This is a genomic window from Bradyrhizobium viridifuturi (genome assembly GCF_001238275.1).
GTDB classification, from domain to species: Bacteria; Pseudomonadota; Alphaproteobacteria; order Rhizobiales; family Xanthobacteraceae; genus Bradyrhizobium; species Bradyrhizobium viridifuturi.
The window spans coordinates 111,290-167,803 of record NZ_LGTB01000015.1 but is presented as its reverse complement, the minus strand read 5'-3'; the positions used below and the strand labels follow the sequence as shown (position 1 = coordinate 167,803).

The 56,514-nt window shown below is 65.0% G+C and carries 50 protein-coding genes, 1 tRNA gene and 5 pseudogenes (2 of these 56 only partly in view); 28 read left to right on the top strand and 28 right to left on the bottom strand.

Going from position 1 to position 56,514, the window contains the following annotated elements:
- The 8 genes and pseudogenes from ALC15_RS16070 to ALC15_RS16035 form a co-directional block, all read left to right on the top strand.
- Positions 1–269, top strand: the 3' portion of a protein-coding gene (locus ALC15_RS16070) for an organic hydroperoxide resistance protein (RefSeq protein WP_021082598.1). It extends 157 nt beyond the left edge of the window; only the last 269 of its 426 coding nucleotides appear in the window; its start codon lies off the left edge, out of view; the stop codon is at positions 267–269.
- 211 nt (positions 270–480) lie between these two features.
- Positions 481–1,686, top strand: coding sequence for a CaiB/BaiF CoA transferase family protein (locus ALC15_RS16065; RefSeq protein WP_050628065.1), 1,206 nt, complete (start codon positions 481–483; stop codon positions 1,684–1,686).
- Between the two features lie 207 nt (positions 1,687–1,893).
- Positions 1,894–3,209, top strand: a pseudogene (ugpB, locus tag ALC15_RS16060) (sn-glycerol-3-phosphate ABC transporter substrate-binding protein UgpB).
- A 64-nt stretch (positions 3,210–3,273) separates the two neighbouring features.
- Positions 3,274–4,155 (top strand): sn-glycerol-3-phosphate ABC transporter permease UgpA, encoded by an 882-nt coding sequence (ugpA, locus tag ALC15_RS16055; RefSeq protein WP_050628064.1) that lies wholly within the window; start codon positions 3,274–3,276, stop codon positions 4,153–4,155.
- Positions 4,155–5,003, top strand: coding sequence for a sn-glycerol-3-phosphate ABC transporter permease UgpE (ugpE, locus tag ALC15_RS16050; RefSeq protein WP_050628063.1), 849 nt, complete (start codon positions 4,155–4,157; stop codon positions 5,001–5,003). The genes ugpA and ugpE overlap by 1 nt, the downstream gene beginning before the upstream one ends.
- Positions 5,003–6,085 (top strand): sn-glycerol-3-phosphate import ATP-binding protein UgpC, encoded by a 1,083-nt coding sequence (locus ALC15_RS16045; RefSeq protein ID WP_050628062.1) that lies wholly within the window; start codon positions 5,003–5,005, stop codon positions 6,083–6,085. Before ugpE ends, ALC15_RS16045 begins: the two co-directional genes overlap by 1 nt.
- 170 nt (positions 6,086–6,255) lie before the next feature.
- Positions 6,256–6,681: an Hsp20 family protein gene (locus ALC15_RS16040; protein WP_021082592.1), complete on the top strand. Its 426-nt coding sequence runs from the start codon at positions 6,256–6,258 to the stop codon at positions 6,679–6,681.
- Positions 6,682–6,731: 50 nt separating this feature from the next.
- The gene (locus ALC15_RS16035; RefSeq protein WP_021082591.1) at positions 6,732–6,998 is read left to right on the top strand and encodes a BQ00720 family protein; all 267 of its coding nucleotides are present in this window, start codon (positions 6,732–6,734) and stop codon (positions 6,996–6,998) included.
- 69 nt (positions 6,999–7,067) lie between these two features.
- Here ALC15_RS16035 and ALC15_RS16030 read toward each other — a convergent pair whose 3' ends face one another.
- A complete protein-coding gene (locus tag ALC15_RS16030) occupies positions 7,068–7,415 on the bottom strand; it encodes a DUF6665 family protein (RefSeq protein ID WP_050628083.1) in 348 nt (115 codons plus the stop codon).
- A gap of 279 nt (positions 7,416–7,694) precedes the next feature.
- On the opposite strand from ALC15_RS16030, the gene ALC15_RS16025 reads away from it, so the two are divergent.
- The gene (locus ALC15_RS16025; RefSeq protein WP_050628061.1) at positions 7,695–8,252 is read left to right on the top strand and encodes a cytochrome P460 family protein; all 558 of its coding nucleotides are present in this window, start codon (positions 7,695–7,697) and stop codon (positions 8,250–8,252) included.
- Positions 8,253–8,270: 18 nt separating this feature from the next.
- On the opposite strand, the gene ALC15_RS16020 is transcribed toward ALC15_RS16025, so the two are convergent.
- The 3 genes and pseudogenes from ALC15_RS16020 to ALC15_RS16010 form a co-directional block, all read right to left on the bottom strand.
- A complete protein-coding gene (locus ALC15_RS16020) occupies positions 8,271–9,800 on the bottom strand; it encodes an AMP-binding protein (RefSeq protein ID WP_050628060.1) in 1,530 nt (509 codons plus the stop codon).
- 143 nt (positions 9,801–9,943) lie between these two features.
- Positions 9,944–11,073: pseudogene (locus ALC15_RS16015) on the bottom strand (DUF5938 domain-containing protein).
- A 36-nt stretch (positions 11,074–11,109) separates the two neighbouring features.
- Complete coding sequence (locus ALC15_RS16010) at positions 11,110–11,913, bottom strand: SDR family NAD(P)-dependent oxidoreductase (protein WP_050628059.1); 804 nt, start codon at positions 11,911–11,913, stop codon at positions 11,110–11,112.
- Between the two features lie 304 nt (positions 11,914–12,217).
- On the opposite strand from ALC15_RS16010, the gene ALC15_RS16005 reads away from it, so the two are divergent.
- The gene (locus ALC15_RS16005; RefSeq protein WP_244486108.1) at positions 12,218–12,889 is read left to right on the top strand and encodes a TetR/AcrR family transcriptional regulator; all 672 of its coding nucleotides are present in this window, start codon (positions 12,218–12,220) and stop codon (positions 12,887–12,889) included.
- An 89-nt stretch (positions 12,890–12,978) separates the two neighbouring features.
- Here ALC15_RS16005 and ptsN read toward each other — a convergent pair whose 3' ends face one another.
- The 9 genes and pseudogenes from ptsN to ALC15_RS46235 form a co-directional block, all read right to left on the bottom strand.
- Positions 12,979–13,440: a PTS IIA-like nitrogen regulatory protein PtsN gene (gene ptsN / locus ALC15_RS16000; protein ID WP_016843543.1), complete on the bottom strand. Its 462-nt coding sequence runs from the start codon at positions 13,438–13,440 to the stop codon at positions 12,979–12,981.
- A gap of 231 nt (positions 13,441–13,671) precedes the next feature.
- A complete protein-coding gene (hpf, locus tag ALC15_RS15995) occupies positions 13,672–14,271 on the bottom strand; it encodes a ribosome hibernation-promoting factor, HPF/YfiA family (protein ID WP_050628058.1) in 600 nt (199 codons plus the stop codon).
- A gap of 184 nt (positions 14,272–14,455) precedes the next feature.
- Positions 14,456–16,111: an RNA polymerase factor sigma-54 gene (gene rpoN, locus ALC15_RS15990; protein WP_050628057.1), complete on the bottom strand. Its 1,656-nt coding sequence runs from the start codon at positions 16,109–16,111 to the stop codon at positions 14,456–14,458.
- A 90-nt stretch (positions 16,112–16,201) separates the two neighbouring features.
- Positions 16,202–17,182 (bottom strand): LPS export ABC transporter ATP-binding protein, encoded by a 981-nt coding sequence (gene lptB, locus ALC15_RS15985; protein WP_050628056.1) that lies wholly within the window; start codon positions 17,180–17,182, stop codon positions 16,202–16,204.
- 345 nt (positions 17,183–17,527) lie between these two features.
- Complete coding sequence (locus ALC15_RS15980) at positions 17,528–18,232, bottom strand: LptA/OstA family protein (protein WP_094193916.1); 705 nt, start codon at positions 18,230–18,232, stop codon at positions 17,528–17,530.
- Complete coding sequence (gene lptC / locus ALC15_RS15975) at positions 18,123–19,001, bottom strand: LPS export ABC transporter periplasmic protein LptC (protein ID WP_430649166.1); 879 nt, start codon at positions 18,999–19,001, stop codon at positions 18,123–18,125. Before lptC ends, ALC15_RS15980 begins: the two co-directional genes overlap by 110 nt.
- A 169-nt stretch (positions 19,002–19,170) precedes the next feature.
- Positions 19,171–19,785 (bottom strand): ribonuclease D, encoded by a 615-nt coding sequence (locus ALC15_RS15970; protein WP_050628054.1) that lies wholly within the window; start codon positions 19,783–19,785, stop codon positions 19,171–19,173.
- A 173-nt stretch (positions 19,786–19,958) separates the two neighbouring features.
- A complete protein-coding gene (locus tag ALC15_RS41950; protein ID WP_094193913.1) occupies positions 19,959–20,777 on the bottom strand; it encodes an autotransporter domain-containing protein in 819 nt (272 codons plus the stop codon).
- A gap of 329 nt (positions 20,778–21,106) precedes the next feature.
- A pseudogene (locus tag ALC15_RS46235) lies at positions 21,107–21,610 on the bottom strand (autotransporter outer membrane beta-barrel domain-containing protein); the annotation flags it as partial.
- 1,506 nt (positions 21,611–23,116) lie between these two features.
- On the opposite strand from ALC15_RS46235, the gene ALC15_RS15955 reads away from it, so the two are divergent.
- On the top strand, positions 23,117–24,385 hold the full coding sequence (locus ALC15_RS15955) for an MFS transporter (protein WP_050628082.1): 1,269 nt from the start codon (positions 23,117–23,119) through the stop codon (positions 24,383–24,385).
- A 118-nt stretch (positions 24,386–24,503) separates the two neighbouring features.
- Here the strand turns inward: ALC15_RS15955 and ALC15_RS15950 are convergent.
- A tRNA-Leu gene (locus ALC15_RS15950) sits at positions 24,504–24,590 on the bottom strand.
- 144 nt (positions 24,591–24,734) lie between these two features.
- On the opposite strand from ALC15_RS15950, the gene ALC15_RS15945 reads away from it, so the two are divergent.
- Positions 24,735–25,703 carry a complex I NDUFA9 subunit family protein gene (locus ALC15_RS15945; protein ID WP_050628051.1) on the top strand — a complete coding sequence of 323 codons (969 nt, stop codon included), beginning with the start codon at positions 24,735–24,737 and terminating at the stop codon, positions 25,701–25,703.
- A gap of 152 nt (positions 25,704–25,855) precedes the next feature.
- Here the strand turns inward: ALC15_RS15945 and ALC15_RS15940 are convergent, their stop codons facing one another.
- A complete protein-coding gene (locus ALC15_RS15940; RefSeq protein ID WP_050628050.1) occupies positions 25,856–26,662 on the bottom strand; it encodes an undecaprenyl-diphosphate phosphatase in 807 nt (268 codons plus the stop codon).
- A 263-nt stretch (positions 26,663–26,925) separates the two neighbouring features.
- On the opposite strand from ALC15_RS15940, the gene ALC15_RS15935 reads away from it, so the two are divergent.
- Genes ALC15_RS15935 through ALC15_RS15925 form a run of 3 tightly spaced genes read left to right on the top strand, consistent with a single transcriptional unit; the run spans position 26,926 to position 29,589 of the window.
- Entirely contained in the window at positions 26,926–27,618 is a 693-nt protein-coding gene (locus tag ALC15_RS15935; protein ID WP_050628049.1) for a glutathione S-transferase family protein, read from the top strand.
- Positions 27,567–28,757, top strand: coding sequence for a tRNA epoxyqueuosine(34) reductase QueG (gene queG, locus ALC15_RS15930; RefSeq protein WP_050628048.1), 1,191 nt, complete (start codon positions 27,567–27,569; stop codon positions 28,755–28,757). Before ALC15_RS15935 ends, queG begins: the two co-directional genes overlap by 52 nt.
- Before the next feature lie 34 nt (positions 28,758–28,791).
- Entirely contained in the window at positions 28,792–29,589 is a 798-nt protein-coding gene (locus tag ALC15_RS15925) for an acyl-CoA thioesterase domain-containing protein (RefSeq protein ID WP_050628047.1), read from the top strand.
- Positions 29,590–29,650: 61 nt separating this feature from the next.
- Here ALC15_RS15925 and ALC15_RS15920 read toward each other — a convergent pair whose 3' ends face one another.
- The gene (locus ALC15_RS15920; protein WP_050628046.1) at positions 29,651–30,118 is read right to left on the bottom strand and encodes a nuclear transport factor 2 family protein; all 468 of its coding nucleotides are present in this window, start codon (positions 30,116–30,118) and stop codon (positions 29,651–29,653) included.
- Between the two features lie 23 nt (positions 30,119–30,141).
- Entirely contained in the window at positions 30,142–30,936 is a 795-nt protein-coding gene (locus ALC15_RS15915; RefSeq protein WP_050628045.1) for an alpha/beta hydrolase, read from the bottom strand.
- Positions 30,937–31,163: 227 nt separating this feature from the next.
- Here ALC15_RS15915 and infC point away from each other — a divergent pair, with 227 nt between their 5' ends.
- The 3 genes from infC to rplT all read left to right on the top strand — a co-directional run bounded on the left by infC (position 31,164) and on the right by rplT (position 32,690).
- Positions 31,164–31,703, top strand: coding sequence for a translation initiation factor IF-3 (infC, locus tag ALC15_RS15910; protein ID WP_050628044.1), 540 nt, complete (start codon positions 31,164–31,166; stop codon positions 31,701–31,703).
- 352 nt (positions 31,704–32,055) lie between these two features.
- Positions 32,056–32,256 carry a 50S ribosomal protein L35 gene (gene rpmI / locus ALC15_RS15905; protein ID WP_008539890.1) on the top strand — a complete coding sequence of 67 codons (201 nt, stop codon included), beginning with the start codon at positions 32,056–32,058 and terminating at the stop codon, positions 32,254–32,256.
- Between the two features lie 74 nt (positions 32,257–32,330).
- Positions 32,331–32,690 carry a 50S ribosomal protein L20 gene (gene rplT, locus ALC15_RS15900; RefSeq protein WP_018269297.1) on the top strand — a complete coding sequence of 120 codons (360 nt, stop codon included), beginning with the start codon at positions 32,331–32,333 and terminating at the stop codon, positions 32,688–32,690.
- Between the two features lie 15 nt (positions 32,691–32,705).
- Here the strand turns inward: rplT and ALC15_RS15895 are convergent, their stop codons facing one another.
- Complete coding sequence (locus ALC15_RS15895; RefSeq protein WP_050628081.1) at positions 32,706–33,116, bottom strand: hypothetical protein; 411 nt, start codon at positions 33,114–33,116, stop codon at positions 32,706–32,708.
- Between the two features lie 195 nt (positions 33,117–33,311).
- Between ALC15_RS15895 and pheS the strand changes: the two genes are divergently transcribed.
- From pheS to ALC15_RS15875, 4 genes are all read left to right on the top strand, one after another.
- A complete protein-coding gene (pheS, locus tag ALC15_RS15890) occupies positions 33,312–34,394 on the top strand; it encodes a phenylalanine--tRNA ligase subunit alpha (RefSeq protein WP_050628080.1) in 1,083 nt (360 codons plus the stop codon).
- 81 nt (positions 34,395–34,475) lie between these two features.
- Complete coding sequence (gene pheT / locus ALC15_RS15885) at positions 34,476–36,884, top strand: phenylalanine--tRNA ligase subunit beta (protein WP_050628043.1); 2,409 nt, start codon at positions 34,476–34,478, stop codon at positions 36,882–36,884.
- Between the two features lie 259 nt (positions 36,885–37,143).
- On the top strand, positions 37,144–37,920 hold the full coding sequence (locus ALC15_RS15880; RefSeq protein ID WP_050628042.1) for a sulfite exporter TauE/SafE family protein: 777 nt from the start codon (positions 37,144–37,146) through the stop codon (positions 37,918–37,920).
- Positions 37,921–37,959: 39 nt separating this feature from the next.
- Positions 37,960–38,904 carry an MBL fold metallo-hydrolase gene (locus ALC15_RS15875; RefSeq protein ID WP_050628041.1) on the top strand — a complete coding sequence of 315 codons (945 nt, stop codon included), beginning with the start codon at positions 37,960–37,962 and terminating at the stop codon, positions 38,902–38,904.
- A 295-nt stretch (positions 38,905–39,199) separates the two neighbouring features.
- Here the strand turns inward: ALC15_RS15875 and ALC15_RS15870 are convergent.
- A pseudogene (locus ALC15_RS15870) lies at positions 39,200–40,601 on the bottom strand (flavin monoamine oxidase family protein).
- 198 nt (positions 40,602–40,799) lie between these two features.
- Between ALC15_RS15870 and ALC15_RS15865 the strand changes: the two are divergent.
- A complete protein-coding gene (locus tag ALC15_RS15865) occupies positions 40,800–41,723 on the top strand; it encodes a YiiX/YebB-like N1pC/P60 family cysteine hydrolase (protein WP_050628040.1) in 924 nt (307 codons plus the stop codon).
- 170 nt (positions 41,724–41,893) lie between these two features.
- Here the strand turns inward: ALC15_RS15865 and ALC15_RS15860 are convergent, their stop codons facing one another.
- Positions 41,894–42,841 carry a beta/alpha barrel domain-containing protein gene (locus ALC15_RS15860; protein ID WP_050628039.1) on the bottom strand — a complete coding sequence of 316 codons (948 nt, stop codon included), beginning with the start codon at positions 42,839–42,841 and terminating at the stop codon, positions 41,894–41,896.
- Between the two features lie 7 nt (positions 42,842–42,848).
- The gene (locus tag ALC15_RS15855; protein WP_050628038.1) at positions 42,849–44,018 is read right to left on the bottom strand and encodes a CaiB/BaiF CoA transferase family protein; all 1,170 of its coding nucleotides are present in this window, start codon (positions 44,016–44,018) and stop codon (positions 42,849–42,851) included.
- A gap of 118 nt (positions 44,019–44,136) precedes the next feature.
- Between ALC15_RS15855 and ALC15_RS15850 the strand changes: the two genes are divergently transcribed.
- The 3 genes from ALC15_RS15850 (at position 44,137) to ALC15_RS15840 (ending at position 47,505) form a co-directional block, all read left to right on the top strand.
- Positions 44,137–45,060, top strand: coding sequence for a LysR family transcriptional regulator (locus tag ALC15_RS15850; protein ID WP_050628037.1), 924 nt, complete (start codon positions 44,137–44,139; stop codon positions 45,058–45,060).
- 185 nt (positions 45,061–45,245) lie between these two features.
- On the top strand, positions 45,246–46,658 hold the full coding sequence (locus tag ALC15_RS15845; RefSeq protein WP_050628036.1) for an MFS transporter: 1,413 nt from the start codon (positions 45,246–45,248) through the stop codon (positions 46,656–46,658).
- Positions 46,659–46,752: 94 nt separating this feature from the next.
- Positions 46,753–47,505 carry a sulfate transporter family protein gene (locus ALC15_RS15840; RefSeq protein WP_050628035.1) on the top strand — a complete coding sequence of 251 codons (753 nt, stop codon included), beginning with the start codon at positions 46,753–46,755 and terminating at the stop codon, positions 47,503–47,505.
- On the opposite strand, the gene ALC15_RS15835 is transcribed toward ALC15_RS15840, so the two are convergent.
- The 6 genes and pseudogenes from ALC15_RS15835 to nth form a co-directional block, all read right to left on the bottom strand.
- Complete coding sequence (locus ALC15_RS15835) at positions 47,497–49,005, bottom strand: DHA2 family efflux MFS transporter permease subunit (RefSeq protein ID WP_050628079.1); 1,509 nt, start codon at positions 49,003–49,005, stop codon at positions 47,497–47,499. The genes ALC15_RS15840 and ALC15_RS15835 overlap by 9 nt on opposite strands.
- A gap of 62 nt (positions 49,006–49,067) precedes the next feature.
- Positions 49,068–49,580, bottom strand: a complete 513-nt coding sequence (locus ALC15_RS15830) for an isoprenylcysteine carboxyl methyltransferase family protein (RefSeq protein ID WP_094193912.1) — start codon at positions 49,578–49,580, stop codon at positions 49,068–49,070.
- Positions 49,577–50,638 (bottom strand): type III polyketide synthase, encoded by a 1,062-nt coding sequence (locus tag ALC15_RS15825; RefSeq protein ID WP_050628034.1) that lies wholly within the window; start codon positions 50,636–50,638, stop codon positions 49,577–49,579. Before ALC15_RS15825 ends, ALC15_RS15830 begins: the two co-directional genes overlap by 4 nt.
- Positions 50,639–50,770: 132 nt before the next feature.
- Complete coding sequence (locus tag ALC15_RS15820; protein ID WP_050628033.1) at positions 50,771–52,399, bottom strand: MFS transporter; 1,629 nt, start codon at positions 52,397–52,399, stop codon at positions 50,771–50,773.
- The gene (locus tag ALC15_RS15815) at positions 52,386–53,537 is read right to left on the bottom strand and encodes an HlyD family secretion protein (protein WP_430649165.1); all 1,152 of its coding nucleotides are present in this window, start codon (positions 53,535–53,537) and stop codon (positions 52,386–52,388) included. The genes ALC15_RS15820 and ALC15_RS15815 overlap by 14 nt, the downstream gene beginning before the upstream one ends.
- 66 nt (positions 53,538–53,603) lie before the next feature.
- Positions 53,604–54,397: pseudogene (nth, locus tag ALC15_RS15810) on the bottom strand (endonuclease III).
- Between the two features lie 22 nt (positions 54,398–54,419).
- On the opposite strand from nth, the gene ALC15_RS15805 reads away from it, so the two are divergent.
- Together ALC15_RS15805 and ALC15_RS15800 are read left to right on the top strand one after the other, a co-directional pair.
- Positions 54,420–54,959 (top strand): DUF2244 domain-containing protein, encoded by a 540-nt coding sequence (locus ALC15_RS15805; protein WP_050628031.1) that lies wholly within the window; start codon positions 54,420–54,422, stop codon positions 54,957–54,959.
- Positions 54,960–55,070: 111 nt separating this feature from the next.
- Positions 55,071–55,967: a methylated-DNA--[protein]-cysteine S-methyltransferase gene (locus ALC15_RS15800; protein WP_035653697.1), complete on the top strand. Its 897-nt coding sequence runs from the start codon at positions 55,071–55,073 to the stop codon at positions 55,965–55,967.
- Between the two features lie 196 nt (positions 55,968–56,163).
- Here ALC15_RS15800 and ALC15_RS15795 read toward each other — a convergent pair whose 3' ends face one another.
- Positions 56,164–56,514, bottom strand: the 3' portion of a protein-coding gene (locus ALC15_RS15795; protein WP_050628030.1) for a 2,3-bisphosphoglycerate-dependent phosphoglycerate mutase. Its footprint extends 273 nt past the window's final position; 351 of the gene's 624 nt are visible here — the last part of the coding sequence; its start codon lies beyond the right edge, outside the window; the stop codon is at positions 56,164–56,166.

Here is a 56,514-nt window from a genome sequence, read left to right as displayed (position 1 = left end):
CGGCCGGCTACGCCGCCTGCTTTATCGGCGCGATGAAGTTCGTGGCCTCGCAGGGCGGCCCCAAGGTTCCCGCCGACGCCGCAGTGACCTCGACGGTCGGCATTGGTCCGCGCTCGGAAGGCGGCTTCGGCCTCGCCGTCGAACTCGCCGTCTCGCTGCCCGGCCTGTCCCGCGCTGACGCCGAAGCGCTGGTCGAGAAGGCGCACCAGGTGTGCCCGTATTCCAACGCGACCCGCGGCAATGTCGACGTCAAGCTGACCGTCGTCTAATCCGACTCCCGCCAATGGTCCGCCACGCCTTCCCGCGTGGCGGACTATTTGTTTGCATTCGAGATGCCAGTGCACTCTTTGCAGTTCGCTTGGCGAACGCACGCGCCGCCTGCTGCATGGGCCTGCGCGGATGAGAGCATTGCTGCCTCGCCCGAAGACCGTTAGCTCTGGGACCCTCGTTTTCGAACCCAACTGAGCGAAGGTTGCTTCCATGAATACCCCAGCGGCTACGGGCGCGATGACCGGACTGCGCGTGATCGATCTGACGCGCGTGCTCGGCGGCCCGTATTGCACCCAGATCCTCGCCGACCACGGCGCCGACGTGATCAAGGTCGAGCCGCCCGCCGGCGACGAGGTGCGCGACTGGGGCCCTCCCTTCCACGACGAGGACGCGGCCTATTTCGTCGGCATCAACCGCAACAAGCGCTCGATCGGCCTCGACCTCGCCTCCGAAGGCGGACGCGTGGTGCTGATGAAGATGCTCGAAACCGCCGACGTGCTGATCGAGAACTTCAAGCCGGGCACGCTCGACAAATGGGGCATCGGCAACGACGTGCTGCGCGCGAAATTTCCGCGCCTCGTGCATTGCCGGATCTCCGGCTTCGGTGCCGACGGCCCGCGCGGCGGCAATCCCGGCTATGACGCGATCATCCAGGCGATGACCGGCATGATCGCGGCGACCGGCTCCCCGGAGAGCGGGCCGATGCGCATCGGCGTGCCGCTGGTCGACATCACCACCGGGCTCTATGCCGCGATCGGCATCCTGATGGCATTGTCGGAGCGGCAGCGCTCGGGGCTCGGCCAGTTCCTCGAGACCACGCTGTACGAGACCGGGCTCGCGATCATGCATCCGCACACCGCGAACTATTTCATGCATGGCAAGCCGCCGTCGCTCACCGGCAACGAGCATCCGAACCTCGTGCCGTACGCGATCTTCCCGACCAAGACCGACAACATCTTCATCGGCGTCGGCAATGACGGCACCTTCCGCAAGCTCGCCAAGGAGATCGGCAAGCCGGAGCTCGGCACCGATCCGCGCTTTGCCCGCAACAAGGACCGGATCGCCAACCGCGATGCGCTGCGGGCCGAGCTGGCCGCGGTGTTCAGCCAGCACGAGGCCGAGCCGCTGTGCAACCGGCTGCTCGCCGCCGGCCTGCCTGCCGGCCCGGTGCAGAAGATCGACCAGGCGCTGACCAACCCGCACACCATCCATCGCGGCGACGTCATCGAGAAGGATTGGTACAAAGGCGTCGCCTCGCCGATCCGCCTCGAACGCACCAAGCCGAACCTGCGCCGCACGCCGCCGAAGTTCAGCCAGCACGCTGCGGAAGTGCTGGGCGAGTTCGGGTACTCCCGGGACGAGATCAACGGCCTGGTCGACAAGGGCGTGGTCTGCGGTCCGCAGCGCAAGCGCTGACACGACCATCCGTCAGCCCTGCGGTGCAGCGTCGCGTCCGGCGCTGCACCGCACGGCGCCGGCGGCGGCGATCTTCGCCTTTTTTACCGCTTCCCTTTGTCGCGGCTTCCCCCCTACGATGACTTTCGTTTATACGGTCATTTGAACGTCATCCGGCGCTGATAACGCGCGCAACGAAAGATGGTGTTCCAACCGGGAGGGGCTTTGATGATTTTTCGACGATTAGGCGCTGCTGCTGTCGCCGCTGCTACGCTTGCATTCGCGTCACCTGCGTTTGCGGTGACCGAGATCCAGTGGTGGCACGCGATGACCGGCGCCAACAATGACGTCATCGTCAAGCTGGCCAACGACTTCAACGCCTCGCAGTCCGACTACAAGGTGATCCCGACCTACAAGGGCGGCTACGCCGACACCATGAACGCCGGCATCGCCGCCTTCCGTGCCGGTAACGCGCCGCACATCATGCAGGTGTTCGAGGTCGGCACCGCGACCATGATGGCCGCCACCGGCGCCGTCAAACCGGTCTACAAGCTGATGGCCGATGCTGGCGAGAAATTCGATCCGAGCGTCTATCTGCCCGCGATCACCGGCTACTACTCGACCTCGAAGGGCGAGATGCTGTCGTTCCCCTTCAATTCGTCGTCGACGGTGATGTGGGTCAATCTCGACGCGCTGAAGAAGGCCAACATCGCCGAGATCCCGAAGACCTGGCCGCAGGTGTTCGAGGATGCCAAGAAGCTGAAGGCGGCCGGCTACACCACCTGCGGCTTCTCCGGCTCGTGGGTCACCTGGGTCAATCTCGAGCAGCTTTCGGCCTGGCACAACGTGCCGCTCGCCAGCAAGGCCAACGGCCTCGACGGCTTCGACACCGTGCTCGAATTCAACGGCCCGCTGCAGGTCAAGCATCTCGAGAACCTGGTCGAGCTGCAGAAGGACAAGACCTACGACTATGCCGGCCGCACCAACACCGGCGAAGGCCGCTTCACCTCCGGCGAATGCCCGATCTACCTGACCTCGTCGGCGTTCTTCGGCAACGTCAAGGCGCAGGCCAAGTTCAACTTCACCGCCGCCCCGATGCCGTATTATCCCGACGTCAAGGGCGCACCGCAGAACTCGATCATCGGCGGCGCTTCGCTCTGGGTGATGGGCGGCAAGTCGGCCGAGGAATACAAGGGCGTTGCCAAGTTCCTGACCTTCCTCTCGGACACCGACCGCCAGGTCTGGATCCACAAGGCCTCGGGCTATCTGCCGATCACCAAGCGGCCTACGCCAAGGCCAAGGAAGAGGGCTTCTACAAGGACCAGCCCTATCTCGAGACCCCGCTGCTCGAGCTCACCAACAAGGAGCCGACCGAGAATTCGCGCGGTCTGCGCCTCGGCAACATGGTGCAGCTGCGCGACATGTGGTCGGAAGAGATCGAGCAGGCGCTGGCCGGCAAGAAGACCGCCAAGCAGGCGCTGGACTCCGCCGTCGAGCGCGGCAACCAGATGCTGCGGCAGTTTGAAAAGACCGCCGTCCGCTGACATGATGGTTTGAGGCCATCAACCGGCAGGCCGCGACGAGCGGCCTGCCATTTCGTCAGAGATCATGCAAAAGCAAGCGATTTTCCAATCAAAGCTGTTGCCGTACGCGCTGGTTGCCCCGCAACTCGCGATCGTCCTGGTCTTTTTCTACTGGCCGGCCGCACAGGCGGTGATCCAGTCCTTCCTGCTGCAGGACGCCTTCGGCCTGTCCACCAGTTTCGTCTGGTTCGAGAACTATCTCGAACTGTTCAAGGACCCGGCCTATTTCGCCGCCATCATCAGGACCTTCGCGTTCTCGTTCGCGATCGCGGTGTCCTCGCTGTCATTCGCGCTGCTGCTCGCCGTCATGGCCGACAAGCCGCTGCGCGGCTCGACGCTCTACCGCACGCTCTTGATCTGGCCCTACGCCGTGGCCCCGCCCGTGGTCGGCGTGCTCTGGGTGTTCATGCTGCATCCCTCGCTCGGCGTGCTGTCGCGCTATCTGCGCGCCATGGGCGTTGACTGGAATCCGCTGCTCGACGGCGACCAGGCCGCGGCCCTGATCATCCTCGCAGCGGCCTGGAAGCAGATCTCCTACAATTTCCTGTTCTTCCTCGCCGGCCTGCAGAGCATCCCGAAGAGCGTGATCGAAGCCGCTGCGATCGACGGCGCGCGTCCGATGCGGCGGTTCTGGACCGTGATCTTCCCGCTGCTGTCGCCGACCATCTTCTTCCTGCTGGTCATCAACATCGTCTACGCCTTCTTCGACACTTTCGGCATCATCGACACGATGACCCGTGGCGGCCCCGGCAAGGCGACCGAGACACTGGTCTACAAGGTCTATACCGACGGCCTGCTCGGCGGAAATCTCGGCTCCTCGGCGGCGCAGTCGGTCATCCTGATGGTCATCGTCGTCGTGCTGACGGGAATCCAGTTCCGCTTCGTCGAGCGCAAGGTGACCTACTGATGGTCGAGGAAGAAGGCTTCCAGCGCTATCTGGCTCACATCATCCTGTGGATCGGGATCGCGATCGTCGCCTTCCCGGTGTATCTGGCGATCGTCGCCTCGACCCAGGACAACGCCGTCATCGCCAACGGCCAGATGTCGCTGCTGCCCGGCGGCCATTTCCTCGAGACCTACTACCAGACACTGTTCGTCGGTACGAGCGGCTCGACCCGCGAGCCCGTGCTCAACATGATGCTGAACTCGCTGGTCATGGCGCTCCTGATCGCGGTCGGCAAGATCGCGATCTCGATCATCTCGGCCTATGCGATCGTCTATTTTCGCTTTCCGTTCCGGATGGCGATCTTCTGGATCATCTTCATCACCTTGATGCTGCCGGTCGAGGTGCGCATCTATCCGACCTACAAGATCGTCGCCGACCTGCATCTGCTCGACAGCTATGCCGGCCTGTCGCTGCCGCTGATCGCCTCGGCCACCGCGACGCTCTTGTTCCGGCAGTTCTTCATGACCGTGCCGGACGAATTGCTGGAGGCCTCGCGCATCGACGGCGCCGGCCCGTTCCGCTTCTTCTGGGATACGCTGCTGCCGCTGTCGCGCACCAACATGGCCGCGCTGTTCGTGATCCTCTTCATCCTCGGCTGGAATCAATATCTCTGGCCGCTGTTGATCACGACGCGCGACGACATGCAGACAATCCAGGTCGGCATCCGCAAGATGATCACCACGACCGACGCGCTGACCGAATGGCCGGTGGTGATGGCGACCGCGCTGCTGGCGATGCTGCCGCCGGTGTTCGTCGTCGTCGTGATGCAGAAACTGTTCGTGCGCGGATTGGTGGAGACGGAAAAATAATGGCCAACGTCACGCTGCGCAGCGTCCGCAAGACCTATCCCGGCGGCTTCGAGGCCATCAAGGGCGTTGATGTCGACGTCGGCGACGGCCAGTTCTGCGTGCTGGTCGGCCCCTCCGGCTGCGGCAAGTCCACGTTACTGCGCATGGTCGCCGGGCTCGAGACCATCACCGGCGGCGAGATCGACATCGGCGGCCGCGTCGTCAACCAGGTCGAGCCCGCCGACCGTGACATCGCGATGGTGTTCCAAAACTACGCGCTCTATCCGCATATGAGCGTTTACAACAACATGGCCTATGGTCTGCGCAACCGCGGCATGGCGGAGGCCGAGATCAAGACCCGCGTCGAGGAAGCCGCGCGCGTGCTCGAGCTCTCGCCGATGCTGGAGCGCAAGCCGCGCCAGCTCTCCGGCGGCCAGCGCCAGCGCGTGGCGATGGGCCGCGCCATCGTGCGCCAGCCGAAGGTGTTCCTGTTCGATGAGCCGCTGTCGAACCTCGACGCCAAGCTGCGCATCGCGATGCGGGTCGAGATCCGCAAGCTGCAGCGCCGGCTCAACACCACCTCGATCTACGTCACCCACGACCAGCTCGAGGCGATGACGCTGGCCGATATCCTCGTCGTCATGAATGGCGGCCAGGTCGAGCAGATCGGCAATCCGCTGGACATCTACCAGCGGCCTGCGACCACCTTCGTTGCCTCTTTCATCGGCGCCCCGCCGATGAATTTGATGCCGCTGCGCTCGGACGAGCTGACGTCCCAGATCGCGGGCGCGGACGGCGCCGGCATCGTCGGAATCCGGCCGGAGGATTTCGTGATCTCCAGCGAGACGGTATCCGGCGGCGTCGCGCTCGGCCTGACCGTCGAGGCGATCGAGCATGTCGGTGCCGAAACCTTCGTCTATGGCAGCCGCCAGCGCGAGGAGCAGGGGGTTGCCGCCAATCCGGGCGAGCTGCCGCCGGGCGAGGTCATCGTCCGGGTTCCCGGCGCCACCGGCCCTGCGATCGGCGAGCGGATCCGGGCCGTTGCCCCCCGCGACAAACTGCATCTTTTTACCGCTGATGGCCGGAAGCGGGTCACTGGGTAACCGATCGAGAAGAATTTGCCCTCATGTTGCGGGCGTTTAGGCTGGTTTCGGAGCTGCTTGAACGCTATCCAGATCGCCCCCATATCCCTCACTGACCGGAGGCCAGACGGCCCGCCGGTTGCATGGGGCGCCGCAAGGGCCCCTCAAAGTCGCTTCGAGAGGACTTTGTAATGTCTCGTGTTCCATCGTTGTCCAGTCCGTTCCTTCTGGGATTCGACGAGATCGAGCGTGCGCTCGACCGCGTCGTGAAGGGCGCCGACGGCTATCCTCCGTACAATATCGAGCGGTGCGACCGTACCAACGGGCAGCCTGAACGGCTTCGCATCACGCTAGCGGTGGCGGGCTTCACCCGTGACCAACTCGATGTGACTATTGAGGAAAATCAGCTCGTCATCCGCGGCCGCCAGCAGGACGACAAGGCTCGGCAATACATCCATCGCGGCATTGCCGCGCGCCACTTCCAGCGCACCTTCGTGCTGGCGGAGGGGATGCAGGTGCTGGGCGCGGATCTGAAGAACGGGTTGTTGTCGATTGACCTGGCCAGGCCGGAACCTGAACGGGTCATTAAGACAATCGCTATCAATGAGCACGAATAATAGAAACAACGAGCGGACTCGACCGCTTATCTGACTGAGGAGTCGAGACCATGAGTGAAGCGAGTATCATCTTCCAATCCGACAGCGTCACGCCGGAAGCACTGGCTCATCTGGGCGAAGGCCACATCGCCTATGTGAAGCAGGTCCGTTCCGAGGACGTGCCCGATCTCTTTCCGCAGGCGCCGAAGATCGCGCCCGGCCTCAAGCTGTTCGCACTGCATGCCGCCGACGGCACGCCGATCATGCTGACCGACAGCCGCGAAGCCGCGATCGCAAACGCCTGGAGCAATGAGCTGCAAGCCGTCAGCGTCCACTGACGTATTGTTAGCTTCAGCATCCGCTGATACGCGCGGGCTGCCTCGACACAGAGGCGGCCCGCGCATTTTTTATGGTGATGGATTTGATGTGGTGAGCACCGGCCCCATGCTGAGCTGCACCTCGCCGGGCACGTTATAGTCCCGCATCAGCATGCGGTTGTTGCGCAGCCCGCACGCCTCTCGCTGCACCACGAACATCCAGAGCGCATGGCCGGCTTCCCGCACCAGGATGCGCCGTGCCTGATGCGCGGGCGCCGTGGCTTCAGCGTGCGGATGCGCGGCATCGAACTCGCGCAGCTTGGCAAGTGCTTGTTCGAGGGCGCGCCCCATCCGACCGAGCGCACTCGCCCGCTCTTCGGCGAGTTCGTACGCGAGAACGTCGACGGGAACACGATCAAGGCGAAAATCGCGGGACATCAGTGATCCCTGGTTCGCATATGCAATGTTGCGCACGTCCGTCTTCCGGCGTCACCGCCGGGTTGTCAATGGGCGCTCGCATGCTCGATCACGCCAGGCCAAGGCTCGGTCAATGTGAGCAGCTCTTGAGCGCAGCCCTGGGCAGCGGGCCACGGTCGCGACTCCATTTCGCTCCGCGCAGTTCCGTGTTGTAATTGGTTCTCGTGAAACGGAATGCGACAGGGGAATTTCCGGCAACAATTATTCACCACCAAAATCGATCAAAGGAGGGATGCGACCATGCAGAAGAGCTGGCTGATCAATCTCGTTGCTTCGGTGTCGATTTCCGTCCTGGCGACTGGTGTCGCAATTTCCGCGCAAGACAAGTACAGCCTGCAAGTGCCGAATGGGCTCGCGTTCTCCGAGTTCAGGGGATACGAGGACTGGTCGGTGATCGCGATCAGCGAGAACGAAGGCGTAATCGCCGTGATCCTGGGCAACCCCGCGATGATCGGTGCCTACCGGGAGGGCGTACCCGGCAATGGCAAGCCGTTCCCCGATGGCGCCAAGATGGCGAAGATTCACTGGGTCCCGAAGAAGCAAGAGGCATATCCCGGCCAACCAACCGTGCCAGGCGCGCAGCACGACGTCGATTTCATGTTGAAGGACAGCAAGAGGTTCGCCGATAGCGGCGGCTGGGGGTACGGCGCATTCGAGTACGACGCGGCGACAGATGTGTTCAGGCCTGCCAACACGACGGATAATCCGCCGCAAGAAAACGACGCAAAATGCGGTTATGCCTGTCACACGGTGGTGCAGAACCGCGACTATGTGTTCACCGAGTACGGCAAGAGATAGATGCCCGGATCGCGCGGGCTAGCGTTGCACCAGCCGCGCGCGGATGTCCGGCTTCAGCACCTTGCCGACCTTGGAGCGCGGAAGATCGTCCCAGACCTCGATCTGCTTCGGCGTCTTGATGCTGCCGATCTGCTGCTTGACGAACGCCGCCAGCGCCGTCGCATCGACGGTGTGACCGGCGCGCGGCTGCACCACGGCGACGATGCGCTCGCCCCATTTGTCGTCGGGCATTCCGATCACGGCGCAATCCTGCACCGCCTCATGGGCCCGCAACGCGTTCTCGACCTCGATCGAATAGACGTTGAAGCCGCCGGTGATGATCATGTCCTTGGCGCGGTCGACGATATAGAGATAGCCGTCGGCGTCGATGTAGCCGATGTCGCCGGTATGGTGCCAGCCGTGCACTGATGCTTCGCGCGTGGCCTCCGGGTTCTTGTAGTAGCCGTCCATGACGAGCGAGCCGCGCACCACGATCTCGCCGCGCGATCCCGCAGCCAACAGCTTGCCGTCGCCATCCATGATGCCGGCCTGCACCAGCGGGCCGATCCGCCCGGCCGAGGACAGCCGCTCCATCGCGATCATGCCGTCTGCATGATAGTGATCGGCTGGCGGCATCATCGAGATCATCATCGGCGCCTCGGTCTGGCCGAACAGCTGCGCCATCGGCCCGATCCGGCGCAACGCCTCCGCAAGCCGCGCCGCCGAGATCGGCGCCGCGCCATACCAGAAGCATTGCAGCGAGCTGCGATCGGCCGCGTCGAGCCCGGGATGGTCGAGCAGCATGTAGATCACGGTCGGCGGCAGGAAGGTGTGGGTTACGCGATAGCGCGCGATCAGCGCCAAGAACTCGCCGATATCAGGGTGGTGCATGATCACGACGCGGCCGCCCAGCGTCATGATCGGAAAACACAGCACCCCCGCGGCGTGCGTCAGCGGCGCCAGCGCGAGATAGACCGGACGGCCCTTGAACGGATAGCCCATCAGGGTCAGCGCGGTCATCGCCTCGATGTTGCGGCCCGACAGCATCACGCCCTTGGGCTTGCCGGTGGTGCCGCCGGTGCCGGGGATCATCGCGAGATCGTCGACGGTTTCGCGCTGATGGTGATCGTCGGCAAGCCCGGACAGCCAGCGGTCGAACGACGGCGCGAACGGCATTTCCTGATCGAGGCAGACCAGCGCGCGCAGCTTCGGCAGGTCCTGCCTCACGGCCTCGACCATCGGCGCAAAGCTCGAATGAAACAGCAGCAGATTGCAATCGAACTGGTCGAGGATGAACTTGTTCTCGGCCGCCTCGTTGCGTGGATTGATCGGGCACCACACCGCGGCAGCGCGCGAGATGCCGAACACGCAGGCGAAGGCAAGCGGATCGTTGCCGGACAGGATCGCGACCTTCTCGCCGGGCGCGATGCCGGATCGCTCGAGCCCGCGCGCGATCCGGTAGCTCAAGCGCTGCACCTCGCCATAGCTGAGGTCGCGGCCATCCATGGTGAGGCACGGCGCGTCGGCGCCGAGCGAGGCACCCTTGTCGAGATAATCGATGAAGCGCATGGCGGGCCTCGCGAGAGGGCGCGGGTGACGCGCGACGGCGTCACCCGCGGATAGACGTCTTCGAGCAAGGCGGATACCGGTGCGCCTGACGAAAACGCTTCAGGGAACGGAGTGTCGAGCCCCGATCCGATCGGGGCCCAAGCTCAATCGTGCACGGTCAGGACCGGCTTGCCGACCAGGCCGAAGCTGCGCAATTGCCCGAGCAGCTCATGATGGCCGAACGCCTGGCAGCCGGAGGCGAAGCGACGCGCTTGGGCGGCTGCTGCAGCAGGTACGCCGCGGCAAAGGCCTGCAACATGCCGGTCTGCTTGTAGTTGCTGTTGCCGTAGATGACGCAGTGCGCGCGCCCCAGCGGGCCGGAGGCGTACACCGAATCCAGCGACTTGTTGACGCGCGGGTTCTCGCGCGGCGGCATGGTGTTCATCACGCCGGCCGCGGTCTGCGCCAACGCGGCGTAGCGCTCGTCGGGCTTCATGTCCTTGGTCGCGTCCAGCGCCGCGGCGACGATCTGCGGCACGCCCAGCATCAGCGCACGGTTGAACACGCCGCCCAGCACCTTCACGTTGGCGACGCGCGGATCGCGCTTGAACCACACCGGGTGCGAGGTGCCGCCCCAGGGCAGCGCCAGCGCCAGCTCGTGCTGGCCGGGGATGGCGAGGTTATAGAGACCGGCATCGGGCTGATGCTCGACGTATTTGTTCTGCTCGAGGTAGTAGGCCTTGGCCATCGCGGCGTTGACCAGGATGGTCTGCGTCGAGGCGATGGTCGGGCTGCCGCCCCAGAACACGGCGATATCGAGCGTGTCGAGGCCGGGCGTCTCCAGGCACAGCTGTGCGGCGATCTCGCCCGTCGTGTACATCTGCGCGATGCCCGGCGCCAGCAGCAAGCCGGCATTCGCGAACTTTGTGCCGAACTCCTGCTCGAGCGTGATCAGCCAGTCCTGCTCGCCGGTCGTGTCGGTGTAGTGGCACTTGGCAGCGAGGCAAGCCTGCACCACCTCGATGCCGAACTTGGCGAACGGGCCCACGGTGTTGAGCACCACCGAGGCGCCCTTGAACAGTTCAGTCAGCGCCGAGGCGGTGTGCGGCACCGTCACGACCTCGTAGTCGGCGGTCTCGATGCCGGCCACGTTCGACTTCATCGCGGCGTTGAGCTTGTCGGCACTGCGGCCGGCGGCGATGAAGGGGATGTTGTACTCGCGCAGATATTCGCAGACCAGCCGGCCGGTGTAGCCGGACGCGCCATAGACGATGACGGGCTTCTTCTCGCTCATTGCGATCCTCCGAAATGCTTGTTGTCGGCTTCGTTGCTACATGCCCATGCCGCCGTCGACCGGCAGGCCGATGCCGGTGATGAAGCGGGCATCGTTCGAGCACAGGAACACCGCGGCGTCGGCGATGTCGGTGACCTCCGCGAGCTTGCCGAGCGGCGTCTGCTCCACCACCGAGCCGACGGCGGCGTTGACGTCGGGCGCAAGGCCGATCTTCACGATGTCATTGGCGAGCTGCAGACCCATGTCGGTCGGGATCAGGCCGGGATAGATGCAGTTGACGCGCACGCCATAGCCGAGCTTGCCGGCTTCCATCGCACCGACGCGGGTCATGCGGTCGACCGCGGATTTGGTGCCGGAGTAGACGGCGATGCTCGGGAAGGCGATCGTCGCCGCGACGGACGCGATATTGACCACCGCACCGCCCTTGCCCGCCGCGCCGCCCGGCCGCATCGCGCGGAAGGCGTGCTTCATGCCGAGCACGGTGCCGACGATGTTGACGTCGCACATCCGACGCGCGTCCTCGGCCTTGATGTCGGCGACCAGCGAGGTGATCTCGATGCCGGCATTGTTGATCAGGATGTCGAAGCCGCCGAGGGTTTCGACCGTCGCTGCGGCGGCCCGCTCCCACTGCGCGTCGTCGGTGACGTCGAGCTTGACGAAGCCGCTCTTCACCCCGGCCTTGGCGATCTCGGCGGCGCTGGTCTTGCCGGCGTCGTCGAGAATGTCGCCGATCATGACCGCGGCACCGGACCGCGCCAGCGCCTGCGCGATCGCCGCGCCAATCCCCCGGGCGCCGCCGGTGACCAGGGCTTTCCTGCCTTCAAGGCTCTTCCCACTCATGACGTAGTCCTCCCTTTGCTTTGATGATCTTGATCGGTGCCGTGGACTGGGGGCTGCGCGGGCCGGGCGTTGCGCATTTGGAGCGCAGCAGTGATCGCGGCCGACGTCGGCGGGGCGCAGCATGGGCGCGCCCCGGGCGGTGCATTTCCTCCTGTTTCGTCGATTGGTCAGCCGTCTTGACGGTTGTCCAAATTATTGGGCCAACCCTCGTCCAGGAACTTGACACTTGTCAAGTCTGAATTTGACAAGTGTCAAAGAGGATGATTGTGAAGGGATGGAGCACTCCGCGATCGCCGCGGTATAGTTGCTCGAGCGAAGCGACAGAGGAAAGGCACCGGATGGCGCGGCAGGCGACAGGAGCGGCCCAGCGCGTGGCCGTGGCGAGCGAGGCGCTGCGCGACGAGAAGTTCAACGCACGGCGCGTCGAGCTTGCGGAGCTGCGCTGGAGACGCTCGGCGAGCTCGGCTTCGCGCGTACCAGCCTGCGCGAGATCGCGCAGAACTCCGCATTCACGCACGGGGTGTTTCACTACTACTTCAGCGACAAGCTCGATCTGATCTGCTGCTGCGTCCGCCACTACAAGGCGAAATGCGTGACGCGCTATGACGAGGTGGTGACGACCGCACGCAGCCGCGACGAACTGACCGAAGGCTTCCTCGCCAAGCTCGCGGCGACGCTGCGGGACGAAGCCCGGATGCACCGGCTCTGGTACGACCTGCGCTCGCAGGCGATGTTCGAGCCCGCGTTTCGCAAGGACGTGCTCGAGATCGACAAGAGCCTGGAAGCGATGATCTGGCGCATCGCCACGCGCTACGCCGAACTCGGCAACAAGAAGCCGGCATCGTCACCGGCCGCGCTCTACGCGCTGTTCGACGGCCTGTTCCAGAGCGCACTGCTCAGGCATCTTGCTGACGACGAGAAGGCCGTTCCGGATCTGCTCGACGAAGTTCGCCGACTGCTGCCGACGATCTGCTGAGGCGTTCACAACGCATCAGCGCGCGCGAACGAGCGACCAACAACTATTCCTGAAGACAATTGCGCGAACGAATCCGCTGACGCGGATGATTACGCCGCGCTCGCCGGCGGCAGCGCGAGCACCGAATAGATCGCCTGTGCGTCGCGCGAGGCGCGCAGCTTCTTGGCGACGTCCTGGTCGCGCAGCAGGCGGGCGATGCGCGCCAGCGCCTTGAGGTGGTCGGCGCCGGCGCCTTCAGGCGCCAGCAGCAGGAAGATCAGGTCGACCGGCTGGCCGTCCATCGCCTCGAAATCGATCGGGCGCTCGAGGCGGGCGAAGAAACCGAACAGCTTCTCCAGCTTGGGCAGCTTGCCGTGCGGGATGGCGACGCCATAGCCGACCGCCGTGGTGCCGAGCTTCTCGCGCTGCAGCAGCACTTCGAAGATCGCGCGCTCGTTCTGCCCGGTCAAAGCCGAGGCACGCGCCGCAAGTTCCTGCAGCGCCTGCTTCTTGCTGATGACCTTCAAAGCAGGGAGTATCGCCTCGGGTGCGACCAGATCGGTAATCGGCATTGGGACGTTCCGAGGTGAATGACCGTCAGGTTGCGAAATAGGCTTTACAGCGGCGGCGTCAAGAAGATGAGGTGGGATGCGGGCTTAGCCCGGGTCCATTTGGCAGGGCTTCTACTCCAACGTATCGGCGGTGCCAACACCTGCGAACCCTGTTCCGCCCCCCTTATTCCTGGAGGCGGCGGACCATAAGCAGGGCTGGCTTCGAACGTCAATGCCATCTGCCAACTATCCTCAGGGGCTCACCGCGGGCGGGTCGACCCAGCCGACATTGCCGTCCGTACGGCGGTATATGATGTTCAACCGGCCACTGCCGCCATGCTGGAACACCAGGCAGGAGGCGCCGGTCAGATCGAGCTCCATCACCGCCTCGCTGACCGAAAGCCGCTTCAGCGCGGTGGTTGCCTCGGCAATGATGACCGGGCTGTATTCGGTGACCTCGTCCTCGTTCTCGGGCGCCTCGATGACGTAGCTCGGCGCGTCGAGCCCGACGCCGTTCAATTCGGCAAGCGCGGCGGTCGCGGCGTAGGCCTTGCGGGCGGAGCGGTCCTTGAGCCGGCTCTTGTAGCGGCGCAGACGCTTCTCGATCATCAACAGCGCGGCGTCGGCGCTGGCATAGGCGTCGGCGGCGTTGGATTCGGCTTCCAGCGTGATCCCGGAATCCAAATGTATCGCGCAGTCGGTTCGGAAGCCGAAGCCATCCTTGCTCAGGGTGATGTGACCGGAATAGTTGCCATCAAAATACTTTCGCAGGACCTCGTCGGTGCGGTCGCTGACGCGCGCACGAAGCGCCTCGCCGATGCTGATGCTCTTTCCCGAGATTCGAAGGGTCATTTGATGCCTCAATTGCTGGGATGCCTCGGTCTGTCTTGCAGGAGCATGATGGTCGCTGGATTCCGGTTGCCTTCCTTTCTGACGATGCTCGGCCTGGAAAGGTCGAGACTATCGCGATTTGACGCGAACGCAACGAGCGCATGGACCTGTCCGTACTTGGACGGGGCCATCCTCAGGAAGTAACCTAAACGGGGGCTGTATCGCGCGAGCGGTCGGGCGAGGAGGCAGGAGCCGAAAGGGCATTACCGAGCATGCTCTGTTTGTCACGGCGGCGCTGCACCGAGGATGGTATCCGCATCGCCTCGCGGTACTTCGCGACGGTGCGGCGGGCGATATCAATGCCCGAGGCGCGCAAACGTTCCACGATCGTGTCGTCGGACAGGATCGCCGACGGCGCTTCGCCGTCGATCAACTGCTTGATGTGGTGACGCACCGCTTCGGCCGAATGCGCCTCGCCGCCGTCGGCGGACGCGATCGACGCGGTGAAAAAATACTTCAATTCAAAACTGCCGCGATTGGTCGCCATGTATTTGTTGGCGGTGACGCGCGACACCGTCGATTCATGCATCTGGATCGCGTCCGCGACTGCCTTCAGATTCAGCGGCCGCAGATGCGCGACGCCATAGGTGAAGAAGCCGTCCTGCTGGCGGACGATTTCGGTCGCGACCTTCAGGATGGTGCGGGCGCGCTGATCGAGCGCGCGCACCAGCCAGGTCGCGTTCTGCAGGCAGTCGGTGAAGTACGACTTGTCACCGTCCTTGCGGATCGTCTTCGACAGCTCAGAGTAATAGGTCTGGTTGACCAGCACGCGCGGCAGAGTGTCGCTGTTGAGCTCGACGTGCCAGCCGCCGTCGGGACCCGGACGGACATAGACGTCGGGCACCATGGTCTGCGTCCGCGAAGTGCCGAACTTCAGTCCAGGCTTCGGATCGAGCCGCCGGATCTCGGCGATCATGTCGGTGATGTCTTCGTCGTCGACGCCGCACAGCTTGCGCAGGCCTGCGATGTCGCGCTTGGCGAGCAGATCGAGATGCTCGACCAGCGCCTGCATCGCCGGGTCGTAGCGATCGAGCTCGCGCAGCTGGATCGCAAGACACTCGCTCAGGTTTCGGGCGCAGACGCCCGGCGGATCGAATTTCTGCAACACGGCGACGACCTCGTCGACCGCCTGCTGCGACGCACCGAGCCGCTCGGCGGCCTGGCCGAGATCGGCCGGCAGGTAGCCGGCGTCGTCGACCAGGTCGATCAGATACTGCCCGATCATGCGCTGCGCCGGCGCCGAGAAGGCCACCGCGAGTTGCTCGGCGAGATGGTCGGCGAGCGTCAGCTCGGCGGCCACGAAGGCTTCGAGATTGTATTCGTCGTCGCTGGAGGCGCCGCCGCCCCATTCGGTATAGACGGAAGGCGGCGCATCCTGTGCGGCGCGCGCAGCCGCTTCCGCCGGCTCTTCGGAAAACACGTTCTCAAGACCGGAATCGAGCGTCTGTTCGATCTCGGCGCGGGTGCCGAGGTCGCGGTTCAGCCACTCCTCCTGGCCGGGCTCGAAGGCGGCTTCGCCACTGGCGCCCGCAGCCATGTCGGAGCCGTCGCCATCGTCGCCGTAGCTCGAGGAACCGTCGGAATCGCCGTAGTCCTGCCGTTCCATCGCAGGCTCGCCGGCCACCGGCGGTTCCGGCCCGTCGGCTGCCCGCTCCAGCAGCGGGTTGCGCTCCAGCTCTTCCTCGACAAAGGTCGACAGATCCAGGTTCGACAGTTGCAGCAGCTTGATCGCCTGCATCAGCTGCGGCGTCATCACCAGCGACTGCGACTGGCGGAACTCTAGTCTTTGCGTCAGCGCCATGGAGGCAAGATCGACCTTAAAAGTTGGCTCGATTCTTGCTTATCTTAGTCCGTGAAGCTTGTACACGGCTTGACGGATGCAATTTTTGGGCTAGAGCCGGAATTCCTCGCCAAGGTAAAGCCGACGTACATCCGGATCATTAACGATCTCCTCCGGGCTTCCCTCAGTCAAGATCTCACCGGCATAGACGATGTAGGCACGGTCGGTCAGGCCGAGTGTCTCACGGACGTTATGGTCGGTGATGAGCACGCCGATGCCGCGGTTGGTGAGGTGGCGGACGAGGTCCTGGATGTCACCGACCGCGATCGGGTCGATGCCGGCGAACGGCTCGTCGAGCAGCATATAGTTCGGCCGCGTCGCCAGCGCGCGCGCAATCTCGACGCGGCGGCGTTCGCCGCCGGACAGCGCGATCGACGGGCTCTTGCGCAGCCGCGTGATGTTGAACTCGTCGAGCAGCGAATCCAGTTCGTGCTCGCGCTTCTTCTTCGAGGGCTCGACGACCTCGAGCACGGCGCGGATGTTCTGCTCGACCGACAGGCCGCGGAAGATCGAGGCTTCCTGCGGCAGATAGCCGATGCCGAGGCGCGCACGCTGATACATCGGCAGCTTGGTGACGTCATGGCCGTCGAGCTCGATCGCACCGCGATCGGCCTTGATCAGGCCCGTGATCATGTAGAACACGGTGGTCTTGCCGGCGCCGTTCGGCCCGAGCAGGCCGACCGCCTCGCCGCGGCGCACATAGATGCTGACGCCGCGCACGACCTGGCGGCTGCCAAAACTCTTTTCCACGCTATGCACAGCCAGGTAGCCCGGCCGCTTGATGAGCTGCGGCGCCGCCGGGGCACTGTTTCTGGCCGGCCTCGCGCGCGCCGGAGCCGGCGCCGCCGGCGATCGCGGCAGCTCGACGGCGGGAACCGGAGCGGCGCGCGCCATCGGCGGCGCGTCACGCACCGGCGACGTCAGCATCTCGCCGAACTGGTCGCCGAGCGCCGTGATGTCGTCATGCGCACGCGCAAATCCGGTGCTGCGTTTCGCAGAGCGCCGCCGGAACATGCCGAGAAAATCCACCATCCCCGCTTCGCTTCAGCCTTTCACGGTGATCCCGCGACCTTGCCTGCGGACCAATCGATTCGCACGCCAACCTGCGAGCATGAAAACCGGATGCCGGCCTTCCCGCGCGACAAGCGCGGACGCGTTTGCGCGGATCATGCTCGAATAATACGGCAAAGCGCGGTGACCCGCGCCTTGGATGAGTGGATGCCCCTGCCCGGCCAGCGAGATTCCCCCTCGAGGCGGATCTTCGGCCGAACCGCAGCAGTAGATACAGTCTCGCCCCTCGCGCTTCAACCTCGCGGCCGCAAAATATTATCTAACTAGTTGATTCTGCTCAACCTTACGCGAAGCTTACTTGGCGCCCTATTTCGACTTGCCGCCCGGCAGGAGCTGAAGCGGCGAGGGCGCCGGAGCGGTGCCGGGGGCGGCCGGCGTTCCGCAGCCACCCTTGCCGCTCTGTCCGCCCTGCGACTGGATGAACAGCCCCTGCACCTTGCCGCTGTCGGATTCCACCCGCGAAACGCCGGTGGTCATGTCGACCAGCAGACGGTCGCCGCGCAGCACGTTCTGGCACTGGGTCAGCACCACCTGGCCACCACCGCCGCCGAGCATGGTGATCAGATTGGTCTTGGTGTCGAAGATCGCGGTCTCGCCGGTGACGACCTGGTCCTTCTGGGTGACGACGACATTGCCCTTCGCTTCCAACCGCTTGATCGAGGACGCACCGCCGGGGCCAGGGGTCGCCGACTGCATCGGCGCAGTACCCTTGGCGGCGGCACCCTTGGTGCCGGCTGGCGCAGGCGCCGGCGTCTGGGTCGATTTGTCCTCGTAGAACACCACCAGGATCTTCGAGGTCATGGTGGTGTCGCCCTGCACGACCTTCACATTGCCGGAGAAGGTCGCCTCCTTCTTCTTGTCGCGCATTTCGAGCGCGGCGGCCTCGATCTGGATCGGCTGGTCACGGTTCTGCGAAAAGCCCTGCATGGCGTTGGGGACGCCGCTCATCGAGCCCTGCGCGGACACAGAATTCACTGCGAACAGCGCGAGCAGGAAGGCCGCAATTGCGATGCCGTGCGGAAAGCGTCTGATCATCAAAATCATTTCGTGTTGGCGGATTTGCGCGCTTCGGCGGCGCTGGAGGAGGAGGTGGTGGTGGCGGCGCGGCCTCGGCGGGCGCACTTGCATTGTTGTCGCCGAGCTTGTCGAGGTACATCACGACATTGCCTTCGAACCGTACGAGCTCGCCACTGTTGTAGATTCTGAGTCGGTCTGACGTCAGCGTGCCCTGCAGCAGCTTGACGTCGACATGCTCGTCCGACGACACGTTGCCCTTGTTGATGTCGACGAAGGCTTGCGTCAGCTTGGCCTCATAGCCGGTGGACGATTGCAGGAAGATATCCTGGCGCAGGTCGAGCAGCTGCTTCTTGTTGTCGAAGAAGCCGGTGCGCGCATCCATCGTCACGGTCGACTCATCCTGCTGCGCGACCTTGGCGCGGATCGTCTTCAGCTCGACATGGTCCGGATCGGTGACGTCCTGGATCGCCGCCTTGGCCCACATCTCATAGGGCCGGCCATCGGCGGAGAAGCCGGCGATGTGCGGGGATTCCATCGTGATCTTGGTGCCAGAGACCACGAGGTTGTCCATCTCGACCGGCAGCTTGGGGATCATTTCGCGGAAGGGATTGTAGACCGAGACGAAGATGATCGAAGCCATCGCCACTCCCACCACCGCGGGCACGGCGACGCGCAGGATCCGCACCATGCGGCTGTGCCGCGCGGCAGCGGCAAAGCGCGCCTCGAGGCCCGTCACATAGGCTGGATTCTGAACCGAATTCACCTGAGCTCCAGAGGCGCGAAATGCCCCTATTCTAGCCGGAGCCGCCCGAATATGCAGCCCGGACCTCGCGTCGCGCCCCCGCGAGGGACAACGCGTGAACAGTTTGGCCGAAACGGGGCGGAACCGGCCCTGCTGCGACGAATTCGGCGCCCATCATGAACGGGCGAATTCACGAATGGGCGAAGATGTCCTCGGCCTCCCAGCCGTCGAGGTCGAGCCTGGCGCGGGTCGGCAGGAAGTCGAAGCAGGCCTGCGCGAGCTCGCTGCGTCCCTCGCGCGCCAGCATCACGTTCAACTTGTCGCGCAGCGCATGCAGGTGCAGCACGTCGGAGGCGGCATAGGCGAGCTGGGCCTCGCTCAGGCTTTGCGCGCCCCAGTCGCTCGACTGCTGCTGCTTCGACAATTCGACGTTCAGCACCTCGCGCACCAGATCCTTCAGGCCGTGGCGGTCGGTATATGTGCGCGACAGCCGCGAGGCGATCTTGGTGCAATAGACCGGCACCGGCATCACGCCGAAAGTGTTGTAGAGCACCGCCACGTCGAACCGCGCGAAATGGAAGATCTTGGTGATCTTGGGATTGGCGAGCAGCGCCTTCAGGTTCGGCGCATCGGTGTGCCCCTTCGGAATCTGGATCACGTCGGCAGTACCGTCGCCGTTCGACATCTGCACCACGCAGAGCCGGTCACGATGCGGATGCAGCCCCATGGTCTCGGTGTCGATCGCAACGGAATCGGTGTAGCGCGTGAGATCGGGCAGGTCGCCGCGATGCAGGCGGATGGTCATGCTGTCAAAAACCTCGTCGAATCGCTCTCGGGACAAGCTATCGTTCAATTCCCCGGCAGGCGAGCGGGCATCAAAAGGGGAGGGACGCCCTCCCTCATTCCGCTGGCACGGGGTGTAGCGCCATTGTGCAACGGAGACAATGGCTTGGCTGGCCGATCGCGACCAGGACCACTCTATTGCCAGCTGACGCGGAGGCCGAACCGGCCGGTGATGTCCTCACGATGCAGGCTGTCCACCGACGTCGTGTAGCCCGCGCTCGCATAGGCGCTGATCGTGCGATTGAGCTGCGCGGAGACGCCGGCGCCGATCTCGACGGCGGTGCCGCGGCTTTGCACGCCGATCAAGTCGGTCGTCGCGAAGGCGATGCTGCGGTCATTCGCGGCGGTGTGCCAGAGATTGGCCTCGAGATAGGGACGCAGTTCGGTGGTGCCGACGACGACGGTTGCGGGTATGCGGACGCCGAGCCGCCCGGTCAGCGTATCGGCACTGCCGGGCGCGACGCTGGAGAAGAGGTCGTTGAAGCTGTCGAACGACTGGCGCTGCCAGATCAGTTGCGCCTGCGGCTCGATCGCGATGAATCGATTCACCGGGATCGGCACGCCGGTTTCCAGCGACGCCGCGACGCCCGTGCCCGACACCCGCGCGCCGACCTGGCGGTCCGACTGCGGACTTGCGCCGTAGAAGCTGCCCATCAGCACGGCGTCGACGTACCAGCCCGAGGGACCGATATGGGTCCAGTAGCCGCCGATGTTCTGGCTGTCGATCGAGAGCGTGCCGGTGCGGACGCCGTCGATCCCGACCGCGAAGCCGTTGATGGTGCCGCTGGCCCAGCCATAGGCGTAGAAGAAGCCGGCGCGATCATGATGCTCCGGCGCGGACTGGAAGCGCAGGATGTCGACGCCAACCTGCACGCCGGCCATGGTGCCGTCGAAGGATGGGCTGACCGTGCCGGCCCAGTCTGCGAACTGTGCGAACCATACGCGCGCGCCCACGCCGCCGGCTGCTCGCCGCCGCTGGTCAGCAAGGCCTGATCGCCCTGGCGCTGGTGGAAGGTGCCGAGCGTCGCGAGCCCGAGCTTCTGCGCCACCTGCGGCAACGCCGAATAGACCGAGACTTCCTCACGGTAGAGTTCGACCGGCGCAGCGCCCGCCGGCGGCGGCGTCAGCGACGACAGATCTTCTGCGGGCAGCCCTGATGGCGACATGCCCCCGCCGGACACGACCGGAGGGGCAGGTGACGCCGTCCCCGGCAGCAGCGTCGAGCGCAGATACCAGTTGTCGGCGCTGCCGGCCGAGACACCGCCGCGGAACAGCAGATATTCGTGCGCGCCGGCAACGACCGCACTGGAGAGACCGAATGCACCCGGCGCCGTGGTGCCGCCGTTGACGGCCTGCACCACCATGATTCCATCCGCCGTGGTATCCGCGCCCGCGCCGCCTGCATTGCTGACGGCGACCGCAGTCGAGCCCGACGCGTTGCCGCCGGAGATGACGAGTCGATCCGACGGCGAACCGTCACTACCGAGCACGCTGCGCAGAAAAAGGCTGCCGCCATTGCCGACATAGTTGCCGGCAATCGTCAGGCTGTTCGCGGCCGTTGCGCCGCCATTGGTCAGGTTGATCACGCCGGCATTGGTGACGGTGACCGGCGGCCCGCCGGCAAACGACGTGATCGACGGATTGGCGCCGTTGCCGGCCAGCAGGCTGGTGCCGGCCGCGATCGAGACATTGCCGGTCAGCGATGTCTGCAGGGTCAGCGAACCGCTGTTGATGAAGGTGTTGGCGAAGGTGCCGGTGCCGGCCCAGGTCCAGTCGCTGCCTTCCATCGTCAGCGTCTGGAAGCGCGTGAACGGATTGGTCACCGTGCCGCTGCCTTGCAGCCGCACCTGGTTGTTGCCGGCGCCGCCATCGGCAAGGCCTGATATCTGCGAGCCGGTCTGCAGGATGAAGGTCACATTGCCCGTGCCGCCGGCGAGCGCCGTGCCGCTGTTGCCGGCGATCAGGCCGGCATTGACGATGGTGGTGGCGCCGTTGAGCGTGCGGATCGCGGGCCCGGCCTGGCTGATGATCTGGCCGCCGGCGAGATTCTGGATCGTTGCGGTGAAGGATGATCCCGCGGTGTTGGAGAACACGGCATCGGAACCGGCGCCGCGCGCTTCGATGATGCCGCTATTGGTCAGCACATTGGCGTTGCCCTGCATAAAGACGGTGTTGTTCGCCACCCCTCCCAGCGTGCTGCCGGTCGTCAGCAAGGTGCCGGTATTGGTGATGGAGGCGAACTGCCCGGCGGAGAAGATCGCGCGCGCCTGCGCGCCGGAGGTCGTGATCGTCCCGCTGTTCATGAACTTGTTGTTGTCGCCGGTCTGGACGTACAGGCCATAGGATTGCGGTCCCTGGGTCGTGATCGTCCCGGTATTGATCAGCGTGTTGTTGCCGTTCTGGGTCAGCCCGACGATAGCGAGGCCGCGCGAAGTGCCGTTCTGCGTCGTGATGGTGCCGTTGTTGATCAGCGTGTTGCCGCTGCTGCTGGCGGCGATCGCATTGCTGCCGGCGCCCGTGGTCGTGATCAGGCCGGACGTCCCATTGGTGAAGACGTTGCCATTGCCGCTGCCGAAGATTCCGGTGCCGCCGCCGCTGATGGTCAGCGTGCCGTTGTTGGTCGCGGTGCTGCCGGAGATAAGACCGATCGCGGTTGCGCCGGCGCCCGGCGTGATGCCCGCGCCCTGCAACACGTTCACCGTGACGTTCGAGCTGCCGGCAGCGGCCTGCACGCCTGCGAGCGAGGGACTCGGCGCCGTGGTCGAGCAGGTCACCGTCTGACCGCTCACCGGCGCGAGATTGTCGCAAGCGGCGAACGCCTGCGAGACCGACAGAAGATAGCCGCCACCCAGAGTGCACGACAGGATCGCCGCGAGCCGCGATGAAACCATGCCCATCTCCACCATCGGCGCGAAGCCGAGCCCCCGGCCTGCGCTTCCTGCTCCCCCCTGCCCCGCTCTCAGCGTCGGCTGATCAGCTCCATTCAAGCTTGAGACGATTTGCAGCGATCTGTTGCGGGATCGCCACAGACGGAACCTTTAGCTGCATACATTCGATTCACATCCTTTGCGTGCATACGCCTTCAGGGTTGTGAAGTACACCACTCACCCGTTGCGGACATTGCGCGACACAACCCGAAACAATCGTCTTTGCGTGTCCGACGAGCGGCGCGCGCGACCGGGCATCGCGATATGCAATTGATTTTGATGGAACTGTTGCCCTGGCGCCTCATGAAATCCCGGCGCGCCCACCCCATCTGTTGCCAGCCCGCACTTACCCTTGAAATGAGCCTCATGTCGGAACAGACCATCGCCGCGCCGATCGACGACGAGCCGCAGGAACGCGGCTTCACGCGCTATCAATCGTTCCTGATCGCGCTGCTTGCCTTCACACAGTTCAATTTGATCCTCGACTTCATCATCATGTCGCCGCTCGGCGCCATCCTGATGCCCTCGCTCAACATCACGGCCGGGCAGTTCGGCGTCGCGGTGTCGGCCTACGCCTTCGCCGCCGGCATTTCCGGCATCCTCGCCGCCGGCTTTGCCGATCGCTTCGACCGCAAGAAGCTGCTGCTGTTCTTCTATGTCGGCTTCATGCTCGGCACCGTGCTCTGCGCGCTGGCGCAGAATTTCCAAGTGCTGCTGCTCGGCCGCATCGTCACCGGCCTGTTCGGCGGCGTGATCGGCTCCGTCGTGCTCGCGATCGTGACCGACCTGTTCCCGCTGCAACTGCGCGGCCGCGCGATGGGCGTGCTGCAGACCGCGTTCGCCGCGAGCCAGGTGCTCGGCGTCCCAGCCGGACTTTTCCTGGCCAATCACTGGAACTGGCACATCTGCTTCGTCGCCATCGTCGGCCTGTCGATCGTGGCGATCGCCGCCATCGCGCTGTTCATGGAGCCGGTCGACGGGCACCTCAAGCTGCAACACGACAGCAACCCGTTCCGCCATCTGATCGCGACCGTGGGTCAGCCGCGCTACACGCTGGCCTTCCTTGTGACGACGCTGCTGGCGACCGGCGGCTTCATGCTGATGCCGTTCGGCAGCGCCTTCACCGTGCACAATCTCGGCATCGACATCGTGCACCTGCCGACGATCTATCTGGTGTCCGGCCTGTTCAGCATCATCATGGGACCGCTGGTCGGCCGCGCCAGCGACGCGTTTGGCAAGTACCCGACCTTCATCTTCGGCTGCGTGGTGTCTGCCATCATGGTGCTGATCTACACCCATCTGGGTCACGTCTCGCTGCTGACCGCAATCATCGTCAACGTGCTGATGTTCGTCGGCATCTTCTCGCGCATGATCCCGTCGCAGGCGCTGATGTCGGCGATCCCCGACGCCAGCCAGCGTGGATCGTTCAGCGCGGTCTCGGCCTCGGTGCAGCAGCTGTCGGGCGGGCTGGGCTCGGTGGTCGCAGCCGCGATCGTCGCCGAGAACCCGGACGGCTCGCTGCTGCATTTCGACCGGATCGGCTACGTCGTCGTGGCGAGCTCGATGATCTCGATGATCGCGATGTATTTCGTGCAGCGGCCGATCGCGCGGCGAGCGGGGCGGCGGGTCGTGTGAGGGCCGCGCTACTTCGGGCGCATGGGGCCGGAACGGCCTGAAGCCGCGTAGCGGGCGACGGCGTTCGCCGCACCCACCTCGCGGATGCTGAGCGATTTCAATCGCTTATGAAAATGGGTGGTGCCCAGGAAAGGACTCGAACCTTCACGGCCGTTAAGCCACTGGCACCTGAAGCCAGCGCGTCTACCAATTCCACCACCTGGGCGTGGGCGCGTTAGTAAGGTTCGGTTACGCGCTTGTCAAATTCAGGAAACGAAAAATCGAATACCCTGTACATGGTGGGGTCGATGGCGTATCGCCAGATGGCTAACCCACGTCAATAACTCCCGAATCCGACAGGAACCACCCCATGGCATCGAACCTGGACACCACAGTCACGGTCTTCGGCGGATCGGGGTTTCTGGGGCGGAACGTGGTCCGCGCGCTCTGCAAGCGCGATTACCGGGTCCGCGTCGCGGTGCGGCGGCCTGAGCTGGCCGGCCATCTCCAGCCGCTCGGCCGGGTCGGACAGATTCATGCCGTCCAGGCCAACGTGCGCTACCCGGCCTCGGTCGAGGCGGCGATGCGTGATTCGCAGGTCGCCATCAATCTGGTCGGCATCCTGGCCGAAGGCGGCGGCCAGAGCTTCGACGCCGTGCAGGTGAAGGGCGCCGAGGCCATCGCCAAGGCGGCGGCCGCGAACGGCGGACGGATGGTTCATGTCTCGGCGATCGGGGCTGACGAAAATTCCCTGTCGGGCTATTTCCGCGCCAAGGCGGAAGGCGAAAAGGCGGTGCAGGCCGCGCTGCCGTCGGCCACCATCATGCGGCCGTCGCTGCTGTTCGGGCCCGAAGATCAGTTCACCAACCGCTTCGCTGCGCTGGCGCGGATCTCGCCGGTGCTGCCGCTGGTCGGCGGCGGCGTCAACACGGTGCAGCCGGCCTATGTTGCCGATGTCGCCGATGCGGTGGCCGATGCAGTCGACGGCAAGGCCAAGGCGGGGGCCACCTACGAACTCGGCGGGCCGGAGGTGCTGACCATGCGCGAGGTGATGCAGATCATCCTCCAGATCACCCAGCGCGACCGAATGCTGGCGCCGCTGCCGTTCGGCCTCGCCAAGCTGCAATCCTACGTCCTGCAATTCGCGCCCGGCCCGTTCACCTTGACGCCGGACCAGGTCGCGATGCTGCGCGTCGACAATGTGGTGTCCGACGCCGCCAAGGCCGCCGGCCTGACTTTCGCCGGCCTCGGCATCACGCCAGACTCGATGGAAGCGATCGCCCCGCAATATCTCTGGCGCTTCCGCGCGACGGGGCAGTTCCAGAAGAAGAGCGCGTAAGCCGAACTCTCTCCACCTGTCGTCCCGGCCTTGAGCCGGGACCCATAACCACAGCTCCCGAGATGTAGAACGCTGGGGCCGCAGCCCTGCGCCATTGAAAGAACTGTGGTTATGGGTCCCTGCGTTCGCAGGGACGACGGAGGGAGTTGTGATTACCTTCCCAGCGCCAGCGCGATCAGGCCGAGCGTGCCGACGATCACGCGCCACCAGGCAAAGAAGGTGAAGCCGTGGCGGGTGACGTAGTTGAGGAACGTCTTCACCACGACCATCGCGACGATGAACGACACCACGAAGCCGACCGCGATCACGCTGAGATTGTCGGAGGTGAAGTCGGCGCGGTTCTTGTAGAAATCATAGGCGAACGCGCCGACCATGGTCGGGATCGCGAGGAAGAACGAGAACTCCGCCGCCGACCGCTTGTCGGCGCCGAGCAGCATCGCAGCCACGATGCTGGCGCCGGAGCGCGACACGCCGGGGATCATCGCCAGGCACTGCGCGACGCCGATCCAGAAATACATCAGCAGCGGGAACCGGGTCGCGTCGTCCTCGTACACCTTGAGATCGAGCTGATCGACCCAGAGCAGGACGGCGCCGCCGACGATCAGCGTGAAGCAGACCACCCACGGATTGAACAGGAATTCCTTGATGTACTTGCCGGCGATCAGGCCGATCACGACAGCCGGCAGGAACGCCACCAGCACGCCGATCACGAAACGGCGGTCGTCGGGATTGGAGAACATGCCGAGCGCCACGCGCCACAATTTGACGAAGTAGAGCGCGAGGATCGCGAGGATCGCGCCGAGCTGAATCAGGATCGCGAAGCTCTTCCAGAAGTTGCCTTCGCCGAGATTGAAGAAGCGCTCCGCGAGCAGCAGGTGGCCCGTCGAAGAGACCGGCAGGAACTCGGTGACGCCCTCGACGATGCCGAGAATCACCGCCCGCAGCATATCCGTCATCATGTTGTGGCCTGCCCTGTGTGGAAAACGGGATTCTTCTCGCTTATTCGCACATTGGCCGCAATCGCAAAAAATCGTCAAACAATGGGTTACCCGGCCGATTTGCTGGGCTATAGCGTTTTTGTGACCCGCGCCATCTGCGAGGGTGGCTACCGGTTTGCGTGCTGACGCGACATAGAGACGAGCGGAACTGGCTTGGCCAAATCGCACGGCCCAGCCGCACAGGTTGATGGTTTCTTAAGCGCCGCGAAACTACCAAGGGCTTCATGTATACGCTGTATCACCATCCGTTCTGTCCGCATTCGCGCTTCATTCGCCTCGTGCTCGGCGAGTATGGCCTCGACCTGCGCCTGGTGGAGGAACGGGTGTGGGAGCGGCGCGAGGCGTATCTCGCGCTCAATCCGGCAGCGACCACGCCGGTGCTGATCGCCGAGGGCTTCCCGCCGATTCCGGGCGCACCCATCATCGCCGAATATGTCGACGAGACGCACGGCCTCGATGCCGGCGAGCGGCGGCTGCTGCCGACGTCGTCGGCCGAGCGCGTCGAGGTGCGCCGCCTGATGGCGTGGTTCAACGAGAAGTTCTTCGAGGAAGCCTCCAACCCGCTGGTGACCGAGCGGATCTACAAGCGCTTCATGAGCGAGGACAACGGCGGCGGTCCGCCGGCGCCTGACATCATGCGCGCCGCCAAGGTCAATGTGCGCTATCATCTGAGCTACATCGGCTGGCTGGCGAAGACGCGGAACTACCTCGCCGGCGACCGCCTCACCTACGCGGACCTCGCCGCCGCGGCGCATCTCTCGGCGATCGACTATCTGGGCGATGTGCCATGGAGCGAGGACGACGCGGCAAAGGCGTGGTACGCGCGGGTGAAATCCCGCCCGTCGTTCCGCCCGCTGCTCAGCGAGTGGCTGGCGGGGGTGCCGGCGTCGCGCACCTATGTGGACCTCGACTTCTGAACCCGGCGGTCAGGCTCTCTCCTTCCGATCTCAAGGCAGCGCTGCAACACGAGGCGCGGGCGCTCGGCTTCGATGCGATCGGCATCACCGGTCCTGATGCGACCAGCGTTGCCGGAAGATATTTCCTCGAGTTTCTCGGCTCCGGCGGCCATGGCGACATGGACTGGCTCGCCGCCAATCCGGAGCGCCGCGCCGATCCGCGCGTGCTGTGGAGTGGCGTGCGCTCGATCATCATGCTCGGCGTCAATTACGGGCCGGACGATGATCCGCTGAAGCTGCTTGCGCGCCGCTCGCAGGGCGCGATCTCGGTCTATGCGCAGGGCGACGACTATCACGACGTCATCAAGAAGCGGCTGAAGGTGCTGGCGCGCTGGCTCGCTACCGAGACCGGCGACGAGGTGAAGGTGTTCGTCGACACCGCCGCCGTGATGGAGAAGCCGCTGGCGCAGGCCGCGGGCATCGGCTGGCAGGGCAAGCACACCAATCTCGTCTCGCGCGCGTTCGGCTCCTGGCTGTTTCTCGGCGCGATCTATTCGGCGACCGAACTGCCGCGCGATGCGAGCGACACGGATCATTGCGGCAGCTGCCGGGCCTGCCAGGACATCTGCCCGACGGCGGCGTTTCCCGCCCCCTACAAACTCGATGCGCGGCGCTGCATCTCGTATCTGACGATCGAGAACAAGGGCCCGATCCCGCACGAATTCCGCAAAGGCATCGGCAACCGCATCTATGGCTGCGACGATTGCCTCGCGGTGTGCCCGTGGAACAAATTCGCGCAAGAAGGACGCGAGCAGAAACTCGCGGCGCGCGACGCATTGCGGGCGCCTGATCTCGCCGATCTCGTGCGACTCGACGATGCAGCCTTCCGCGCGCTGTTCACCAAGTCGCCGGTCAAGCGCATCGGCCGCGACCGCTTCATCCGCAATGTGCTGATTGCGATCGGCAATTCCGGCGACGCAAAGCTCGCCGGCGAAGCGCGGCGCCTGCTCGACGATGCGAGCCCGCTGGTGCGCGGAGCCGCGGTGTGGGCGCTGTCGCAACTGATCGCGCGCGATGAATTCGCGGCGCTGGCGTCACGGGCCGGCGGCGAGCCCGACATCACGGTGCAGCAGGAGTGGCGCGCGGCTGCCGCCTCTTGATTTCATCGCGCCATTCCCGTCATGGTCGCCCGCCATGACAAACCAGCCTTTCTTCACCCGGCACGGCGACGGCTTCATGCCGACATCCGTCGCCAACGGCCCCTGGAGCCCGGAATCGATGCACGGCCGCGTCGTGATCGGCCTGCTCGGCTTCGTCATCGAGGAGCGCCACGGCTCCGACGATTTCGTCCCCGCGCGGCTGACCGTCGATATGTTCCGGCTGCCCAACATCACGACACCGGTCGAGGTGACGACCAAGCTCGTGCGCGACGGACTCCGCATTAAGGTGATCGAGGCCGAGTTCATCTCCGGCGGCACCAGCATGGCGCGCGCCTCCTGCCAGTTGTTGCGCAGGACGGAAAATGCGCCGGGCAATGTGTGGTCGCCGCCAAACTGGCAGGTGCCGGCCCCCGCCGACATTCCGAAGCCGACCGATCCGAGGCTCGGCATGAATGGCAAATGGGAGACGCGGCCGATCGTCGGCCACATGGGTTCGCTCGGCGAGCGCAGGCTCTGGATGAGCGAGGTCCGCGAACTCGTCGCGGGCGTGAAGATGACGCCGTTCGTCCATGTCGCGACCGGCGCCGATTTCGCCAGCCCCTTTGCGAACGCCGGCGACCAGGGCCTCGGCTACATCAACAGCGACGTCACGATCTATCTGCACCGTCTGCCGGTGACCAACTGGATCGGCTTCGAGGTCGTCAACCATCACGCCGCCGACGGCATCGCGATCGGCGAATGCTGGCTCTATGACGAAAACGGCCCGATCGGCACGTCGACCGTGGCGGCGCTCGCGCAGCGCAAGCCGATGAGCAACCCGCCGCCGCCGTAATCGTCATCCCGGGCTCGCGCTACGCGCGCCCCGGAATGACGGCGCTAGATCCCGTCGCAGCTCACACGAGATGCCGCTTCATCTCGTCGCGCGCCCGCAGCGCCGTGCCCTGCTTGCCGACGATCTTCGCGATCCGCTCCGGAGCGAAGTTCAAATCGACGAAGGCGGGCGCGGTGTTGGCGACCTCATGGTATTCCGTGATCCTGCCGTCGCGCAGCCGCATGATCGCGACGCCCTCGAACATCGCACGCGCCCCCTTGGCCTCCGGCAGGGTCGAGCGGTAGCTGAACGTGTAGCGCGCGTAGAGCGTTTTGCCGTCGCTGACGGGATCGTGCATCACCCAGCGGAAATCGGTCGCGGTCCGGTAGAACCAGTCGTCGATCATCTCGGCGATCTTGGCGCGGCCCGCGAACGCGCCGTAGAACACGTCGTGATAGACGCCGTCCTCGGTGAAGAGATCCGCGAAGGCCTTGCCGTTGCGCTGCTCGACCGCGTCGCAGAACGCGCGCAGCATCGTTGTCGTGTCCATTGGCTTCTCCCTGTGCAGGGAGCTTAGCCGATCTCCGCCACCGCGGCGATGATCCGCGCGATGTCCTGCGGCCGCGACAGGCGGTGGTCGCCGTCCTGGATCATGGTCAGCACCACGTCCTCGGCCGGCAGCCGGTGCACCAATGCGAACGCATGCTTCCACGGCACGTCGGGATCCTGCGCGCCCTGCAGGATCCGCACCGGGCAGCCGACGTCGATCTTGGCTCCGAGCAGCAGATGGTTGCGGCCCTCCTCGATCAGATTGCGGGTGATCGGATAGGGCGAGCCGTCGCCATATTCGGATGGCCTGAGCCAGACGCCCTTGGTCTCGATCTCGGCGCGGATCTCCGGCGAGAAGCCCTTCCACATCAATTCTTCGGTGAAGTCGGGCGCCGGTGCGATCAGCACGAGGCCGGCGAGTTGCGCTTTCCCACCACTTCGCCGCGCGATCTCGCGCGCGAGCAGCAGCGCCATCCAGCCGCCCATCGAGGAGCCGATCACGACCTGCGGCCCGCTGCAGAACTGCGAGAACACAGCGACGCTCTCCTCGAGCCAGCGGCCGATCGTGCCGTCGGCGAACTCGCCGCTGGATTCGCCGTGGCCGGAATAGTCGAACCTGACGCAGGAGCGGCCGTGCTCGGCGGCCCATGCATCGAGCGCGAGCGCCTTGGTGCCGGTCATGTCCGACTTGAAGCCGCCGAGCCAGACCAGGCCCGGCCCGCCGCCGGCGCGGGCGCGCACCGCGATCCGGCGCGCCTCACGGCCCTCGCCGACCTCGATAAAGGCGGGTTCCTGTCCGGATGCGGCGGTTTGGCTCATGGTTCGGTCACTCGCGTGTCAGAGATCTGCTTTTCAATCGTCACGCGGCAGCGGTCAACGGCAGCTGGCCCGCCTTGCGGAGCAGATGTGCCGGCCATATGTGCCGGGCGTGGCTAAAATGCCTCGCATTTGACGGTTTTGCCGCCTAAAGAAGCGACTTCGCTTGCCCGCCGCAGCGTCTTGCTTCAAAATATCCGCCTCCCTTTCACAACTTTGGAGAGTTACCCATTCGCCGTCCCAATAGAGCCCCGCCCACAGTCGCCAAAGACGGGCCGCGCACCAATGACGAGATTCGCAACGCACAGATCCAGCTGATCGATGCCGATGGTGCCAACAAGGGCACCGTCGAGACCATGGTTGCCATCAAGATGGCCATGGAAGCCGGCATGGACCTCGTCGAGATTTCGCCGAACGTCAGTCCTCCGGTCTGCAAGATCATGGACTACGGCAAGTACAAATACTCCGCGCAGAAGAAGGCCGCCGAAGCCCGCAAGAAGCAGAAGGTCGTCGAGATCAAGGAGATCAAGCTCCGCCCGATGATCGACGATCACGACTACGACGTGAAGATGCGCGCGATGCAGCGCTTCTTCGAGGAAGGCGACAAGGTCAAGATCACCTTGCGCTACCGCGGTCGTGAGATGGCGCACCAGGAGATCGGCACCAAGCTGCTCGACAAGGTGAAGGCCGACGTCGCCGAGTTCGCCAAGGTCGAGCAGGACGCGAAGTTCGAAGGCCGCCAGGTCGTGATGGTGCTGGCGCCGCGCTAATTCGAATTAGTCGCTTTGTTGAAATGGAACGGCCCGTCAGGCGATCTGGCGGGCTGTTTCGTTTCGTAGCCGAGCGGAGTCGTCCGTAGCCCGTGGTACCGACGTCCCCCCTTTCAGGGCGAAGGAGAGGGCGGTTCCGGCCCGATTTCCCGCTTCAAACGTTGCAAAACCACCGATCCTCTGTCATAAGCCGGGCCTTCGCCGCCCGGCTGATCAAGGGCTGCCGTGGCGACGTCTAGTGCAGGTTCTTTCAATTCGGAAAAAACCTTAGCACTTTCAACGCTCTAACGAGCATTTTAGCCGGCCGGACGCCTCTCGGGGCGATTTTCGTGCTGTGCGATAGGAGAGCTAAATGCCCAAGTTGAAGACCAAGTCGGGCGCCAAAAAGCGCTTCAAGGTGACCGCCACTGGCAAGGTCATGCACGCCCAGCGCGGCAAGCGCCACGGCATGATCAAGCGGACGAAGAAGCAGATCCGTCAGCTCCGCGGCACCCGCGTGCTGTTCAAGACCGACGGCGACAACGTCAAGAAGTACTTCTTGCCGAACGCCTGATCGCGCTCACTCGCTTGAACCCTGCCGCTCCTAGCGCGGCGCCCCGTCTCTTCTAGATCTCAAGGATTTCCGTCATGTCTCGCGTCAAACGCGGTGTGACCGCTCACGCCAAGCACAAGAAAGTCTACAAGGCCGCCAAGGGCTATTACGGCCGCCGCAAGAACACCATCCGCGTCGCCAAGCAGGCCGTCGAAAAGGCCGGCCAGTACGCCTTTCGCGACCGCAAGCGCAAGAAGCGCACCTTCCGCGCGCTCTGGATTCAGCGCATCAACGCCGCGGTCCGTCCATTCGGCATGACCTACAGCGTGTTCATCAACGGCCTGTCCAAGTCGGGCGTCGTCGTCGACCGCAAGGTGCTGTCGGATCTCGCGATCCACGAGCCGGTGGCGTTCCAGGCGATCGCCGAGAAGGCCAAGGCTGCCCTCGCTGCTTGATCCTGGCGGGTGCTTCTAGCGGGCCTTCTGGCCCGCTTTCAGCCCCTTCTGCGAAAAGCGCTGGGCGACGATCGCCCGGCAGAACGCTGTGAACGAGCGGTACATGGTGCCGCTTTCGTTGTCGTATTTGTGGTCGCAGCGCTTGAGCTGGCTGGCATAGGCCTTCTTCTGCGACGCTCCGAGGCCGGACAGGAAGTCCGCCTCGCATTTTTTCTCGACCACTTCGCCGAACTGGACGTCGCCGCTGGCGCCGTATTCGCACGCCTCGAAGACCTTCATCGCGCGGTCGCAGCTCGGCGCCTTCTGAAGCTCCGCGATGATGTCGTCCATCTGGGTCGATTTGGCGGGACATTCCTCGGTCGCGGCATGCGCCGTTCCGAGCATCAACAGGACCGCCGGCACGGCCAGGCAAGATCGCAGCAACATCGCGTGGGTCTCCTTCAACTCCCCTTGGGTAGCCCGGCCTCCGCGCTGGGTTCAATGCAGCCGGCCATTGGCCCGAAATGACCGGCTTTTTGCTTGACGTTACGGCCTTCGGGCGGCGACAACCCAGCCGAATTTTGGCGCATGGTTCGGAAGCCGGCTCTTCCCGCCGGATCATGCTCAGCGCAGGAATTGACCGTGTCCGACCTCGCAACGCTCGAAAAATCCATCCTCGACCAGATCACCTCGGCCGCTGATGAAGCCGCCCTCGAGGCGGTGCGCGTCTCGGCCCTCGGCAAGAAGGGCTCGATCTCGGCCTTGCTCGCCACCCTCGGCAAGATGTCGCCGGACGAGCGCAAGACCGAAGGCGCGAAGATCAACCTCGCCAAGGATGCGGTGACGCAGGCGCTCGCGGCCAGGCGCGACGTGCTGAAGGCGGCCGCGCTCGATGCCCGGCTCGCCGCCGAGACCATCGACGTCACGCTGCCGCTGCGCGATGCGCCGGCGGAAACCGGCCGCATCCATCCGCTGAGCCAGGTGTTCGACGAGGTCAACACCATCTTCGCCGACATGGGGTTTGCAATCGCCGAAGGTCCCGACATCGAGACCGACGATTACAACTTCACCAAGCTGAACTTCCCCGAAGGCCACCCGGCGCGGGAGATGCACGACACCTTCTTCTTCAATCCGAAGCAGGACGGCTCGCGCATGCTGTTGCGCACCCACACCTCGCCGGTGCAGGTGCGCACGATGCTGACCCAGAAGCCGCCGATCCGCATCATCTGCCCGGGCCGCACCTATCGCATCGACTCCGATGCGACGCATACGCCGCAATTCCATCAGGTCGAAGGCCTCGTAATCGACAAGGGTTCGCATCTCGGCCACCTCAAATGGATCCTGCACGAGTTCTGCAAAGCGTTCTTCGAGGTCGACCACATCAACATGCGCTTCCGGCCGTCGTTCTTCCCGTTCACCGAGCCGTCGCTCGAGGTCGACATCCAGTGCCGCCGCGACAAGGGCGAGATCCGCTTCGGCGAAGGCGAGGACTGGATGGAGATCCTCGGCTGCGGCATGGTGCACCCGAACGTACTGCGCGCCTGCGGCATCGATCCCGACGTCTACCAGGGCTTTGCCTGGGGCATGGGCCTCGACCGCATCACGATGCTGAAATACGGCATCGCCGATCTCCGCCAGCTGTTCGAGAACGACATCCGCTGGCTCAACCACTACGGCTTCAAGCCGCTCGACATCCCGACCATCGCGGGCGGGCTGAGTTCGTGATGTCTGCGCTTGCGCGCGACATGACGAACAGAGCGACCAAGCTAACCTGATCAACACCAACAAGAACCGAGGCAAGCAGCCGTGAAGTTCACCCTCTCCTGGCTGAAGGAACATCTCGAGACCGACGAACCGCTCGAGAAGCTCGCCGACAAGCTCACCATGATCGGGCTCGAGGTCGAGAACATCGAGGACAAGGCGAAGCAGCTTGCACCGTTCACCATCGCGCGCGTGATCTCGGCCGAACAGCATCCGAATGCCGACCGGCTGCGTGTCTGCATGGTCGACACCGGCGACGGCGGCGCGCCGGTGCAGGTGGTGTGCGGTGCGCCCAATGCGCGTGCGGGACTGGTCAGCGTGTTCTCGCCGCCCGGCACCTACATCCCCGGCAAGGACATCACGCTCGGCATCGGCACCATCCGCGGCGTCGAGAGCCGCGGCATGCTGTGCTCGGCGGCCGAACTGCAGATCTCGGAAGACCACGACGGCATCATGGAGCTGCCGGCCGATGCGCCGCTCGGCAAGGGCTATGCCGACTGGGCCGGGCTCGGCGATCCCACCATCGAGATCAACCTGACGCCGAACCGGCAGGACTGCACCGGCGTGCACGGCATCGCGCGCGACCTCGCCGCCGCCGACATGGGCAAATTCAAGGATCCCGGGATCAAGCCGATCAAGGGCGAATTCCCCTGCCCGGTCCAGGTCAAGGTGGAAGACGCCTCGCTGTGCCCGGGCTTCGCGCTGCGGCTGGTGCGCGGCGTCAAGAACGGTCCGTCGCCGGAATGGCTGCAGAAGCGGCTGACCTCGATCGGCCTGCGCCCGATCAATGCGCTGGTCGACATCACCAACTTCATGACCTACGACCGCGCCCGCCCGCTGCACGTGTTCGACGCCAAGAAGGTGCAGGGCAACCTCACGGTACGCCGCGCCAAGGAAGGCGAGACGCTGCTCGCGCTCGACGGCCGCACCTATACGCTCGACAGCAATGTCTGCGTGATCGCGGACGAGCACGGCGTCGAATCGCTCGCCGGCATCATGGGCGGCGAGGCCTCGGGCTGCGACGACAACACGACAGATGTGCTGATTGAGTCCGCGCTGTGGAACGAGATCAACATCGCGCAGACCGGCCGCAGGCTCGGCATCAATTCGGACGCGCGCTATCGCTTCGAGCGTGGTGTCGATCCGGCGTTCATGGTGCCCGGGCTTGAGCTCGCGACCAGGCTGGTGCTGGAGCTGTGCGGTGGCACGCCGTCCGAGAATGTCGTGGTCGGCAAGCAGTTCGGCGAGGATCGCGTCATCGATTTCCCGCTCACCGAGGTCAAGCGCCTTGCCGGCATCGAGGTGCCGCTGGTCGAGGTGAAGCTGATCCTGACCCGGCTCGGCTTCATGCTGGCCGGCACCGGCCCCGTCGTGAAGATCGCGATCCCGTCCTGGCGCACCGATGTGCAGGGCAAGGCCGACATCGTCGAGGAGATCGTGCGGATCGTCGGCGTCGACAAGGTGCCGATGACGCCGTTCGACCGCGGCGAGGAGCCGCGCAAGCCGGTGCTGACGCCGATGCAGCTGCGCACCCGCCGCGCCAAGCGTGCGCTCGGCGTCCGCGGCATGGTGGAAGCCGTGACCTGGTCGTTCATCACCAATGACGCGGCAAAGCTGTTCGGCGGCGGCCAGAGCGAGCTCGTGCTCGCCAATCCGATCGCGGCCGACCTCTCCGACATGCGGCCGAGCCTGCTGCCCGGCCTCGTCGCCGCCGTTCAGGCCAATATCAACCGCGGCACGCCCGATGTCGCGCTGTTCGAGGTAGGCCAGGTGTTCCGCGGCGACAAGCCCGAGGACCAACTCGTCGCCGCTTCCGGTGTGCGCCACGGCTACGCCTCGTCGAAGGGGATCGGACGGCATTGGACCGGCTCGACGACGGCGGACGCAATGGATGCCAAGGCCGACGCCTTCGCCGTGCTGGCGGCTGCCGGCGCGCCGATGCAGGCGCTGCAGATCGTGCCGGGCGGCCCGGCATGGCTGCATCCGGGACGTTCCGGCACCATCCAGATCGGTCCACAGAACGTGCTCGGCTATTTCGGCGAGTTGCACCCGCGCGTGGCCGAGGCGCTTGGCGCCGACGGTCCGATGATCGTGTTCGAGGTGATCCTCGAGCGCATCCCGCAGGGCAAGCAGCGGGCGACGCGCGCCAAGCCGGTGCTGGAGCTCTCGGCATTCCAGCCGGTGTCGCGCGACTTCGCCTTCATCGTCGACCGCAGCGTCAAGGCCGGCGACATCGTCCGCGCGGCGCAGAATGTCGACAAGAAGCTGATCACTGACGTGACCGTGTTCGACGTCTACGAAGGCAAGGGTATCGATCCCGACAAGAAGTCGATCGCGATCGCGGTGACGATCCAGCCGCGCGAGAAGACGATGACCGACCAGGAGATCGATGCGGTTGCGGCCAAGGTCGTGGCCGAGGTGACGAAGAAGACCGGCGGCACGCTGCGGGCGTGACGCCGACGTTGACGCGGGCGGTGGAATGCTCCCTCGCCCACTTGCGAGGAGAACCTGTCACCGTCACCCAGAGGAGGCCGCATAGCGGCCGTCTCGAAGGGTCGACGGTCCAATTGTGGCCGATTCATCCTTCGAGGCTCGCCCAGCGTCGCAAGCGCGCCGCTGGGCGCGCACCACAGGATGACGGGTCTTGCAGACTTGCAGGGGTTTTTGAATCTCGATACGAGCGCCTAAGCAGATCGAACCCCACTGCCTTCCCATGACCTCCCTCTCCCTGATCCCGTCCGACATCTCGACCAGCATTGCGCTTGCAATCTGCGCGATCGCCTTCGTGTCGGGCACTGCGCGCGGCTTCTCCGGGTTCGGCTCGGCGCTGATCTTCATGCCGCTCGCAAGCAGCGTCGCTGCGCCGCGGCTGGTGGCGGCGCTGCTTCTCATCATCGACTTCATCGCGGCCGCGCCGCTGCTGCCGAACGCCTGGACCCAGGCTGACCGCAAGGCCACCGCCGTGATGGTGGCCGGTGCGCTGGTCGGCGTTCCCATCGGCACCTATTTCCTCACGGTGCTCGAGCCGGTGACGACCCGTTGGATCATCTCCGGCTTCGTCGCAGCGCTGCTGGTGCTGCTGCTGTCGGGCTGGCGCTACCATGGCAAGGATCACGCCGCGCTCTCCGTCGGCGTTGGCGGCCTGTCCGGCTTCTGCAGCGGGCTCGCGCAGACCGGCGGCCCGCCGATCGTCGCCTATTGGCTCGGACGCCCGATCTCGTCGGTGATCTCGCGCGCCAACATCGTGCTGTTCTTCGGCGCCTCGGATTTCTTCTCGCTGGTCAGCTACTGGTTGACGGGACTGATCACGATCGAATCGGCCAAATTCTCGCTGATCGTAGGTCCCGTCTACGGCATCGGCGTCTGGTTCGGCGCCTCGCTGTTCGGCAAGGCCAGCGAGCAGGTGTTTCGCGCGATCTGCTACGCGCTGATCGCCGCCGCCGTCATTGTCGGCCTGCCGGCGCTTGATGGCATTTTGCGCGGCGGGTAGGGTCGGCAAGGCTCAGAAGAAGATTGCGGGAGGAACACCATGATCGATCGCCGCACCACATTGAAACTGGCGCTCGGCAGCGCCGCGATGCTCGCGTCGCCTGTCGTGCGCGCGCAAAATGCCAAGCCACGCACCCGGATCGTGTTTCTCGGCACCAAGGGCGGCCCGCGCGTCGGCATCGGCGCTTCCAATCCCGCCAATCTCGTCGTCGTCAACGACACGCCCTTTGTCATTGATTGCGGCATGGGCGTCAGCCGGCAGCTGGTCAACGCCGGCGTGCCGATCCCGTCGGTGAAATACATCTTCATCAGCCATCATCATTCCGATCACAATCTCGAATACGGCAATCTGTTCTACAACGCCTGGGCCGCGGGCCTCTCCACGCCGATCCATTCGTTCGGTCCCAAGGGCATCGAGGCGATGACAAAAGAATACTGGGAGCTGAACAAGTTCGACGTCGAGACCCGGATCGCGGACGAAGGCCGCCCCGACCCGCGCAAACTGCTGATCGCAAAGGACATCACCGATGACGGCGTGGTGCTGAAGACATCGGACGTCACCGTCACGGCATTCCGCACGCCGCACCCGCCGATCACGGACAATTTCGCCTACAAGTTCGAGACGCCAGATGGCGTGATCGTGTTCTCCAGCGACACCGCCTACAATCCGAAGCTCGCCGAGTTCGCCAAGGGCGCCGACGTGCTGGTGCACGAATGCCTCTACATTCCCGCGGTCGATCGCCTCGTCGCAAAGACCAAGAACGGCGCGACGCTGAAGAAGCATCTGCTCGACAGCCACACCTCGACCGAAGACGTCGGCCGCATCGCCGCCGCCGCCGGCGTCAAGACGCTGGTACTGAGCCACTTCGTCCCCGGCGACGATCCCGATGTCACCGACGACGACTGGACCCGCGATGTGAAGACGAACTTCAAGGGCCGGATCGTGGTGGCGAAGGATCTGATGGAGCTGAAGCTGCCGGTGTGAGGCTGAGGCGCGGCAAAACTCGGACAAATCATGTCGCGGGAAAGCGGATGTATGTCTCGCTGACCGCGCAACACACTCGATGTCGTCCCTGCGAAAGCAGGGACCCATAACCACGAATGGTTATTGGCGAGCGACGTTGGAGCGACGAGTCCCGGTCACAACATCTGCTGCGGCGTATGGGTCCCTGCTTTTGCAGGGACGACACCTGTTGTGCCGCTGCACCCAGCTGCCAAATCACCGCACTCGCGATGGTCAAGCCAGCCACGCGCAGCCGTCATCTCATCCAACCATCAATTCATCGGCCCGGCGGAGCGCGGCGCACGGCGCTGTGTTTTGCGGCGGGCGCAGCGGGCTCCGGCGTCGCATCCTTGGCACCACCGATCCTGCGCAGCGCGGCGTCGGCGGCGCGCTCGCCGCTCTCCCAGGCGCGTCGACGGTGCCCACAGCGTCTCATGGGTGGCCTCGCCCGCAAGATACATCGCGCCGATCGGCTCGGTCAGGATCCGGCGCGAGAATTGCGCGCCCGGGGCTGCGGCCGACATCGCCCCTTGAATGAAGGGCTGTGCATTCCAGCGCGTCGCGCTCGTCTTCTTGATGGACGCACCCACCTCGCTGCCATACAGCCTGGTCAGCCATTCCACTGCAAACGCCGCCATCGCCTTCTCGCCCTGCGCGGACAGGTCGCGGCCGAACGAGCCGGCGACGTCGATCGTGCACAGCGAGGAGCCGGCGATATTGCCGTAGAGCAATGCGGTTTTGGTCGAATTGCTCTGTTCGATGATGACGTCGTCGCGCGACAGCCCAAGCGGATTGCCGGGGATCTGCAATGCGATGCGATCGTAGCTGCCGAGGGTCAGCTTGGCGGCGGCATCGAGCGCGCGCTTCGGAAGCTCGGGCGCGAACTTGATGTTGCCGCTCGCGAGCACGTTGCTCGACACCGTGACGATGGCGGCGCGCGCGGTGATCTTGCCAGAAGGCGTCTCGACCACCACGTCGCGATTGCTCCACAGGATGCGCTGCGCCGGCGTCGACAACACAAGCGGCAGCCCCTCGCCGAGCTTTGCGATCAATGCGCCGAGCCCCTGCCGGCAGGCGATCGCGGTGTTGCGGTCCTGCGCGCGCACCTTGTCGACGGCGGAGAGATCCTTCAGATCCTTGCCACTGAAACTGGCGCCAAGCAGGAACTCCGCGGTACCCGCCCAATCGCCGAGGTCCTTCGGCATTGCGGCGGCGCAGGCGATATCGGCCTTGCGCGAGGCGTCGTCGATGGCGCGATTGGCGCGCACCAGCGCCGCCAGGAATTCCTCGGTCTCGCCGGGACGGGCGTAGCGCCGACCGATGCGGATCTTCTGGCCCACCGGCGCCGTGACGATGTCGAGTCCCGCGGAGCGCGCCAGGCGGATCATCGGATTGGTTTCGGGATTGTGCATCCAGCGCGCGCCGCGGTCGAACGGCACGTCGAAGCTCGATGCATCGGTCTGGCAGCGGCCGCCGACCTGGCCGGACGCCTCCACCACGATCACCTTGCGGTTCGCGGCGGCGATCCGTCGCGCTGCGGCGATGCCTGCGGCACCCGCGCCGATCACGACGATGTCGGCTTCGCGCGGTGCCGGCGCAGCAACGCCGCGGCTGCCCAGCACAGGCGCCAGCGCCAGACCTGCGGATGCCGACAGGAAATCGCGGCGGGTCACTGGCATGACATAGCTTCTGGCATGGTTTCCGGGGACTTGCAGGGAATGGGAACGCTTCGCGAACTGTGCCGCATCTCACCGACCGCAGCAACACTCATGGTAAATCAATCATGATTGATCGGTTGAGCGCATGAACTAAATTGCAACGGCTTGCGACCATGATTAGGTGAACAGAAGCGGTCATAGAACCGCTGGGGGGAATCCATGGGCGTAATGCTCGATACCGTTGGTAAATGGATTGCGGGGTACCTGTCGAAGGAAGTGCCCGGCTACGAGCCGTTCACGCCGAGCGACCCCGACCATCTGCGTGGCATCATCCAGGAGGGCGATGTCCTGCTGGTCGAAGGCAACAACCGCATCTCCGGCATCATCAAATACCTGACGCAATCGACCTGGTCGCATGCCGCGCTGTTTGTCGGGCCGATCGATGGTGCATTCGAGCCTGACGGCGAACAGCACGTGCTGATCGAAGCCAATGTCGGCGAGGGCGTCACCTCCGCGCCGCTGTCGAAATATTTCACCTATCACACCAGGCTCTGCCGGCCGGTCGGGCTGTCCTACGAGGACCGCACCACGGTGTGCCGCTACGCGATCAACCGCATCGGCTTCGGCTACGACACCAAGAACATCGTCGATCTCGCGCGCTACCTGTTTCCGCTGCCGATCCCGCAGCGCTGGCGGCGGCGCATGATCGCATTCGGCTCCGGCGATCCGACCAAGATCATCTGCTCGGCGCTGATCGCGCAGGCGTTCGACGCCGTGCGCTATCCGATCCTGCCCAAGATCACCCGCGCCGCCAGCCGCAAGGCGCGCCGCGAGATCCTGCATATCCGCGATTCCTCGCTCTACATGCCGCGCGACTTCGACATCTCGCCCTATTTCGAAATCGTCAAACCCACCATCGTGCACGGTTTCGACTACACGGCCCTGCACTGGGCCGACAAGCAGAAGCCGCTCCAGGAGGTAGCGGGCGAATTCAGTGTGTTTCCAGAGCGCAAGTCGCCGCCGCTTGTTCCTGAAGCGATTGACGAAGAGGCGACGCTTCCGGTTGCAGAAGTGATAAGCACGGAGCCCACGCCAGGCACGCACGACATTGCGCGCGACAGATGTCTTCCGCTCCGAGTTTGACGCCCAGGCGACGCTGCTGGGCAGACCCGGCCGGACACGGCGGGTCGTGATGCTGATCGTGCCGCCCTACCGCGAGACGCCCGCCGTACACCCCGATGTCGAGGACTTCAGCTCGAGCCGCCGCGCCTACGACTGATCAGAACGTTGCCGATGGGGCGCGGCTGGTCACGCTACGCCGCCTTGGCTCTCGTGCCACGCGGCGGGCCGGCACGGGCGAGGCCGCCATAGAGCGCTTCGCCCGGCATCTCGGATTTCAGGATCGAGCGCACCTCGATCAGGCGGTCGAGATCGATGCCGGTCGGAAATCCCTTGCTCTCGCAGAGGAAGACGAGGTCCTCGAACACGACATTGCCGGTCGCGCCCGGCGCGAACGGACAGCCGCCGAGGCCGCCGAGCGAGCCATCGAGCACGCGGGCGCCTTCATCGAGCGCGGCGGAGGCATTGGCGATGCCCATGCCGCGGGTGTCGTGCAGATGCACGCAGACCGGCTTCGAGCCCGCGATCTTCACCGCGCCACGCGTCAGCTCACCGACCGCCTTCGGTCCGGCATAGCCGACGGTATCGGCGATCGCGACCATGTCGACCCCGACCTCGTAGAGCTTCTCGGTGAGGCGCAGCACCTCCTTGGGATCGACCGCGCCGACGATCGAGCAGCCGAGCCCCATCGAGATCGCGGCATTGACCAGCGGCTTATGGGCGCTGGCGTCGCGCAGCTCGCAAAGCCGCTTGATGTTCTCGATCGCGGATTCGCGCGAGCGGTTGGCATTGGCCTGGCTGTGCTCCTCGGTCGCCGACACCACCGAGGCGATCTCGGCGACGCCGGAAGCCAGCGCCTCGTTGACGCCGCGCTCATTCAGCGCCAACGCGACGCCATGCGCGCCGGGCAACGCCGCGACGGTGGCAATGACGTCGCGGACATCGACGAATTGCGGGAACGTCTTGGCCGGCAGGAACGAGCCGACCTCGAAATGGCGGACGCCGGCGGCATATTCGTCGCGCACCCAGCGCTGCTTCGCCGCGGTCGAGGGGAATGTCTTCACCAGTTGCAGGCCGTCGCGCAGACCGACCTCGCGCAGGCTCACTCTGTCGTTGGGATAGATATCGTGGACGCGGGTCATGTCAGCCTCACGCAGCGTTTCCGGTTGATGAAATTGTCTGTTGATCGAGCTCGGCGCGGACCGCGTCGGTATCGGCGCCAAGCACCGGCACCTTCAGTCCTTCGCCGATATTGTGGCCGTTCCATTCGACCGGCAGTGCGGGGACGCGGAACGGCTTGCCGTCGGCGTTGAAATTGTGAACCAGGCCACCCGGGCGCAATACATGCGGGTCGCGCAACAGATCTTCCGGCCGGTTGATCGGCGAGAAGCAGATGTTGAGCGCGTCGAGCCTCGCCGAGAGATCGGCCACGTTCCAGCCTCTGATCACCTCGGCGACACGCGGAATGATCCGGTCCCGAGCCATGATGCGGTCCGTGGTGCTGCGCAATGTCGGATCGTCGGCGAATTCCGTCAGACCAAACTCGCGGCAGAAGCTTTGCCAGTGACCTTCGGTCACGACGCCAATGAAGATGCGCTCGCCACCAGCGGCATCGAAGATGTCGTAGATCGGCCAAGCGTGCTCGCGCTCCGGCATCGAGCGCGGCTTGCGCCCGGTCATCTCGTATTCGACCATGTGCTGGGCGACCAGGAACAGGCAGTTCTCGAACAGGCCGATGCGGATGTCGGCGCCATCCACCTTGCCGCCACGCTTCTGGTAGAGCGCGGCAAGGATCGAGATCACCCCGAACATGCCACCCATGATGTCGTTGGCGGATGAGCCGACCCGCTGCGGCTTCTCGCTTGTGCCGGTCATCGCGGCTAGCCCCGACATCATCTGTACGACCTCGTCGAGTGCCGGGCGATGATCGTACGGACCCGAAAGAAAGCCCTTGTGGCCGGCGATGATCAGGTGCGGATATTTCGCGCGCAGCTCCTCCGGCCCGAGACCCTGCTTGTCGAGCTGGCCGTCGCGGAAATTCTCCAGGAACACGTCGGCGCCGGCGAGCAGCCGGTGCATGGTGTCGCGGTCCTCGGGCTTGGCGAAATCGAGCACGATGCTGCGCTTGCCGCGATTGAACAGCGGAAAGAACGAGACACCCATGCCGCCGAGCGAGCGGGTCTTGTCGCCGGCCGGAGGTTCGACCTTGATCACCTCGGCGCCGAGTTGCGCCAGGATCATCCCGCAGGTCGGACCCATCACCATGTGGGTCATCTCGACGACCCTCACCCCCTCCAGCGGCAGTCCGCTCCCGGTCATCGGTTTCTCCGTGCTCTTGCGCTCGTTTTGAGTAGTTGGCGCAGGTTAGGCTTCCGCACGCTATCTGAAAAATATAATCTGTCGAATAGTGTATTCGCCGTTCTAGAACGCTGAACCCATGGATTCGCGCCAGCTTCGCTATTTCATCGCGGTTTACGAGCAGCGCAACCTGTCGCGGGCGGCGGATCAGGCCAATGTCGCGCAGTCCGCGCTCAGCCACCACATCGCCAATCTGGAAGCCGAATTCGCCACACCGCTGTTCGAGCGCAAGCCGCGCGGCATGGAACCGACCGCGGCGGGCGAGCGGCTCTACGAGCATGCCCGCATCATCCTGCGCGCGATGGCGGCGGCCGAACGCGAGATTAAGGAAGGCGGCAGCGAGATCGCCGGCGACATCTCGATCGGCATGGCCAATTCCGGGATGAAGGCGATCGGCGTGCCGCTGATGCGGACCGTGCTGACGAAATATCCGAACCTGAAGCTGTCACTGACCGAAAGCCTCTCCGGCGCGACGCTGCTGCACCTGCTGAGCTCCGATGTCGACCTCGCGCTGGTCTACAATCCGCCGTCGGAAAAAGACCTGGTCGCCGAGCCGGTGCTTGAGGAGCAGATGTTCTGCGTCGGCACCGAGAAGCTGATCGGGAGGAAGGCGCCGATCACCTTCGAGGAACTGGCGCGGCTGCCGCTGATCCTGCTGCGACACGGGCTCTCGGCGCGCGCGCTGCTCGATGATCCCGTTCCGCTGAAGCGGCTCGAGGCCAATGCGATCATGCATCTCAACTCGACCAGCGGCATGATCGGCGCACTGACCGCGGGCCTCGGCTGCACGATTGCGACCACCCATTTCGTCAGCGAGCCGTTGAAGGCACGGCTGCTGGTCGCACGCGAAGTCGTCGAGCCGAAACTGACCCGCACGCTCTATCTCTGCCGCTTGCGCAACCGTCCGATGACTTACGTCATGGAGGAAATGTGCCGCCTGATCCGCGCCCTGATCGCAGACCAGGTCGGCCGCGGCGCCTGGGAGGCGACCCTCCTGATCTAAAGCGCTTTCAAGCGAAGTGGACGCCGGTTCGCGTCAAGAAAGCGCGTCCTGGATAGTACGATCGAAAATATCGAACGATTGCTTCGATATGTTCGTCTGGATTTCTGGCTCCCAGGTGCCAAACATGCGCAACCGGCACGCCTTCGCAAGAAAGGCGGCCGCTGGACCACACGGGGAGGACCATCATGAGCGCCGTCGAACTCGGCTCGGTTGCCGATCGCGTCAACACGACAAGCGGACCGGACCAGATTTCACGACGGCTCGAGGTACTGCCGGCGTCCGGCTATGTCTGGCGGCTGGTGATCCTGCTCTCGCTCGGCGGCTGCTTCGAAATCTACGATCTGTTCTTTACCGGCTACATCGCGCCGGGCCTCGCCCGCAGCGGGCTGATGACCACGACGACGCAGGCCTTCTTCGGCTTCTCAGGGATCGGCGCCTTCGTCGCAGCGACCTTCGCCGGCCTGTTCATCGGCACCTTCTGCCTCGGCTTTCTCGCCGACCGTTACGGGCGCAAGGCCGTCTTCACTTACTCGCTGCTGTTCTACAGCGCGGCATCGGTCATCATGGCGTGCCAGGTCAGCGCCGGCGGCGTGCTGCTGTGGCGCTTCGTCGCCGGAATCGGGATCGGCATCGAGGTCATCACCATCGACGCCTACATCACCGAGCTGGTGCCAAGCTGGATGCGCGGCCGGGCCTTTGCGATCAACCAGGCGGTGATGCTGTCGGCGGTGCCGATCGTCGCCGCATTGTCGTGGTGGCTGGTGCCGCTCACGCCTTACGGCATCGACGGCTGGCGCTGGGTGGTGCTGATCGGTGCGGCCGCCAGCATGATCATCTGGGTGCTGCGGCTCTACGTGCCGGAAAGCCCGCTCTGGCTGGCCCGCCATGGACGCCTCGCCGAGGCCGAGAAGATCATGCGGACGCTCGAAGCCTCATCGCCGGCGGCCGCGCCGCGCGCTGTCCCCGCGGCCACGACGGCGCCGGCACGTGCGGCGGCGGAGACCGGTTATGCCGACCTGTTCAGGCCGCCCTACGCCTCGCTCGTCGTGCTGTTCATGATCTTCAACCTCTGCCAGGCGTTCGGCGTCTACGGCTTCTCCAACTGGGTTCCGGCGTTATTGGTCGAGAAGGGCATCAACGTCACCAAGAGCCTGCAATATTCCTTCATCATCGCGTTTGCCTATCCGCTCGCGCCGCTGCTCGCCGCAACCTTCGCCGACCGCTTCGAGCGCAAATGGATCATCTGCGGCGCCGCCGCCGCGATCTCCATATTCGGCCTCGCCTTCGCGCAGCTCACCGCGCCTATGCTGCTGATCGCGAGCGGCGTGCTGGTGACCGGCGCCAACATGACGCTGTCCTACGCCTATCACGCCTACCAGACCGAGGTGTTCCCGACCGCGATCCGGGCGCGTGCGGCGGGGCTCGTCTATTCGATGAGCCGGCTCAGCGCGACCTTCTCCGGCTTCATCGTGGCGTTCATGTTGAAGGAGGCCGGCGTCCTCGGGGTGTTCGGCCTGATCACCGCGGCGATGGTGATCGTGATCATTGCCATTGGCGTCTGGGGACCCAACGTCCGCGGCAAGCCACTCGACGCCTAGCTCGAAAACGCTGTTACTGCGGCACAGACGGCACTTGCCGAAGCCACATTGGGTGGCTACCTCTCGCTCGTTATTTGCTAGAGGTAACCCGGTCATGTTGGACGCCGCCGTCAAGGCGCTTTCGCAAATCCTGTCCCCGCCGATGCGCACGATCCTGTGGCGCTCGATCGGGCTTGCGCTGGTGCTGATCACCGTGCTGGCGATCGGATTGCAGCGGCTGCTGAGCTGGTTTGCCGACACCGGCGAGGTCTGGGCCGAAGGCATGCTCGGCCCCAACTTCCATTCCATGCTGCACGTGCTGTCGTGGATCATCTCGATCTCAGCCGGCCTTGGCGTCGTGCTCGGCGGCATCTTCCTGATGCCCGCGATCACCTCGCTGGTGGCGAGCCTATTCGTCGATGATGTCGCGGACCATGTCGAGCGCGAGCACTATCCGGCCGACCATCCCGGCGTGGCGCTGCCGGTCACGCTCGCGACCATCGAGGGCGTCAAGACGGCGCTGCTGACGGTGCTGGTGTATCTGGTCGCGCTGCCGTTCGTGCTGTTCGCGGGCGCGGGCTTCATCATCTTCTTCATCGCGACCGCCTGGCTGCTCGGCCGCGAATATTTCGAGCTCGCAGCGATGCGGTTCCGCTCGCCCGACGACGCCAAGGCGATGCGCAAGGAGAACGCGGCGACCGTGTTCACCGCCGGCCTGTTCATCGCGGCCTTCGTCTCGATCCCGGTCGTCAATCTGGCAACGCCGCTGTTCGGCATGGCCTTCATGGTCCACATGTACAAGCGGCTGTCGGGCCCGCGCCGCGAACTGATCGAGCCGGCGCGGCGAAGCAACGTCTCCTCAATCTAGCTCGCATTCCCGCGGCACCTCGAGCGATGCCGGCACCTGGTCGCGTGCGAACGGCACCACCAGCAATCCTGCGATCGCCACGCAGGCGAGCATTGCCCATGCCTCGTTGACGGTGAGTGCGAGCGACGCCCGCTCGACCAGCGGGCGGACAAACGCCACCGTCGCATCATCAGGCGGACCCGGCGGACGGTTGATCAGCAACATCGGATCGAGCCCGATCGCCTGCGCCGCGTTGACATCGCCTGCCAGCAGGCGCGCCCGAAAATCCTCGCCATAGATCGGGCTTCGACCATAGAGGATGGTGTCGATCAGGGCGATCCCGATCGCGCCACCCAGATTTCGCATCAGGTTGAACAATCCGCTGGCGTCGGCAATCTCGGCCTCCGGCAGGCAGCCCAGCGCAAAACGCGTCGGCGGCAGCAGGCAGAACATGATGGCGACGCCGCGCACGATCTGCGGCCAGAGCATCTCGCCGAAATCGGCCGTACGGGGCTGAAAGGCGCTGAAGCCGAGGCCGAGCGCGAACAAGGCAAAGCCCGTAGCGGTTAGCGCCAGCGCGCCGACGCGACTCTCGAGGAATGTCGCAAGCGGCGCGGCGCCGAGCTGCGCAACGCCCGTGACCAGCATGATGGTGCCGATCTCGAAGGCGTCATGGCGGCGGACGAAACCGAGGAAGACGGGCATCAGATAGGTCGATCCATACAGGCCGATGCCGAGGCAGAAGCTCAGCGCACAACCGACCGCGAACGAGCGCCGCCGGAACAAGGTCAATTGTGCGATCGGATCCGCCGCGCGGAGCGTGCGCCGGATCAGCAGCGCCGTCCCGGCAATGCTTCCGATCAGCAGGCTGAGGCAGAGCATCGAGGCCCAGCCGCGCTGCGGCGCTTCCTTGAGCCCGATCATCAGGCTTGCGAGGGCTGCCGCGAGCAGGACCAGCGACGATTTGTCCAGCATGGAGAACGCGCGAAGATGCATTCCTGCTTTCGGAAGCAGCAACGGCGTGACCAGGGCCGCGATCGTCCCCGGAACCAGATTGATCAGGAACAGCCATGGCCACGACCAGGTCTGCGTGATCCAGCCGCCGACGACAGGTCCAACGGTCGGCGCGAGCACGGCGACGGCGCCGCCGATCGTGGTGGCCACCGCATGAAGGCGCGGCGGAAACAGCGTGAACACCGCGGAGAACACCGCGGGGATCAGGACGCCGCCGGAAAATCCCTGCAGCAAGCGAAACACCAGCAGCACGGCGAAGCCGCCGCTGAAAGCGCAGCCGACCGACGCGAGGGTGAACAGGCTGACGGCGATGACGAACAGCCATCGCAACGACAGCGCATGGGTGAACAGTCCGGTCAGCGGGATCGCGATCACCTCGGCGATCAGATAGGCGGTCTGGATCCAGCTCATCGCCGAAGGCGAGATCGCAAGCGCGCGCTGGATCGTCGGCAGCGAGGTCGCGACGACCTGGATGTCGAGGATCGCCATGAACATGCCGAGGCACATCAGCAGGAAGCCTGCCCAGGTCGCAGCCGATGGGCTGTCGGCTGGGTGATCTGGCTGCTTGCTCATGACGTGCTGACGCGTGGCCAGCCGGAAACCGACAGCGCACGGCTCTCGGCGCGAATTCGCACTGCAAGCACCGCGAGATTGAGCACGGTGAAGATCAGCGCCAGCACCGGCAGGTGCAGCGCGAGCGGCAGCAGCGCGATTTCAGCGACGACGACGGCATAGTTCGGATGCGGGAAGTACCGGTACGGCCCGGATACGATCAGCGGCGCACCCGGCAGCACGATGATCCGCGTGGTCCATCGCGGCCCGAGCGCGGCGAGGATCCACAGCCGCAGGCCCTGCAGCGCCACGAAGGCCGCCAGCGCAGCCAGGTTGACGTCCTGGTTACGGCCCCAGACCCACAGCGCGGTCAGCCAGCCGGCGTGAAGCAGCACGATGAGCGGGTAGTGAGCGGCACCGACCTCGATCGCGCCTTGCGCCAGCAGCCGCGCCGTGTTGCGACGGGACAGCGCGAGCTCGCCGAGGCGCTGCAGCGTGACCAGTGCAAGGATGACCGAGGCGAAGCTCACGCCGCGTGCCTCAGCGCTACGCAGCTCAGCGTGAAGCCCGGCCCGAGCGCGGTGAGCAGCGCGCGCGGCGGCAATCCCTTGGCGCGGGCGCGTTCGAGAACAAACAGAACCGTCGGGGCCGACATGTTGCCGCACGCCGCGATGACATCGCGTTCGTGATCGAGCGTACCCTGGTCTAGCGCGAGCGCCCGCTCCAGCGCCGTGATCACCTTGGAGCCGCCGGGATGGCAGACGAAGCGATCGATGTCATCGGCCGCAAGCTCCATCCGTTCCAGAATTTCGGCAACCGCGGATCCAACGTGGTCGCGGACGAAATCCGGAATGGTACGCTGGAAGACGACGCCGAATCCTTCCGGATCGACCGTCCAGCCCATCACGTCGAGCGTATCCGGCCACAGCTTTTCGCCGGCCGCCTCGATCCGCGTCGCACCGCCGTCGCCGGCGCGCAGCACGATCGCCGCGGCGCCATCGCCGAACAGGCTGGCCGCAACGATGTTCGCCTTGGTCAGCTCGTCGTGGCGAACCGCGAGCGTGCAGAGCTCGAGCGCAACCAGCAGCACGTTCGCGCCGGGCCGCGCCTGCGCCAGCCGCGCCGCGATCGAGAGGCCAGACACGCCGCCCGCGCAGCCGAGACCAAACACCGGCACACGCGACACATCCGGCCGCAGACCGAGCTTGCCGGCGACGCGCGCCTCCAGCGTCGGCGTGGCGATGCCGGTCGAGCACACCGTGACCACGGTATCGATCTCGCTGCCGGTCAAGCCGGCGGCCGCGATCGCCTTGCCGGCGGCATCGACGAACAGCGCCTCGGCGCCTTCCAGGAAGGCCTGCGTTCGCTCCGGCCAACCGCGTCGTTCGAGATACCATTCGATCGGCTTCACGCCATGGCGATGCTGGATGCCGGTGTTGGCAAACAGGCTGGAGAGCGTCTCGAATTCGGGATAGCGGTCGGCAAGAAGGCTGCGTGCGGCCTGCAGGATCTGCCCCTGATGGAATAGATGCGGTGGAACCGCTGTCGCCATGGAAACAAGTGCGGCCGTCTGCGTGGTCTCGATCATCGTGGCTCCAGTTCCCCCGGTTGTGGAACCACGCGGTGCGCAAAATATTTCAGACGCCGGCGAGATAGAGGGAGCGCGGCAGTCACTATAAGTTGACCCCGGCGGCGACAGCCGCGTCGCGCTCTTCGCCAATCAGGACGCGGCGGCGCCCGATTTGCGCAGCAGATTCCTGATGAAGCTGAGCGGCACAGGCGACAGCGGGCCCTGCGGCGCGCGGGCGATCAGGGCTACGACGAACAGCGCCGCGATCGCGAGCCAGAAGCACAGCCAGAAGCCGTCGATGTAGGCGAGCGTATTGGCCTCGCGCTGCACCAGGGCCGCCAGCGTGCCGACGGCCCGCCCCATCGCAGTCCCCACGCCATGGCCGGAAAACTCTCCCGCCAGCCGCTTCAGCAGGTTGACGACGTCGACGTCGCCGTTCTGGACGTGCTGTCCGAGATAGTTCGAATGAATTTGCTCGCGAACGCGCAGCCAGGTCCCCATCAGGGCCACGCCGATCTCGGCGCCGCCGAGCCGCATGATCTGGATGTAGGCCGCGAACGCGGTCGCCCGTGACGGATCGGAATTGGACAGCGCCATAATGATGATCGGCAGCAGCGTGAACGCCTGCCCCACCGACGTGAGCAGGACGATGCCGACGAAATCCTCCCGCGCCCAGATGTGGCTGAGCTGCGTGCCCCAGAGATTGGCGGCCGCGAATGCCGAAAAGCCGAGCACCACGACGACACGCGGATCGAGATGGCGGAGCAGCAGGATCGAGATCGGCACCAGCGCGAACATCGGCAGCGCGCCGTAGGTGAACAGCAGCACGCCCGACTGCTCCGGCCGCAGCGCGGCGACGGTGCCGAGGAAGTTCGGCACCAGCGACGAGTTCGACAGGCTGGTCAGCGTGTACAGCAGGATGACGATCAGCGAGAGCCCGATATTGCGCGAGAACAGCACGTTGAAATGCGCCCATGGCCGGGGCGCGACCATCTCGTTGATCATGAAGCCGATGATCAGCAGTCCGCCCCCGATCAGCAGCGCCATCACGGTGCCCGATGAGAGCCAGTCCAGCCGGTTGCCCTGATCGAGCCCGGCATAGACCATCGCGACGCCGGCGCCGAGCAGCAGCATGCCGCCCCAATCGGCATGATGCAGCAGGTCGCGATTGACCGGCTCCCTCGGCGTGCCGAGATACACCATCAACCCCATCAGCGGCGCGATCACCACGCCCTGCCAATACAGCCACTGCCAGCCGAGATGCTCGACATAGAAGCCGACCAGCGAGCTCGACGAGTCCAGCGCGAAGCCGACGCGGATCGAATACAACGCGATCCCCGGCACCCACCAGCGGATCGGCAGGTTGCGCAGGATGATCATCAGCGTCGCCGGAACGAAGGTGCCAAGCAGCATGCCGTGCGCGATGCTGAGTGCGATCAGCGTCGTGTAGTCGCGCACGAACGGGATGGTCAGCGACACCACGGCATAGACCAGGCTCGGAATTCCGAGCACGCGACGCAGGCCGAACGCGGTGGCGAGCCAGGCGACCGCGGGTGCGATGAATATCTGCGAGCCGATCGCGGCGGTCGAGAGCCACGCACCCTCGTCGAAGGTGAGCGAGAACGCGCCGCGCAGATCGGGCAGCCCGACCGTGGTCAGGCGGCTGTCGAAATTCGCCAGAAACGCGCCGAGCAGCACGGCGACGACCGCGAACACCGGATAGCGCGCGACGTCGCCGCGCGAGACCGGGCCGCGATCGCGGTCGTCACTTTCCGCCATTGGCGACCGCCTCGCTGGTGTTGATGCGGGTGACGACCGACATGCCCGGCAGCAGGCGTTCGAGCAATGGCTGGCCCTTGTCGAACTGGATGCGCACCGGGATGCGCTGCACCACCTTGGTGAAATTGCCAGTGGCGTTGTCGGGCGGCAGCAGCGCGAATTGCGATCCGCTCGCCGGCGCGATGCGTTCGACGACGCCGCGCAGCGTCTGGCCGGAGAATGTATCCACGGTGACCGCGACCGGCTGGCCCGGTCTGACGTTGGTCAGCTGGGTCTCCTTGTAGTTGGCGATCACATAGACATTCGGCAGCGGCACGACATTGACCAGATTGGTGCCGATGTTGACGTAATCGCCCGGCTGCACCTGGCGCTCGCCGGTGACGCCGTCGAACGGCGCAACGATCCTGGTGTAGCCGAGCTTGAGCCTAGCCGACGCCAGCAGCGCCTTGGCGGCGTCGAGGTCGGCGGCGCGCTGCTTCTTGGTGCCCTGCAGGACCTCGAGCTGGTGGCGCTGCGCGGCGATCACCGCGCGGCTGGCCTTCACGTCAGCCTCGGCCTTGGCGTAGGAAGCCGTCGCCTGCTCGAGCCGCTGCCGCGTGCCGGCATCGGTTTGCGACAGCGACTGCTGACGCTCCTCCTCCTGCTTTGCCAGGGTCTGCTGCGCCTCGGCGGACAACCGCGACGCCTCGGCCTGCGCGATCGTCGCGTATTGCAGCTCGACCTGGTTGTTGAGGTTGTCGAGCGCGGCCTGCGCGCCGACCACGCCTGCCTCCGCCTGTGCGACCTGCGCCTGGTAGTCGGCAGGATCGATCTGCACCAGGAGATCACCGGCCTTGACGCGCTGGAAATCGGAGACGGCGACCGTGAGCACCTCGCCCGAGACGCGGCTGGAGAGCTGGGTCAGCTCGGCCCGCACATAGGCATCATCGGTGGTCTGGATCGTCGCGCTGCCGACCCACGCATTCCAGTGCGAGGTCGCCACGACGACGAAGGCGAGCGCGACGAGCACCGCAAACAGCGGAATCGCAAAGCGGCGCCAGAAGCCCTTGGTCGCCGATTTCGGTGCATCTGGCGCTGTCGCCGGAGCAAGAGCCGGTTGGGTGACTTGTGATGAACCCTCTTGAACCTGCTCAGTCACGCCAAACCCCTCAGTCACGCACCGGAACGCCGGACGAGCCTATTACCACACCACGACGATCATGGCTCAGACGGTCTTCTCCGGCCACCGGCAGAGATCGTTGATCAGGCATACTTCGCAACGCGGGCCGCGGGCGAGGCAGGTGTAGCGGCCATGCAGGATCAGCCAGTGATGGGCGTGCAGCATGAACTCGGTCGGGATCACCTTCTCCAGTCCGAGTTCGACCTCGAGCGGCGTCTTGCCGGGCGCGAGCCCGGTGCGGTTGCCGACGCGAAACACATGGGTGTCGACCGCCATCGTGTGTTCACCGAACGCCATGTTGAGCACGACATTCGCGGTCTTGCGCCGGCGCCGGGCAGTGACTCGATTTCAGCGCGGGTGCGCGGCACCTCGCCGCCGAATTCGGCGATCAGCTTCTCCGACAGCGCAATGACGTTCTTGGCCTTGTTGCGATAGAGCCCGATGGTCTTGATGTAGTCGCGTACTTTTTCTTCGCCGAGCTCAAGCATCTTCTCCGGCGTATCGGCCACCTCGAACAGCGGCCGCGTCGCCTTGTTGACGCCGGCGTCGGTCGCCTGCGCCGACAACACCACCGCAACCAGCAGCGTGTAGGGGTTGAGGTGCTCGAGCTCGCCCTTCGGCTCGGGATTGGCCTTGCGGAACCGATCGAAGGCCTCGTAGACCTCCTCCGCCGTCCACGGCTTCGGCTTTGCGACCTGCTTTGCGGTTTTCTTGGCGACCTTGGTCGCCGGCTTGTTTGCCGCGCCTTTGGGCAGCGGCTTTGCTTTCGCGACTTTCTTCTTCGGCGCCGACCGAACGCTTGAGGTACTGGCGCGTTGAGAGCGGATGATTTTGGCCATGAACGGGATATACTGATACGTCATGACCGCAGGCAACGACTTTGATCCCGCGAACGACGCCGAGGCGACCGAGGCCGAGCCGAAACTGTTCTCGGCGCTGCTGACGCCGCATCGCTCGCTGAATCGCACCGGCTTCATCGTGCTGATGTCGTTCGTCACCGTGATCAGCTTCATCGCCGGCGCGGTGTTCTGGTGGCTCGGCGCCTGGCCGATCTTCGGCTTCTTCGGCCTCGACGTGCTGGTGATCTACTGGGCCTTCAAGGTCAATTTCCGCACCGCCAAGGCGAGCGAGGAGATCACCGTCACGCCGTCGGAACTGCGGGTGCGCAGGATCAGCCACCGCGGCCACGTGGCCGAATGGGTGCTCAATCCGCTGTGGGTGCGGTTCGAGCAGATCTCGCACGAGGAGTTCGGCATCGAGCGGCTTTATCTGGTCTCCCGGGGCCGCCGGGTGAGCGTCGGCAGCTTCCTGAGCCCGGACGAAAAGGCCAGCTTCTCCAAGGCCTTGACCGCGGCGTTGAACACCGCGAAGCGCGGCCCCACCTACAACCCCATCGTCTAGTCGAGCTTCATTTGAGCATGATCTTGCCGGAAAACCGGTCCCCACTTTTCCGGATCATGCTTGTCGGAAATCGGGTGGTTTGGATGCGCCATGGCTCCTAAATCAGACACCATGATGACACTCGCCATACATGACCAGCGCCTGGCCAAGCCGGGCCTCCAGAACGCCGCGCTGCGCGACTATGACTCGGTGCGACGCGCCATCGCGTTCATCTCGGAGCATTGGCGCACGCAGCCGACCATCGAAGCGATGGCCGATGCCGCCGCCGTCACGCCAGATGAACTGCACCATCTGTTCCGCCGCTGGGCCGGGCTGACGCCGAAGGCCTTCATGCAGGCGCTGACGCTGGACCACGCCAAGAACCTGTTGCGCGACTCCGCAAGCGTGCTCGACGCGGCGCTCGACTCCGGCCTTTCGGGACCGGGACGGCTGCACGATCTGTTCGTCACCCACGAGGCGATGTCTCCAGGCGAATGGAAGACCGGCGGCGGCGGCATGACGCTGCGCTACGGCTTCCACCCCTCACCGTTCGGCACCGCGATCGTGATCGCGACGGACCGCGGGCTCGCGGGGCTTGCCTTCGCCGATCCCGGCGACGAGCAGACCGCCTTCGCCGACATGAAGCGGCGCTGGCCGAACGCGACCTATGTCGAGGACACCGACGGCACCACCGCATTGGCGCAGCGCGTGTTCGACACGAGGTTGTGGCGGGCGGACCAGCCGCTGCGCGTCGTCCTGATCGGCACCGACTTCGAGGTGCGGGTGTGGGAAACGCTGCTCAAGATCCCGATGGGCCGCGCGGTGAGCTATTCCGACATCGCCTGCAACATCAACAGCCCGAAGGCCTCGCGCGCCGTCGGCGCCGCGGTCGGCCGCAATCCGGTGTCGTTCGTGGTGCCCTGCCATCGCGCCCTCGGCAAGAGCGGCGCGCTGACCGGCTACCACTGGGGCATCACCCGCAAGCAGGCGATGCTGGGCTGGGAAGCCGGGCAGGTCGGGTTGCACTAATCCGATTGTAGGATGGGTAGAGCGCAGCGAAACCCATCCTACGGCCTGATTGCCAATAGACAGACTTCCAGTCCCTCACCGTCACCCTGAGGTGCTCGCGCGAGCGAGCCTCGAAGGGTCGACGGCCCGGCTGGTGGCCGTGCATCCTTCGAGACGCGCTTCGCGCTCCTCAGGATGACGGGTCCATCGCTCTAGCTCAGCCGGCCAGATCGACCTTCGACGCCACGGTCGAATCCGCATTGAGCCGGTAGACTACCGGCGCGCCGGTGGCGAGTTCGCGCTTGAGGATCTGCTCGGGCGAAAGCTTCTCCAGCACCATGATCAGCGCGCGCAGCGAATTGCCGTGGGCCGCGATCAGCGTGCGCTGGCCGCGCAGCACGCCGGGCAGGATCTCCTGCACGTAATAGGGCAACGTCCGCGCCAGCGTATCCTTCAGGCTCTCGCCGCCGGGCGGCGGCACGTCGTAGGAACGGCGCCAGATCAGCACCTGATCCTCGCCCCACTTCTTGCGGGCGTCGTCCTTGTTGAGGCCGGAGAGATCGCCGTA

What these genes read in the sequence shown, in the direction of transcription:
- hpf (WP_050628058.1), bottom strand. Translation starts at nt 14,271, where the DNA reads ATGACCCTTCGAATCTCGGGAAAGAGCATCAGCATCGGCGAGGCGCTT.
- ALC15_RS15805 (WP_050628031.1), top strand. Translation starts at nt 54,420, where the DNA reads ATGACCGCAGGCAACGACTTTGATCCCGCGAACGACGCCGAGGCGACC.
- ALC15_RS15855 (WP_050628038.1), bottom strand. Translation starts at nt 44,018, where the DNA reads ATGACCGGGAGCGGACTGCCGCTGGAGGGGGTGAGGGTCGTCGAGATG.
- ALC15_RS16040 (WP_021082592.1), top strand. Translation starts at nt 6,256, where the DNA reads ATGTCTCGTGTTCCATCGTTGTCCAGTCCGTTCCTTCTGGGATTCGAC.
- ALC15_RS16030 (WP_050628083.1), bottom strand. Translation starts at nt 7,415, where the DNA reads ATGTCCCGCGATTTTCGCCTTGATCGTGTTCCCGTCGACGTTCTCGCG.
- ALC15_RS15875 (WP_050628041.1), top strand. Translation starts at nt 37,960, where the DNA reads ATGATCGATCGCCGCACCACATTGAAACTGGCGCTCGGCAGCGCCGCG.
- ALC15_RS15920 (WP_050628046.1), bottom strand. Translation starts at nt 30,118, where the DNA reads ATGGACACGACAACGATGCTGCGCGCGTTCTGCGACGCGGTCGAGCAG.
- ugpA (WP_050628064.1), top strand. Translation starts at nt 3,274, where the DNA reads ATGCAAAAGCAAGCGATTTTCCAATCAAAGCTGTTGCCGTACGCGCTG.
- ALC15_RS15820 (WP_050628033.1), bottom strand. Translation starts at nt 52,399, where the DNA reads ATGGCGGAAAGTGACGACCGCGATCGCGGCCCGGTCTCGCGCGGCGAC.
- ALC15_RS16045 (WP_050628062.1), top strand. Translation starts at nt 5,003, where the DNA reads ATGGCCAACGTCACGCTGCGCAGCGTCCGCAAGACCTATCCCGGCGGC.
- ALC15_RS15825 (WP_050628034.1), bottom strand. Translation starts at nt 50,638, where the DNA reads ATGATCGAGACCACGCAGACGGCCGCACTTGTTTCCATGGCGACAGCG.
- ptsN (WP_016843543.1), bottom strand. Translation starts at nt 13,440, where the DNA reads ATGCCGATTACCGATCTGGTCGCACCCGAGGCGATACTCCCTGCTTTG.
- ALC15_RS16020 (WP_050628060.1), bottom strand. Translation starts at nt 9,800, where the DNA reads ATGCGCTTCATCGATTATCTCGACAAGGGTGCCTCGCTCGGCGCCGAC.
- rplT (WP_018269297.1), top strand. Translation starts at nt 32,331, where the DNA reads ATGTCTCGCGTCAAACGCGGTGTGACCGCTCACGCCAAGCACAAGAAA.
- ALC15_RS16025 (WP_050628061.1), top strand. Translation starts at nt 7,695, where the DNA reads ATGCAGAAGAGCTGGCTGATCAATCTCGTTGCTTCGGTGTCGATTTCC.
- lptB (WP_050628056.1), bottom strand. Translation starts at nt 17,182, where the DNA reads ATGGTGGATTTTCTCGGCATGTTCCGGCGGCGCTCTGCGAAACGCAGC.
- ALC15_RS16010 (WP_050628059.1), bottom strand. Translation starts at nt 11,913, where the DNA reads ATGAGTGGGAAGAGCCTTGAAGGCAGGAAAGCCCTGGTCACCGGCGGC.
- ALC15_RS15945 (WP_050628051.1), top strand. Translation starts at nt 24,735, where the DNA reads ATGGCATCGAACCTGGACACCACAGTCACGGTCTTCGGCGGATCGGGG.
- ALC15_RS15955 (WP_050628082.1), top strand. Translation starts at nt 23,117, where the DNA reads ATGTCGGAACAGACCATCGCCGCGCCGATCGACGACGAGCCGCAGGAA.
- ALC15_RS16065 (WP_050628065.1), top strand. Translation starts at nt 481, where the DNA reads ATGAATACCCCAGCGGCTACGGGCGCGATGACCGGACTGCGCGTGATC.
- ALC15_RS15970 (WP_050628054.1), bottom strand. Translation starts at nt 19,785, where the DNA reads ATGACCATCCGCCTGCATCGCGGCGACCTGCCCGATCTCACGCGCTAC.
- ALC15_RS15840 (WP_050628035.1), top strand. Translation starts at nt 46,753, where the DNA reads ATGTTGGACGCCGCCGTCAAGGCGCTTTCGCAAATCCTGTCCCCGCCG.
- rpoN (WP_050628057.1), bottom strand. Translation starts at nt 16,111, where the DNA reads ATGGCGCTGACGCAAAGACTAGAGTTCCGCCAGTCGCAGTCGCTGGTG.
- ALC15_RS15835 (WP_050628079.1), bottom strand. Translation starts at nt 49,005, where the DNA reads ATGTGCCTCGGCATGTTCATGGCGATCCTCGACATCCAGGTCGTCGCG.
- ALC15_RS15915 (WP_050628045.1), bottom strand. Translation starts at nt 30,936, where the DNA reads ATGAGCCAAACCGCCGCATCCGGACAGGAACCCGCCTTTATCGAGGTC.
- ALC15_RS16035 (WP_021082591.1), top strand. Translation starts at nt 6,732, where the DNA reads ATGAGTGAAGCGAGTATCATCTTCCAATCCGACAGCGTCACGCCGGAA.
- ALC15_RS15800 (WP_035653697.1), top strand. Translation starts at nt 55,071, where the DNA reads ATGATGACACTCGCCATACATGACCAGCGCCTGGCCAAGCCGGGCCTC.
- ALC15_RS15935 (WP_050628049.1), top strand. Translation starts at nt 26,926, where the DNA reads ATGTATACGCTGTATCACCATCCGTTCTGTCCGCATTCGCGCTTCATT.
- ALC15_RS15940 (WP_050628050.1), bottom strand. Translation starts at nt 26,662, where the DNA reads ATGATGACGGATATGCTGCGGGCGGTGATTCTCGGCATCGTCGAGGGC.
- ALC15_RS15860 (WP_050628039.1), bottom strand. Translation starts at nt 42,841, where the DNA reads ATGACCCGCGTCCACGATATCTATCCCAACGACAGAGTGAGCCTGCGC.
- ALC15_RS15845 (WP_050628036.1), top strand. Translation starts at nt 45,246, where the DNA reads ATGAGCGCCGTCGAACTCGGCTCGGTTGCCGATCGCGTCAACACGACA.
- ALC15_RS15850 (WP_050628037.1), top strand. Translation starts at nt 44,137, where the DNA reads ATGGATTCGCGCCAGCTTCGCTATTTCATCGCGGTTTACGAGCAGCGC.
- ugpE (WP_050628063.1), top strand. Translation starts at nt 4,155, where the DNA reads ATGGTCGAGGAAGAAGGCTTCCAGCGCTATCTGGCTCACATCATCCTG.
- ALC15_RS15865 (WP_050628040.1), top strand. Translation starts at nt 40,800, where the DNA reads ATGGGCGTAATGCTCGATACCGTTGGTAAATGGATTGCGGGGTACCTG.
- ALC15_RS15895 (WP_050628081.1), bottom strand. Translation starts at nt 33,116, where the DNA reads ATGTTGCTGCGATCTTGCCTGGCCGTGCCGGCGGTCCTGTTGATGCTC.
- ALC15_RS15880 (WP_050628042.1), top strand. Translation starts at nt 37,144, where the DNA reads ATGACCTCCCTCTCCCTGATCCCGTCCGACATCTCGACCAGCATTGCG.
- ALC15_RS15925 (WP_050628047.1), top strand. Translation starts at nt 28,792, where the DNA reads ATGACAAACCAGCCTTTCTTCACCCGGCACGGCGACGGCTTCATGCCG.
- rpmI (WP_008539890.1), top strand. Translation starts at nt 32,056, where the DNA reads ATGCCCAAGTTGAAGACCAAGTCGGGCGCCAAAAAGCGCTTCAAGGTG.